53 protein-coding genes and 2 tRNA genes (2 of these 55 running past the window's edge) are annotated in these 54,926 nt (G+C 66.5%); 22 read left to right on the top strand and 33 right to left on the bottom strand.

Annotated elements, in window-relative coordinates:
• Nucleotides 1-321 carry the 3' portion of a cupin domain-containing protein gene (locus ACFFJ6_RS24995; protein WP_378393057.1) on the top strand. Its footprint begins 177 nt before the window's first position, so the window shows 321 of its 498 coding nt (coding positions 178-498); its start codon lies off the left edge, out of view; its stop codon occupies nucleotides 319-321.
• 98 nt (nucleotides 322-419) lie between these two features.
• Here ACFFJ6_RS24995 and ACFFJ6_RS24990 read toward each other — a convergent pair whose 3' ends face one another.
• Together ACFFJ6_RS24990 and ACFFJ6_RS24985 are read right to left on the bottom strand one after the other, a co-directional pair.
• The gene (locus ACFFJ6_RS24990; protein WP_378393055.1) at nucleotides 420-1,352 is read right to left on the bottom strand and encodes a transporter; all 933 of its coding nucleotides are present in this window, start codon (nucleotides 1,350-1,352) and stop codon (nucleotides 420-422) included.
• 681 nt (nucleotides 1,353-2,033) lie between these two features.
• Nucleotides 2,034-2,119, bottom strand: a tRNA-Tyr gene (locus ACFFJ6_RS24985).
• 201 nt (nucleotides 2,120-2,320) lie between these two features.
• Between ACFFJ6_RS24985 and rlmB the strand changes: the two genes are divergently transcribed.
• Entirely contained in the window at nucleotides 2,321-3,139 is an 819-nt protein-coding gene (rlmB, locus tag ACFFJ6_RS24980; RefSeq protein WP_378393053.1) for a 23S rRNA (guanosine(2251)-2'-O)-methyltransferase RlmB, read from the top strand.
• 177 nt (nucleotides 3,140-3,316) lie between these two features.
• Here the strand turns inward: rlmB and ACFFJ6_RS24975 are convergent, their stop codons facing one another.
• The 7 genes from ACFFJ6_RS24975 to ACFFJ6_RS24945 form a co-directional block, all read right to left on the bottom strand.
• Nucleotides 3,317-3,862 carry a hypothetical protein gene (locus ACFFJ6_RS24975; RefSeq protein ID WP_378393051.1) on the bottom strand — a complete coding sequence of 182 codons (546 nt, stop codon included), beginning with the start codon at nucleotides 3,860-3,862 and terminating at the stop codon, nucleotides 3,317-3,319.
• Nucleotides 3,863-3,953: 91 nt separating this feature from the next.
• Complete coding sequence (locus ACFFJ6_RS24970; protein WP_378393049.1) at nucleotides 3,954-4,436, bottom strand: hypothetical protein; 483 nt, start codon at nucleotides 4,434-4,436, stop codon at nucleotides 3,954-3,956.
• A gap of 163 nt (nucleotides 4,437-4,599) precedes the next feature.
• Nucleotides 4,600-4,674: transfer RNA gene (locus ACFFJ6_RS24965), tRNA-Thr, on the bottom strand.
• Nucleotides 4,675-5,086: 412 nt separating this feature from the next.
• The gene (locus tag ACFFJ6_RS24960) at nucleotides 5,087-5,200 is read right to left on the bottom strand and encodes a sodium:solute symporter (RefSeq protein ID WP_378393047.1); all 114 of its coding nucleotides are present in this window, start codon (nucleotides 5,198-5,200) and stop codon (nucleotides 5,087-5,089) included.
• Between the two features lie 412 nt (nucleotides 5,201-5,612).
• On the bottom strand, nucleotides 5,613-6,329 hold the full coding sequence (locus tag ACFFJ6_RS24955; protein WP_378393045.1) for an outer membrane beta-barrel protein: 717 nt from the start codon (nucleotides 6,327-6,329) through the stop codon (nucleotides 5,613-5,615).
• Between the two features lie 170 nt (nucleotides 6,330-6,499).
• Nucleotides 6,500-6,901: a hypothetical protein gene (locus ACFFJ6_RS24950; RefSeq protein ID WP_378393043.1), complete on the bottom strand. Its 402-nt coding sequence runs from the start codon at nucleotides 6,899-6,901 to the stop codon at nucleotides 6,500-6,502.
• 133 nt (nucleotides 6,902-7,034) lie between these two features.
• Nucleotides 7,035-7,370, bottom strand: coding sequence for a hypothetical protein (locus ACFFJ6_RS24945; RefSeq protein WP_378393041.1), 336 nt, complete (start codon nucleotides 7,368-7,370; stop codon nucleotides 7,035-7,037).
• Between the two features lie 275 nt (nucleotides 7,371-7,645).
• Between ACFFJ6_RS24945 and ACFFJ6_RS24940 the strand changes: the two genes are divergently transcribed.
• The 3 genes from ACFFJ6_RS24940 (at nucleotide 7,646) to ACFFJ6_RS24930 (ending at nucleotide 13,095) form a co-directional block, all read left to right on the top strand.
• Nucleotides 7,646-8,176, top strand: a complete 531-nt coding sequence (locus ACFFJ6_RS24940) for a tetratricopeptide repeat protein (protein ID WP_378393039.1) — start codon at nucleotides 7,646-7,648, stop codon at nucleotides 8,174-8,176.
• A 194-nt stretch (nucleotides 8,177-8,370) separates the two neighbouring features.
• Nucleotides 8,371-9,150 (top strand): NAD kinase, encoded by a 780-nt coding sequence (locus tag ACFFJ6_RS24935; RefSeq protein WP_378393037.1) that lies wholly within the window; start codon nucleotides 8,371-8,373, stop codon nucleotides 9,148-9,150.
• 384 nt (nucleotides 9,151-9,534) lie between these two features.
• On the top strand, nucleotides 9,535-13,095 hold the full coding sequence (locus ACFFJ6_RS24930) for a class I SAM-dependent DNA methyltransferase (RefSeq protein ID WP_378393035.1): 3,561 nt from the start codon (nucleotides 9,535-9,537) through the stop codon (nucleotides 13,093-13,095).
• 152 nt (nucleotides 13,096-13,247) lie between these two features.
• On the opposite strand, the gene ACFFJ6_RS24925 is transcribed toward ACFFJ6_RS24930, so the two are convergent.
• The 3 genes from ACFFJ6_RS24925 to ACFFJ6_RS24915 all read right to left on the bottom strand — a co-directional run bounded on the left by ACFFJ6_RS24925 (nucleotide 13,248) and on the right by ACFFJ6_RS24915 (nucleotide 15,152).
• Nucleotides 13,248-13,412 (bottom strand): hypothetical protein, encoded by a 165-nt coding sequence (locus tag ACFFJ6_RS24925; protein ID WP_378393033.1) that lies wholly within the window; start codon nucleotides 13,410-13,412, stop codon nucleotides 13,248-13,250.
• A 211-nt stretch (nucleotides 13,413-13,623) separates the two neighbouring features.
• Nucleotides 13,624-13,806, bottom strand: coding sequence for a hypothetical protein (locus tag ACFFJ6_RS24920; RefSeq protein WP_378393031.1), 183 nt, complete (start codon nucleotides 13,804-13,806; stop codon nucleotides 13,624-13,626).
• Nucleotides 13,807-14,135: 329 nt separating this feature from the next.
• On the bottom strand, nucleotides 14,136-15,152 hold the full coding sequence (locus tag ACFFJ6_RS24915; RefSeq protein WP_378393029.1) for a fumarylacetoacetate hydrolase family protein: 1,017 nt from the start codon (nucleotides 15,150-15,152) through the stop codon (nucleotides 14,136-14,138).
• A gap of 249 nt (nucleotides 15,153-15,401) precedes the next feature.
• Here ACFFJ6_RS24915 and ACFFJ6_RS24910 point away from each other — a divergent pair, with 249 nt between their 5' ends.
• The gene (locus tag ACFFJ6_RS24910) at nucleotides 15,402-15,947 is read left to right on the top strand and encodes a response regulator (protein ID WP_054163181.1); all 546 of its coding nucleotides are present in this window, start codon (nucleotides 15,402-15,404) and stop codon (nucleotides 15,945-15,947) included.
• 4 nt (nucleotides 15,948-15,951) lie between these two features.
• Nucleotides 15,952-16,533: an Hpt domain-containing protein gene (locus tag ACFFJ6_RS24905; protein WP_378393027.1), complete on the top strand. Its 582-nt coding sequence runs from the start codon at nucleotides 15,952-15,954 to the stop codon at nucleotides 16,531-16,533.
• 165 nt (nucleotides 16,534-16,698) lie between these two features.
• On the opposite strand, the gene ACFFJ6_RS24900 is transcribed toward ACFFJ6_RS24905, so the two are convergent.
• The 5 genes from ACFFJ6_RS24900 to folE form a co-directional block, all read right to left on the bottom strand.
• Nucleotides 16,699-16,986: a GIY-YIG nuclease family protein gene (locus tag ACFFJ6_RS24900; protein WP_378393025.1), complete on the bottom strand. Its 288-nt coding sequence runs from the start codon at nucleotides 16,984-16,986 to the stop codon at nucleotides 16,699-16,701.
• A 319-nt stretch (nucleotides 16,987-17,305) separates the two neighbouring features.
• Nucleotides 17,306-18,472 carry a DUF2336 domain-containing protein gene (locus ACFFJ6_RS24895; RefSeq protein ID WP_378393023.1) on the bottom strand — a complete coding sequence of 389 codons (1,167 nt, stop codon included), beginning with the start codon at nucleotides 18,470-18,472 and terminating at the stop codon, nucleotides 17,306-17,308.
• Between the two features lie 484 nt (nucleotides 18,473-18,956).
• The gene (locus tag ACFFJ6_RS24890; protein WP_378393021.1) at nucleotides 18,957-20,045 is read right to left on the bottom strand and encodes a transglycosylase SLT domain-containing protein; all 1,089 of its coding nucleotides are present in this window, start codon (nucleotides 20,043-20,045) and stop codon (nucleotides 18,957-18,959) included.
• Between the two features lie 285 nt (nucleotides 20,046-20,330).
• On the bottom strand, nucleotides 20,331-20,777 hold the full coding sequence (gene hisI / locus ACFFJ6_RS24885; protein ID WP_378393019.1) for a phosphoribosyl-AMP cyclohydrolase: 447 nt from the start codon (nucleotides 20,775-20,777) through the stop codon (nucleotides 20,331-20,333).
• A gap of 28 nt (nucleotides 20,778-20,805) precedes the next feature.
• A complete protein-coding gene (gene folE / locus ACFFJ6_RS24880; RefSeq protein ID WP_378393017.1) occupies nucleotides 20,806-21,495 on the bottom strand; it encodes a GTP cyclohydrolase I FolE in 690 nt (229 codons plus the stop codon).
• Between the two features lie 258 nt (nucleotides 21,496-21,753).
• On the opposite strand from folE, the gene ACFFJ6_RS24875 reads away from it, so the two are divergent.
• Nucleotides 21,754-22,203, top strand: coding sequence for an iron-sulfur cluster assembly scaffold protein (locus ACFFJ6_RS24875; RefSeq protein ID WP_378393015.1), 450 nt, complete (start codon nucleotides 21,754-21,756; stop codon nucleotides 22,201-22,203).
• Between the two features lie 221 nt (nucleotides 22,204-22,424).
• On the opposite strand, the gene ACFFJ6_RS24870 is transcribed toward ACFFJ6_RS24875, so the two are convergent.
• Complete coding sequence (locus tag ACFFJ6_RS24870; RefSeq protein ID WP_378393013.1) at nucleotides 22,425-23,366, bottom strand: COG3904 family protein; 942 nt, start codon at nucleotides 23,364-23,366, stop codon at nucleotides 22,425-22,427.
• 244 nt (nucleotides 23,367-23,610) lie between these two features.
• On the opposite strand from ACFFJ6_RS24870, the gene yidD reads away from it, so the two are divergent.
• On the top strand, nucleotides 23,611-23,979 hold the full coding sequence (gene yidD / locus ACFFJ6_RS24865) for a membrane protein insertion efficiency factor YidD (protein WP_378393011.1): 369 nt from the start codon (nucleotides 23,611-23,613) through the stop codon (nucleotides 23,977-23,979).
• A gap of 140 nt (nucleotides 23,980-24,119) precedes the next feature.
• Here the strand turns inward: yidD and ACFFJ6_RS24860 are convergent, their stop codons facing one another.
• Entirely contained in the window at nucleotides 24,120-24,830 is a 711-nt protein-coding gene (locus tag ACFFJ6_RS24860) for a DUF3750 domain-containing protein (protein ID WP_378393168.1), read from the bottom strand.
• A 252-nt stretch (nucleotides 24,831-25,082) separates the two neighbouring features.
• Here ACFFJ6_RS24860 and ACFFJ6_RS24855 point away from each other — a divergent pair, with 252 nt between their 5' ends.
• The gene (locus ACFFJ6_RS24855) at nucleotides 25,083-25,538 is read left to right on the top strand and encodes a hypothetical protein (protein ID WP_378393009.1); all 456 of its coding nucleotides are present in this window, start codon (nucleotides 25,083-25,085) and stop codon (nucleotides 25,536-25,538) included.
• Here ACFFJ6_RS24855 and ACFFJ6_RS24850 read toward each other — a convergent pair.
• A complete protein-coding gene (locus ACFFJ6_RS24850) occupies nucleotides 25,532-26,959 on the bottom strand; it encodes a sulfatase-like hydrolase/transferase (protein WP_378393007.1) in 1,428 nt (475 codons plus the stop codon). The two genes, ACFFJ6_RS24855 and ACFFJ6_RS24850, sit on opposite strands and share 7 nt — an antisense overlap.
• 375 nt (nucleotides 26,960-27,334) lie before the next feature.
• The gene (locus ACFFJ6_RS24845) at nucleotides 27,335-28,516 is read right to left on the bottom strand and encodes an alpha/beta hydrolase family protein (protein WP_378393005.1); all 1,182 of its coding nucleotides are present in this window, start codon (nucleotides 28,514-28,516) and stop codon (nucleotides 27,335-27,337) included.
• A gap of 459 nt (nucleotides 28,517-28,975) precedes the next feature.
• Between ACFFJ6_RS24845 and ACFFJ6_RS24840 the strand changes: the two genes are divergently transcribed.
• The 3 genes from ACFFJ6_RS24840 to ACFFJ6_RS24830 all read left to right on the top strand — a co-directional run bounded on the left by ACFFJ6_RS24840 (nucleotide 28,976) and on the right by ACFFJ6_RS24830 (nucleotide 30,055).
• A complete protein-coding gene (locus ACFFJ6_RS24840) occupies nucleotides 28,976-29,185 on the top strand; it encodes a cold-shock protein (protein ID WP_238736289.1) in 210 nt (69 codons plus the stop codon).
• Nucleotides 29,186-29,378: 193 nt separating this feature from the next.
• Nucleotides 29,379-29,615, top strand: a complete 237-nt coding sequence (locus ACFFJ6_RS24835; protein ID WP_378393003.1) for a transcriptional regulator — start codon at nucleotides 29,379-29,381, stop codon at nucleotides 29,613-29,615.
• A 242-nt stretch (nucleotides 29,616-29,857) separates the two neighbouring features.
• A complete protein-coding gene (locus ACFFJ6_RS24830) occupies nucleotides 29,858-30,055 on the top strand; it encodes a TenA/THI-4 family protein (RefSeq protein ID WP_378393001.1) in 198 nt (65 codons plus the stop codon).
• On the opposite strand, the gene ACFFJ6_RS24825 is transcribed toward ACFFJ6_RS24830, so the two are convergent.
• Together ACFFJ6_RS24825 and ACFFJ6_RS24820 are read right to left on the bottom strand one after the other, a co-directional pair.
• Nucleotides 30,045-30,473 carry a DUF3574 domain-containing protein gene (locus tag ACFFJ6_RS24825; protein WP_378392999.1) on the bottom strand — a complete coding sequence of 143 codons (429 nt, stop codon included), beginning with the start codon at nucleotides 30,471-30,473 and terminating at the stop codon, nucleotides 30,045-30,047. The genes ACFFJ6_RS24830 and ACFFJ6_RS24825 overlap by 11 nt on opposite strands.
• Before the next feature lie 53 nt (nucleotides 30,474-30,526).
• Nucleotides 30,527-31,654, bottom strand: coding sequence for an MFS transporter (locus tag ACFFJ6_RS24820; RefSeq protein ID WP_378393166.1), 1,128 nt, complete (start codon nucleotides 31,652-31,654; stop codon nucleotides 30,527-30,529).
• Nucleotides 31,655-31,980: 326 nt separating this feature from the next.
• On the opposite strand from ACFFJ6_RS24820, the gene thrS reads away from it, so the two are divergent.
• On the top strand, nucleotides 31,981-34,059 hold the full coding sequence (thrS, locus tag ACFFJ6_RS24815; RefSeq protein ID WP_378392997.1) for a threonine--tRNA ligase: 2,079 nt from the start codon (nucleotides 31,981-31,983) through the stop codon (nucleotides 34,057-34,059).
• 166 nt (nucleotides 34,060-34,225) lie between these two features.
• On the opposite strand, the gene ACFFJ6_RS24810 is transcribed toward thrS, so the two are convergent.
• The 3 genes from ACFFJ6_RS24810 to ACFFJ6_RS24800 form a co-directional block, all read right to left on the bottom strand.
• Complete coding sequence (locus tag ACFFJ6_RS24810; protein WP_378392995.1) at nucleotides 34,226-35,032, bottom strand: YfdX family protein; 807 nt, start codon at nucleotides 35,030-35,032, stop codon at nucleotides 34,226-34,228.
• A 235-nt stretch (nucleotides 35,033-35,267) separates the two neighbouring features.
• A complete protein-coding gene (locus ACFFJ6_RS24805; protein WP_378392993.1) occupies nucleotides 35,268-36,179 on the bottom strand; it encodes a hypothetical protein in 912 nt (303 codons plus the stop codon).
• A 26-nt stretch (nucleotides 36,180-36,205) separates the two neighbouring features.
• Complete coding sequence (locus tag ACFFJ6_RS24800) at nucleotides 36,206-36,541, bottom strand: hypothetical protein (RefSeq protein WP_378392991.1); 336 nt, start codon at nucleotides 36,539-36,541, stop codon at nucleotides 36,206-36,208.
• On the opposite strand from ACFFJ6_RS24800, the gene ACFFJ6_RS24795 reads away from it, so the two are divergent.
• From ACFFJ6_RS24795 to ACFFJ6_RS24785, 3 genes are all read left to right on the top strand, one after another.
• Nucleotides 36,519-38,879 carry a YadA family autotransporter adhesin gene (locus tag ACFFJ6_RS24795; protein ID WP_378392989.1) on the top strand — a complete coding sequence of 787 codons (2,361 nt, stop codon included), beginning with the start codon at nucleotides 36,519-36,521 and terminating at the stop codon, nucleotides 38,877-38,879. The two genes, ACFFJ6_RS24800 and ACFFJ6_RS24795, sit on opposite strands and share 23 nt — an antisense overlap.
• 45 nt (nucleotides 38,880-38,924) lie before the next feature.
• Nucleotides 38,925-39,293 carry a hypothetical protein gene (locus tag ACFFJ6_RS24790; protein ID WP_378392987.1) on the top strand — a complete coding sequence of 123 codons (369 nt, stop codon included), beginning with the start codon at nucleotides 38,925-38,927 and terminating at the stop codon, nucleotides 39,291-39,293.
• 96 nt (nucleotides 39,294-39,389) lie between these two features.
• The gene (locus tag ACFFJ6_RS24785) at nucleotides 39,390-39,953 is read left to right on the top strand and encodes a nitroreductase family protein (protein WP_378392985.1); all 564 of its coding nucleotides are present in this window, start codon (nucleotides 39,390-39,392) and stop codon (nucleotides 39,951-39,953) included.
• Between the two features lie 105 nt (nucleotides 39,954-40,058).
• On the opposite strand, the gene ACFFJ6_RS24780 is transcribed toward ACFFJ6_RS24785, so the two are convergent.
• Nucleotides 40,059-42,527: a putative bifunctional diguanylate cyclase/phosphodiesterase gene (locus ACFFJ6_RS24780; protein WP_378392983.1), complete on the bottom strand. Its 2,469-nt coding sequence runs from the start codon at nucleotides 42,525-42,527 to the stop codon at nucleotides 40,059-40,061.
• A gap of 328 nt (nucleotides 42,528-42,855) precedes the next feature.
• On the opposite strand from ACFFJ6_RS24780, the gene ACFFJ6_RS24775 reads away from it, so the two are divergent.
• Nucleotides 42,856-44,937, top strand: coding sequence for an ATP-binding response regulator (locus ACFFJ6_RS24775; protein WP_378392982.1), 2,082 nt, complete (start codon nucleotides 42,856-42,858; stop codon nucleotides 44,935-44,937).
• The gene (locus tag ACFFJ6_RS24770; protein WP_378392980.1) at nucleotides 44,924-45,307 is read left to right on the top strand and encodes a PAS domain-containing protein; all 384 of its coding nucleotides are present in this window, start codon (nucleotides 44,924-44,926) and stop codon (nucleotides 45,305-45,307) included. The genes ACFFJ6_RS24775 and ACFFJ6_RS24770 overlap by 14 nt, the downstream gene beginning before the upstream one ends.
• A gap of 63 nt (nucleotides 45,308-45,370) precedes the next feature.
• Here ACFFJ6_RS24770 and ACFFJ6_RS24765 read toward each other — a convergent pair whose 3' ends face one another.
• Entirely contained in the window at nucleotides 45,371-46,426 is a 1,056-nt protein-coding gene (locus ACFFJ6_RS24765) for an RgsD C-terminal domain-containing protein (RefSeq protein ID WP_378392979.1), read from the bottom strand.
• Between the two features lie 257 nt (nucleotides 46,427-46,683).
• Between ACFFJ6_RS24765 and ACFFJ6_RS24760 the strand changes: the two genes are divergently transcribed.
• The gene (locus ACFFJ6_RS24760; RefSeq protein ID WP_378392977.1) at nucleotides 46,684-47,709 is read left to right on the top strand and encodes a patatin-like phospholipase family protein; all 1,026 of its coding nucleotides are present in this window, start codon (nucleotides 46,684-46,686) and stop codon (nucleotides 47,707-47,709) included.
• Nucleotides 47,710-47,717: 8 nt separating this feature from the next.
• On the opposite strand, the gene ACFFJ6_RS24755 is transcribed toward ACFFJ6_RS24760, so the two are convergent.
• The 3 genes from ACFFJ6_RS24755 to ACFFJ6_RS24745 are packed head-to-tail and all read right to left on the bottom strand — an operon-like array spanning nucleotide 47,718 to nucleotide 51,296.
• Nucleotides 47,718-47,894 carry a hypothetical protein gene (locus ACFFJ6_RS24755; RefSeq protein WP_378392975.1) on the bottom strand — a complete coding sequence of 59 codons (177 nt, stop codon included), beginning with the start codon at nucleotides 47,892-47,894 and terminating at the stop codon, nucleotides 47,718-47,720.
• Complete coding sequence (locus ACFFJ6_RS24750) at nucleotides 47,891-49,006, bottom strand: PepSY-associated TM helix domain-containing protein (RefSeq protein WP_378392973.1); 1,116 nt, start codon at nucleotides 49,004-49,006, stop codon at nucleotides 47,891-47,893. Before ACFFJ6_RS24750 ends, ACFFJ6_RS24755 begins: the two co-directional genes overlap by 4 nt.
• Before the next feature lie 28 nt (nucleotides 49,007-49,034).
• On the bottom strand, nucleotides 49,035-51,296 hold the full coding sequence (locus ACFFJ6_RS24745) for a TonB-dependent siderophore receptor (RefSeq protein ID WP_378392971.1): 2,262 nt from the start codon (nucleotides 51,294-51,296) through the stop codon (nucleotides 49,035-49,037).
• Nucleotides 51,297-51,445: 149 nt separating this feature from the next.
• Between ACFFJ6_RS24745 and ACFFJ6_RS24740 the strand changes: the two genes are divergently transcribed.
• Nucleotides 51,446-52,081, top strand: a complete 636-nt coding sequence (locus tag ACFFJ6_RS24740; protein ID WP_378392969.1) for a TetR/AcrR family transcriptional regulator — start codon at nucleotides 51,446-51,448, stop codon at nucleotides 52,079-52,081.
• Between the two features lie 10 nt (nucleotides 52,082-52,091).
• Here ACFFJ6_RS24740 and ACFFJ6_RS24735 read toward each other — a convergent pair whose 3' ends face one another.
• Both ACFFJ6_RS24735 and ACFFJ6_RS24730 read right to left on the bottom strand, forming a co-directional pair.
• Nucleotides 52,092-52,523 (bottom strand): CBS domain-containing protein, encoded by a 432-nt coding sequence (locus ACFFJ6_RS24735; protein WP_378392967.1) that lies wholly within the window; start codon nucleotides 52,521-52,523, stop codon nucleotides 52,092-52,094.
• A gap of 200 nt (nucleotides 52,524-52,723) precedes the next feature.
• On the bottom strand, nucleotides 52,724-53,500 hold the full coding sequence (locus tag ACFFJ6_RS24730; protein ID WP_378392965.1) for a rhomboid family intramembrane serine protease: 777 nt from the start codon (nucleotides 53,498-53,500) through the stop codon (nucleotides 52,724-52,726).
• 502 nt (nucleotides 53,501-54,002) lie between these two features.
• Here ACFFJ6_RS24730 and ACFFJ6_RS24725 point away from each other — a divergent pair.
• On the top strand, nucleotides 54,003-54,926 hold the 5' portion of the coding sequence (locus ACFFJ6_RS24725) for an acyltransferase family protein (RefSeq protein ID WP_378392963.1). 183 nt of this gene lie beyond the right edge of the window; 924 of the gene's 1,107 nt are visible here — the first part of the coding sequence; the start codon lies at nucleotides 54,003-54,005; the stop codon falls past the right edge of the window.

Raw genomic sequence — 54,926 nt, 5'->3', positions numbered from 1 at the left:
CCGCGCCCCGACTTTCCGTCGCGCGACCTGATCGTGCTGCATCCGAGCCGCAAGGATAACGAACAGCTCGCCAGCAAATTCGAGGGCTGGCATCGTCATCCGGGCGACGAAATTCGCCACATTCTCGACGGCCAGGGCATCTTCGGCGTGATCGTCGACGGCCGCCGGGCCGATCTGTTCGTCGGCCGCGGCGACTTTGTCGTCGTGCCGGCTGGTCTCGAGCACAATTTCCGCCTCACCGAGTCGCGGCGGATCAAAGCGGTCCGCTATCTCAGCGACGCGTCGGGATGGGTGGCCGAGTTCACGGGCCGCGCCGCCTGATCGACGTCGTGACAGAGCCGGCCCTGAATGTCGTCGGGCGCGAGATGGTGCCGGCGCCGCGATCTCGATGATCGCTGCGCCAGCTGCTCGGGGCCACCTTAGTACTTGGTGATCAGCGGCTTCTTCGTCACCCTCGCCTCGGGATTCCACAGCGGCACGATGACCCGAGACCAGAACCTGGTATCGTAGCCGTTGTAATTGCTCTCGGCGACATCCCGCGTCAGATAGAACTGCGTGATCACCGGGCCGAAATTGTAGCCGACGAGGCCGCCAAGCGCGAACCGGCTTTGCTTCTTGTCGTAAAGGCCGAGCGTGCGACCGGCCCACGGCGTGCCCAGATCGGTCGAGCCATAGCCGACGAAGCCGACCTCCCACTTGTTGAAGTGCTTGGAGATCGCGAAATCGATCTGCGCCGTGTCGGGCTGGATGTGAATGCCGGTATCGCGATCGCTGCCGCTGCTCGAATAGGTGAAGTTCGCGCTGGCGCTCCAGCTGTCGTGATTGTAGGCGAGCGTCGCGATTTCGAGAAACGTCCAGTAATTGCCGCCGAGATTGAGCGTGTTGCCGAGCGCGGTATTGACCGGAGCGAAGGCCCCCACATAGTTGGCGAAGCCCCAACCGCCACCGAGATCCCAGGCGATGCCGACGAGGCCGGCGGGATTGTAGAAATCGCGCCATGCAGCGCTGGTCGGCGTGTTCGGATTGACGCTGACAGCGAGCTCCGGAACGATGCCGAGCACCTCGACTCGGCCGCCAAAGATCGTCAGCGGCGTCGCCCATGCCAGCACGGGAATGTTGACGCCGGCGTCGATCGTCGGCGATCCCGATTTGGAGCGCTCGAAATAGGTCGCGGTGTTGATGAAGTACACCCCTTCCGGTAGCGGCGCGCCCAGCGCAATGCCGGTTGTCCACCCGGCCGGGCTGACCGGATCGGCGGACGCTGTGCCGCCGACGACGATCAAGGTCGCTCCGCTGACAACCACACGCAGCAGGTCACGCAGTGGCTTCGTGATGAAGTTCAAGTTCAACATGATGTCCCCCAAGAGAATGAATGCAGGCCTGTTCGCCCATCCGATGGTGGTTGACGCGAACAGAACCCCTCCAATGGGGCGTGATAATAAGTTGACGGAATTTCCCGACCAATTCCAAAACCACGACGCATCTGGAACAAGCTGTACTGCCTGCAATCGAACGGCAGTGCATTCTCACTTGGAGTACGGATGGCTGGTATCAACGCACTTCATCACTCGTCGACGAAGCGACAGCGAGAGGATTGAAGCGACGACGTAGCTCTGATCGCGAATACTCGTCGAACGCCTCCACTCCGCCGACGGTCGTGCTCCTCCCGATCGATAATTAGAGCGACAAGACGATCAGTCGATGCGAGATCGCCAGATGACCAAGCGAGCCACGCGCCACGGCTCCTCTCAGAGGCGGTTCAGCCGTGGAGATGGAATTCCTGCCGACCAAGCACACGATGGATGCGGAGCGTCACCCCGCCGCCGCGATGCGTCTCCTCTTCGCCGACAGCTTGAACAGCGACAGGTCCCGGCGATCGGAAGCCGGCGCTCCTCCCGGCCGGAAGCTTGGCAGAAGCGGTCCGATCGTGTGCAGGATCAGGATCGGCCCCGGCCAACCACAGTCCGCTGAACCGCAGCGGCGCGGCAATCGCCCGCGCTTTGATCGTTCAATTGTTCCAGAAGCTTATCAGATGGTGGGGGAGGCAGGACTCGAACCTGCGAAGCCATGAGGCGGCTGATTTACAGTCAGCTCCCTTTGCCACTCGGGACACTCCCCCGCCCTGTGCCACCGGGCCGCACGCCTGTGGCAGGCAAAACCGGAACCGGACAGCCGCAGCGAGCCCGCGGGCGGGCCTGCAACGCGGCGCGGTTATGGGCGATGCGGGGGGGCCAAGTCAACCAATCCTATGACATTTTCTCGACGCATCGATCCGGTTGGGGAAATTGCCTTGGCGACGAGGCCGTGGGACAAGCGCGCCATGAGTCCAAAAGACCGAAATCCGCGCTTTCAGCGCCGCGACGACCGCCCACGGGGCGGGCCGCCGCGCTTCCACCGCCGCGCGCCGCGCGAACGCGAGCCCGAGGGCATCGCGATTCTCTACGGCTGGCACACCGTCACGGCGGCGCTGGCCAACCCGAAGCGCCGAATCCGCAGGCTGCTGCTCACCGAGAACGCCGCCCGCAAGCTCGCCGACGAGGGCATCGTTCCCAAGATGACGCCCGAAATCGTCCGTCCGGGCGATATCGACCACCGCCTCGGCCCGGATGCGGTGCATCAGGGCATGCTGGCCGAAGCCGATCCGCTGGATGGGCCGCGGATCGACACCCTGCCCGACGACGGCATCGTGCTGGTGCTCGACCAGATCACCGATCCGCATAATGTCGGCGCGATTCTGCGATCGGCCGCGGCGTTCGCCGTGAAGGCAATCGTCACCACCGCCCGGCACAGCCCGGAAGCGACCGGCGTGCTAGCAAAATCCGCCTCCGGCGCGCTGGAGCTGGTGCCGCTGGTGCTGGTGCAGAACCTCGCCCGCGCGCTGACCGAGCTGAACAAACGCGGCTTTCTCACGGTCGGGCTGGACAGCGAGGGCGGTGCCGATCTTGCGGCCGTCGACCTGCACGCGCCGCTGGCGCTGGTGCTCGGCGCCGAGGGCAAGGGTCTGCGGCAGCTGACGCGAGAGACCTGCAGCGTGGTGGCGCGGCTCGACATGCCGGGCGAGATCAAGAGCCTCAACGTCTCCAACGCCGCGGCGCTGGCACTTTATATCGGCGCGAGCCGGCTCGGCCTGATGCGCTGAACGGTTGTCGAAGGGCTGACCGATGCAGCCCCCCTCGATGCCGGGTCGTCATCCTGAGGCGCGTGCGAAGCACGCCTCGACGGATGTAGCCACAACGCCTACGGCATCCCTTGAGACCCCAAAACAAACGCCCGCCCGCATCGCTGCGGACGGGCGCTTGGCGTTAAAGTTTGCCGATCAGTAATTGCGGCGCAGTACCGGCCCGTACGGACGATGATGACGCGGCGCATGGGCGTAGCGCGGCGCGCCATGTTGCCCGCGATACGCGGCGCCGTAATACATGCCGTAGCGATGGTGATGCCGCATATGGCGGCGGCCATAGCTGTAAACGACCGGTCCCGTCGCCACGGGACCGCCGACATATTGGTGCGTCATCGCATTGGCATAGACGCCGCCGGTATAGGCCGAGCCGGTGCGCCATACCGAGACCGGGCGATCGTCATATGTCGCGACCGGTGCGAAATTGCCCGGGCCCGAATAGGTCGGCCCCTGATTGACGTAGTAATAGCGGGTCGGGTCGGGCAGCCGCTCGAACTCCGCCGAGCCGTAACCGGCGCCGTAGCCGTAATCATATGGCACATAGGCCGGCGAGCCGCAGGCGCTGACCGCGCCACACGGCGCGCAGGCGCCGGCGAACAGCCCGCCGCCGCACGCCAGCGCCGGCGCGGCGCTGACGGTCACGACGGCCACCGCCGCCATCAAACCCGAAATCATCTGACGCATGTTACTCTCCGGATGGGTGCTGTTTCTTGCTTTGTTATCGTTGGGGTTGGTCGTCGATCGAGATCGGTGCGGTTGAAAGCCAACGCAGCGGCTAGCCTCGCGGCCCGCGGAAATTCGGCGGCGGCAGCCGCCCGCCCTCTTCCAGCGGCGGCGCGATGATCACCTGCGGCGGGTCCATCGGAACCATCGGCGGCGCCGGCTGCGGAGGCCGCGACTCGACCTCCCAGGATTGACTGAAGCTCTCGGCCGGCTTGGGCAATTGCCGGTTCGCCGGCGGCTCGATTTCCAGCCGGCCGTAACCCGGCAGGCGGTTCGAGCCCGGATAATAGTGACCGACCTCCGGCAGACGCACCGGGCGGCTGCCGTAGAACGTCGGCTGCCGGTGCACGCCGCGCTCGAGCCCCCAATCGCCCTCGACCACCGTGTAGGACACGTCGCGGCCGTTGATGATGATCGGAACGCCGGGCCGGCCCGGAATCACCACGCCGAAGCCTCCGCTGTCGGCGCAGGCGGGCGCCGCCGTCACGGTCATGAGCAGAATCGCCAGCGCGGCGCGCGAGGTCGCAGGTTTCATAGCCATGGCACCGAGGGTAGTTGAAAAGCTTGCCGGATGAGTTAAGGCGCGGCAGCGAAGCGCCGGTTAGCCTAACGCGCGACAAGGAATCCGGGTCCGATCGCTCGGTGTGACGAGCGAATCGTTAACGCGGGCCGGATCCCCAAGCTTCACAAGGGATGCATGGTGCCGGCGGAGAGGATCGAACTCCCGACCTTCGGTTTACAAAACCGCTGCACTACCGCTGTGCTACGCCGGCGAGGCACGCTGCGTCGAGACAGCTAGCAGCGCGGGCCGTTGACGACAAGGCCGGGCTGGCAAGTTTCGCAAGGCGCCGGATCGCTCACAGCTCGATCGCCATCTGGGCCGTCTCGAAGCTCTCGGCAGCGGTCATGGGACGGAGCTTAGCGCCCGGTGGCGGGAGTGCCCAGGATGAGCGCGCGCCGAGGCGCACTGACACGGATAGGAACGGATCGCCATGCCGCGCCTTGCCCCGGCATGAGCGACAAATTCGACGATCCGAGCCGCAAAGGCAACGAACCTACCCCGTTACTGATGATCGCCGTCGCGGTGATCCCGCTGCTCGGCGTCGCAGCCTGGTTCATGTTCGGCTGACGATCGCCCCGCGGCCCGCCCGGGCGTTAGACCTCGGTCAGCCGACGGTGGTCGACCTAGTGCCGCGACGCCAATGCCGCGGCGATGCGGCCCTGGATCACCACGCCAAGCCAGATCACCAGCGTCGACAGCGCAGCAGCAGCGATCACGAGAATATCGAATTCGGACATCGGACTTATCCTCCCGTGGTGCGGTCAATGCACCGGCGCGTGACATGCGACGCGGCGCAGCGGGCGACAGCGACGATATTCGCCGTCTCCTGTGTCCGCGGCTTTGATGCCGATCAACAGCTTGCCGCGTCCCGAAAGCCGGCGGGCTACAGCCAGCGGGCCAGCACCACGACGTTGACCGCGCAGGCAACCAGCAGCGCCAGCGTCAGGCCGACCGGGATCCCCTCGAGCAGGGTTTTCGAGATCGTCGTCATGCGGCGACCATCGGGCGATTCTGGTTCCCGAGTCCCGCCCGATATTTTTCCGGGGATTTAACACTCGTTAACCTTCGATTCCCGCGCGCCGGCCGGCCCCCGCGCAACAAAAAAGGCCGGCACTGGAGCCGGCCTTTCGTATCGTGGAATTGGCTGTCTCAGTACTTCGCGACCGCGGGGCCGCCCCAGCCGAACCGGTAGTTGATACCGGCCTTGACGGTGTGATCGTCGTTGCGGAACGAGGTGCCGACCACGTCGGCCGGACCACCGGTGAAGTTGGTGTCGCCGAACTTGTAGTACTGGTACTCGACCTTGGCGGACCAGCTCGGCGCGAACATGTATTCGAGGCCGGCGCCGACCGTATAGCCGTCGTTGCGGCTGCCCGAGGTCGAGTAGCCCGCGGCGGCACCAGTGGCATCGAGCACGCCCAGGCTGGAATCGCGGAACGCGTAACCGCCCTTGGCGTAGAGCAGCGCCGGGCCCCAGGTGTAGCCGAGCCGGCCGGTGACCGAGCCGAGACCGCGGGTGTTTTCGGTCGCGGTGCTGCCGCCCGAGAACAGCACGCCGGTGTTGTTCGAGGCCATCCAGCTGTACTGCGCCTCGACACCGACCACCCAGTTGGGCGCGAACTGATAGTCGAAGCCGCCCTGCACACCGCCCATGAAGCGGCCGGCATCGCTTTGGATGTTATTACTTCCGGCGAACGCACCGCCGACGTTGCCGCCGATGTAGAAGCCCGTCCAGTTATACACCACTTCGGGCGCAGTGTAGGCTGGCGGCGGCGCCTTGGCGTAGGTGCGCGGGCCGAGATCGGCAGCGAAAGCGGGCGCGGTGAGCGCGCAGATCGCAGCGGCGCTGAGCAGAACTTTCTTCATCGTGTCCCTCGTTCGATGTCGTCCGATGTGCTCAAAACAAGATGGCGCGAATTTGGTTGCCCCACGGCAAGGCCGCAGCAAGGTTGGAGCCGGACTGTGACAGCCGGACAACAGGTCGGAACTCGCCCTGATCATCAGATTAGTCGCGCTGGGTTGTGATTTGGTCCGCGCTATCGCGACAATTTTTCCAGCTCGGGAAACGGCGCATAAACCGCGGCCGCGCACAGCTCCGTCGCGTTGGCGGCGACGCGATCGAGCCGGCCGTTGACGTGAACGATCGCGATGTCCTGCGGCCGGCCGCCCTGCGGGGTGAAACGCAGACACGAAACGAAACGCATCCGGCCGCCGACGTCGCGCTGCACCGGCTCGGCCATCATGGCGTCGCGCAGGCCGACCGGATTGTTCAGATAGCTGCGGAGAAACGCCGGGATTTCGCTGCGATAATTCGCCGGAAACGGCTGCACGCCATCGCCGCCGGCATCGGGCGGGCCTGAATCGCCGCCGGTGATACAACCGCCGAGCGTGGCGGCGGCGGCGAGCGCGAGCACGAGGCGACGGGCAGAGACAGGCACGGCAGGCTCTTGGATGTAAACGGCAACGCCGCAGCAATAACCGCTTCGCGCGTTGAATCAAAGCCGGCTGCACGCGCCGCGTGCCGCAGCCGCACCGGGGGTGGTGAACCGGTGCGGCCGCAGCGTCCGATCCTTAGCCGCGCTTGGGGGCTACTGCGGGGCGGATCGAAGCCTTCGACAGATGCTGCTTGGCGTTGCTCTGCACGCTGGCCTTGGCGACGTGCTGATGGCCGCGCAGGCTGCTCTGCTTGTTCAGCTTGTGGTGCACGGCGCGGTGGTGATGACGGGCGACATGCGCCTTGGCCTTCGGCGCGACCTTGGTCTGCGCCATCGGCGTCGCGGACGGCTTGGCGGCGTCGGTCGCGGTCGCCGCAGCGGGGGCAGCCGGAGTCTTCTCGGCCCCGGCGGCGAAGGCCGGCGCGGTGAGCATCGAGACGGCGAGCAGAGCGGCTGACAAGGACTTGATCATGGTGGTCTCCTTCGTTGAACGAAGTTGGTTGCAAAATCACAGCCGGCTGGTGAAGCTTCGACCGTGAGCCCGCCGGCCGGGCTTCCGATCATGTCGCGACGCTAGGCCGCACCGTTTGAACCGAAGCTGAAGTGAAACGGCAGCTTGGGTTCATCCGTATGAATGGGCTGTCAGCTTCGCGGCGGAGAGCGGCCCCGGCGGGATTGAACGGCGGCGCGCGGGGTTGATAGCGCGGGCCGCTCGGCGTGAATCGGCTTGATGACAGGAGACCTGCGATGACCGGACGACTGCGACTGCTCGCCTTTGCCCTGCTCTCGGCCGCGCTGATCGCGCCGCCGGCGCTGACCGCCGCCTATGCGGCGGGCGACTCCACCCCCTCGCCGCCTCCGTCCTCGGACACCAAGTCCGGCGACAAGAAGAAGGACAAGCGCTCGGAGCAGCGTTTCCAGGACGGCTATCGCGCCGCTTACGCGACCGTGTACGACCGCGCCGACTACGCGGCGGCGATCGATCAGCTCAAGGCGCTGCAGCACGACGACAACGCCTCGGTGGCAACGCTGATCGGCTATTCGTATCGCAAGCTCGGCGACTACAAGCTCGCGCAGGCGTGGTACGAGCGCGCGCTGAAGACCGATCCGAACCACACCAAGACCTGGCAGTATTACGGCCTGTGGCAGGTCGAACAGGGCAACCGCGAGCGCGCGCAATATCATCTCGACCGCATCGCCGCGCTCTGCGGCAATACGAGCTGCGAGGAATACACCTCGCTCGCCACGGCGATTGCCGGAGCCGGCGGCTCGTACTGATCGCGCCGCGCCGCAAGGATCGATCGCGTGAGAGGCTGCGGCGTCCCCGTGGGCGCCGCAGCCTCTGCACATCGCGGCGCGCAACGCACCGTGGGCGACGGCTCGACAAACCACGGAAACGTCGTATAGACGACGGCAACGAAATCCGCTTCAGTCGCGGCGTTTCGAGCCAGAGCCTGCGCCGAGCCCGCCACATGAGCACGTCCCCGCGACAAGACCGCATCGCCTTCGTGGCGAGCACCAGCGCCGAAGCGCAGGCCGCGCTGGCGCAGCTCGCGTCGCAATACGGCAATCACGATCCGCAGGACGCCGACGTCGTCGTCGCGCTCGGCGGTGACGGCTTGATGCTGCAGACGCTGCATCAGCACATGCGGACCGGCAAGCCGATCTACGGCATGCATCGCGGCACGGTCGGCTTCCTGATGAACGAGTATTCGACCCACGATCTGCATCGACGCCTCGCCGCGGCGCGCGAGACCGTGATCCACCCGCTGCTGATGCGCGCCACCGATATCTACGGCGAAGTGCACATCCACCACGCCATCAACGAAGTCTCGCTGTTCCGCCAGACCCATCAGGCCGCGCGGCTGCGCATCATCATCGACGAACGCGAGCGCATGCACGAGCTCGTCGCCGACGGGATCCTGGTCGCGACGCCGGCCGGTTCGACCGCCTACAACCTCTCGGCGCAGGGCCCGATCCTGCCGATCAACGCGCAGTTACTTGCGCTGACGCCGATCTCCGCGTTCCGGCCACGGCGCTGGCGCGGCGCGCTCTTGCCCGACAACGCCTTCGTGGTGATCGAAGTGCTCGAAGTCGACAAGCGCCCGGTCGCCGCCGTCGCCGATCACGACGAAGCCCGCGACGTCCGCCGCGTCGAAGTGATTTCCGACAAGACCATCGCGATGCGCATGCTGTTCGACCCCGGCCACAGCCTCGAGGAGCGGATCCTCAGCGAGCAGTTCGGGACGTAGTCGGTCGGCTCGTCGCAAGCGCTGCAGCGGCGAACGAGAAGCGAGAGCGGCTAGCCGGCACGCGGCGCCACTTGCGGCGATTTTCCACATTTCTATCAAATGGTTACCCGCACCGCGCGGCGACGGCCGGCCATTTTGTTGCGACCGGCTCGCCGTTACGGCGCGACGTTGATTTCGCTAGGCTTTTCGATCCGGGCCGGTACGGCAAACTGGTGACAAAGCTGCGGCAACGCTGATTGCGACTTCCTCGCGCCTCCGGACAAAACCTCGCTCTCGGGCCGGCCGACCAACCTCTCCTAAGGTTGCATTTTCTTATTCACACAATCGATGATTATCGTCCGATATTTCGATCCTTCTGCATACTTGCCCGTTCTGGTTGTGTTCATGAGTCATTTGGCGCGCGATCCCGTCGAACAATTCATCACGCGCTGGCAGAATCAGGAAGGCGGGCAGGAGCGCGCAAACTACGGCCTGTTCCTCACCGAGCTTTGCGACGTCATCAACGTCGACCACCCTCAGCCGGCCGGTGCTACGCACGATCACAACGACTACGTCTTCGAACGCGTCGTCAAAGTGATCAGTAACGACGGAGAGTCGTGGGGACGTATCGACCTCTACAAGAAGAACAGCTTCGTGCTCGAGGCCAAACAGAGCCGGCGCCCCGGTCAACGCAACCAAATCAGACTGGGACAAGACTTCGTCGATTCCGAACGCGACGACGTCGCGCGCGGACGCCGCGGCGCGGAACGCGCATGGGACGTGCTGATGCTGAATGCCAAGCGCCAGGCCGAGGACTACGCGCGCGCCCTGCCCGCCGCGCACGGCTGGCCGCCCTTCATCCTGGTCTGCGACGTCGGCCATTGCATCGAGGTCTATGCCGACTTTTCCGGACAGGGCAAGAACTACACGCAGTTTCCGGATCGGCAGAGCTTCCGCATATACCTCGAAGACTTGCGCAACGACGACGTCCGCGACCGCCTGCAGTCGATCTGGAACGAACCGCAATCGTTGGACCCGACGCAGAAATCCGCCAAGGTCACGCGTGACATCGCCAAGCGACTCGCACAGGTGTCGCTGGCCTTGGAGAAGACGTACTCTCCCGAAGACGTCGCGATGTTTCTGATGCGCTGCCTGTTCACGATGTTCGCCGAGGACGTCGGGCTGCTGCCGAAGAAGGCATTCAAAACGCTGCTGGAAGGGTGCGAACAGCATCCCGAAACGTTCGTGCCTGAAGTGACCCAGCTGTGGGAGGCGATGGACCTCGGCACTTGGGCGCACTCGCTGAAAGCAAAGGTGAAGCGGTTCAATGGAGAGTTCTTTCGGACGCGGGCCGCGCTGTCGCTCGGCCGCGAAGAAATCGGCGAACTACGCCGCGCGGCCGACCACGACTGGAACGAGGTGGATCCGTCGATCTTTGGCACGCTGCTCGAACAGGCGCTCGATCCCCAGGATCGCAAGAAGCTCGGCGCTCACTACACGCCGCGCGCCTATGTCGAGCGGCTGGTGATCGCAACGGTGATCGAGCCGCTGCGCGAAGACTGGCGCAATGTCCAGGCGACCGCCGAAACCTTCCGCAGCAGTGGCGATCTCAAGCGCGCGGCCGCGGCGGTGCAGGCATTTCACGATCAGCTCTGTCACACGCGGGTGCTCGACCCGGCCTGCGGCACCGGCAATTTCCTCTATGTCGCGCTCGAATTGATGAAGCGCCTCGAAGGCGAAGTGCTGGAGGCCCTGCTCGACCTCGGCGGTCAGGAAGCGCTGCGCGGGCTAGGATCACACAGTGTCGACCCGCAGCAATTCCTCGGCCTCGAGATCAACCCGCGTGCGGCGGCGATCGCCGAGCTGGTGCTGTGGATCGGCTATCTGCAATGGCACTTCCGCATTAAGGGCGGACCGCCGGAAGAGCCGATCCTGCAAGCCTTTCGGAACATCAAGGTGAAGAACGCCGTGCTCGATTGGGACGGCGCACCGCTGCCGAAGGTCGTGCGGGGCAAGGAAACCTACCCCAACCCGCGGCGGCCGGAATGGCCTGCGGCGGAGTTCATCGTGGGGAATCCGCCGTTCATCGGCGGCAAGGACATCCGTGCGCGGCTGCCCTACGCCGAAGCGTTATGGGCCGCGCATCCACGAATGAACGAGTCGGCCGACTTCGTGATGTATTGGTGGGATCACGCCGCTGAGCTGCTGACGCGCAAGGGCACGGTGCTGCGCCGTTTCGGATTGGTGACGACAAATTCGATCTCGCAGGTGTTTCAGCGTCGGGTGATGGAGAAGCACCTCAAGGCGAAGAAGCCGATCTCGCTGATCATGGCGATTCCGGATCATCCCTGGACGAAGGCGACACCAGATGCAGCGGCGGTGCGAATTGCGATGACGGCGGGAGTCGCAGGTACAAGCGAAGGCATCTTACAGGAAGTGTGGCATGAGGCGGGCCTCGACACGGACTTCCCCGAGATCAAGCTCAAGCCGCACGAAGGATTCATCAACTCTGACCTAACTGTCGGTGTGGATGTAACCGCAGCAAAAATCTTGGAAGCAAACGCAGGTCTTTGCTCACCCGGCGTCAAGTTGCATGGCTCTGGCTTTATTGTATCCAAACAGGAGGCCATTCACCTCGGGCTTGGAAGACGTCCAGGCTTGGATTCGTACGTCAAAGATTATCGAAATGGACGCGATCTCACGAACCGAGCGCGCGACGTTAAAGTGATTGATCTTTTCGGGCTCGACGAAATCGATGTCAGAAGGCATTTTCCGGAGATCTACCAACATCTCACGACGACGGTGAAGACCGAGAGAGACCGCAATAACCGGGAGAGTTACCGCAGGCATTGGTGGGTCTTTGGCGAGCCTCGGAAAGAGCTAAGACCTGCTCTCACAGACCTTCCGCGTTATTTAGTAACTGTCGAGACGGCCAAACATCGGGTATTCCAATTTTTGGATACCTCGATCATTCCGGACAACATGTTGGTCGCGATCGCGTGCGACGACGCAACGATACTCGGCATGTTATCCTCCCGCATGCATGTCGTCTGGGCACTCCGCGCCGGCGGCTGGCTCGGCGTCGGCAACGATCCGCGCTACTCGAAATCCCGCTGCTTCGACCCCTTCCCCTTCCCCAACGCCAATCCAATACAGAAACACGTCATCCGCGGCATCGCCGAAGAGCTCGACGCGCATCGCAAGCGTGTGCTGGCTGAGCATCCGCATCTGACGCTGACCGGGCTTTACAACGTACTGGAGCGGATCAGGGCGGGAGCGATTCCACAAGCAAAGTCGTCATCCCCGGGCTCGTCCCGGGGATCCACGCCTTCCGGTCGCAGAGCTAAGAAAGGCGTGGATGGCCGGGACGAGCCCGGCCATGACGGGGAGACGGGGATGCGCGGCCAGAACGCGGAGAGCAATGTGCTGACGCCGGACGAACAGCGCATCTTCGACGACGGGCTGGTCCTGATCCTGAAGGAGCTTCACGACAAGCTCGACGTCGCCGTGGCCGAAGCTTACGGCTGGCCGGCGGATTTGTCCGACGACGAGATCTTGGCGCGGTTGGTCGCCTTGAACAAGCAGCGCGCCGCCGAGGAGAAACGTGGGCTGGTGCGCTGGCTGAGGCCGGACTATCAGATCCCGCGCTTTGCCAAGGGCGTCGACAAGCAGGCGGTTGCCGAAGACGGCGCGCAAGTCGCCGCCACGCTCGACCTCGGCGAAGCCCAGCAAAAGCCCGCCTTTCCGACCAACCCGGTGGAGCAAACCGCCGCGGTGTTCGCGGCGCTCGCGGCGGCGCCGGGTGCGATCGATGCCAAGACGCTGGCTGCGCAGTTCAGGCGGACGCGAACGACCGATGCCAAGGTCGCAGATGTACTCGCCGCGCTGGCGCGGCTCGGCCATGTCAGCACTCGCGACGGCGTGACGTTCGTGCTGCGCGGCCCGGCGCTACGCCGTGCTGCGTAGTGCGGCTCGGCACCTTGCCGCGGGATTCCGCCTTCGGCCACAGCTGCGCCGCGTACGTCCCGGAATGACGGGTGGGGTTGGCCGAGGATAAGGCTGCGTTGGGCTATGCGGGGCTGCGACGCGCGGCTTGCGGGGCCGCGGTGCGCTCGTGTCTACCGCTGGTCCCGCCGTTGCGGGACCATGTCGTTGACCTGGCTGAGGACGGCGACGGTGGCGCGGAGGCGGTTGAGGCGGCGGGCGTAGGTGAGCATCAGGCCGATCAGGAAGGCGCTGCAGAGCGTGGTGAACATCAGAAACGCCGTGACTTCGTCGGTCATGAAAGGCCCCCCGTGTGACTCGCCGGCGCGGCAGCGGCGATGCGCGGCCGCGGAGACGATCAACCTAACCGGCAAATCCGGCGCCCGCCATGCGCAACGACAAATTCGGACGCCGCGCGGACGCGATCGTGCGCGATGGCTAATCGTCGATGAAGCCGCTGCGGTGCAGCACGGCGACGCCGCGCGGACGGCACGGCGCTAAGGCCAGCGCCTACTCGTGATAGATCGGACCATTCGGCGCGGTCAGCGCGTGGTCCCAATGCGTGGCGTGGTGGCTGGTGGTCTGGCACTTGGCGCAGCGATAGTCGCGGACCTGATACCCCTGCACCAGCGGGCGGTTGCCGATCAGTTCGAGCGGTTCGTTGCAGGCCGGGCAGATGGGGGTGGTGGTCATGCGTGCCATCCGAATCAGGAATTTCCCGAGGTTAATCGGCGCTGCGCACGGCGTCACCGCAGCGCGATACCCGACCCGAAAGAATCGCCGCGACCGCGCGTCGCAGAGGACGGGGCATTGTGCCGGCTGAGGGTTGCGGCGGGGCCTCGCGTCGGTGACTCGCGGCGCATCCGTCGAGACGCCCGGCTTTCGCCGGGCTCCTCAAAGCCTGACTGGAAATGCGGCCTTCGAGATCAGGCGTTTGCGTTTCCACCCGTCAGGGCCGGGACGAGCCTGGCCATGACGGAATGTGTGAGCAGAGGTTGATGGCGGCCAGTGCCGCGCCCCGCTTACGCCAGATCGAAGATCAGCGTGCCGAGCTTCTCGATCCTGCTGGTGATGCGGTCGCCCTTCTTCAGCCAGACCTGCTTGTCCTTCGGCATGCCGATGATGACGCCGGACGGGGTGCCGGTGAAGATGATGTCGCCGGGTTCGAGCGCGAACAGTTTCGACGTGTAGGAGATCACCTTCTGCGGGTTGAAGATGAACTTCGCGGTGTTCGACTTCTGCCGCGGCTCCTTCTCGTCGTTGACATAGGTCTCGATCGTCAGGTTGTTCGGATCGACCAGATCGGCCGAGACGAAATACGGCCCGATCGGCGCGAAGCCGTCGAGCGTCTTGCCGACCATCCACTGCCCGCCCTTTTCGAGCTGAAGGTCGCGCGCCGAGAAGTCGTGGCCGACCGCGTAGCCGGCGACGTAGCTCAGCGCGTCGGCTTCCGAGACGTTGCGGGCGGTCTTGCCCATCACGATCACCAGCTCGGTCTCGTAGTCGAACTTGGTCGAGACCTCGGCGGGCGGCAGCTTGATGGTCGTCCGATGCGGCGCCAGCGTGTTGTTGTATTTGTTGAACAGGATCGGCTCCTTCGGCAGCTTCTCGCCGGCCTCCTCGGCGTGCTCCTTGTAGTTGAGGCCGACGCAGACGATCTTGCCGGGCGCGGTGAACAGCCGGCCGAACTTGATCGACGCCTCGTCCTTGACGAAATCCGGCTTGTCCTTGGCGGCGGCGACCACCCGCTCCAGCGCCGGCACGCCGCCGACCATCAGCAGACTTTCCAGCGACTGCGGCACGTCGATGTTCAGCGCCTTGCCGGCGGCCGAAACGTCGAGCACGCCGTTGTCCAGCTTGACGCCGAGCGTCTCGCTGCCGTCTTCCTGCTGCATCGCCAGCAGCGTCAGGCCCCGCGGCATCTGCGGCGCCGCCGCCGTCGCGGCCGCCGCGGCCTTCGCCGGTGCCAGCTCGCCGAGCGCCGCGCCGCCGATGCCGGCCGCCACCGCGGTCTTGATGAAATCGCGCCTCGTCGCCATGAGTCCCTCCCTCCAGATTGTTGTTAGCTCCGCGCCGGACTGCCCGGGCGAAGCGCGCCGAGCTTAGCGGCGGGCCTTCATTCCGCCAGCGGCTCGTGGCCCCTTCCCGGCGCATCGGAGCCATGCGGCCTGCGCCGCAGCATTCGTCGCCGCGCCGCAGCGGAAGCGCCCGCGCAACCCTTCCTTAACGCCGCCCGCTTATCGTTAACACGACGTAACCCGCGCGCCGGCAACGCCCGAAGTGTCCTCATGTTTCGCATCGACTTCAACAAGCTGCGCTTCCTGGTCTGCGACGACAATCCGCACATGCGCCGCATCCTGCGGACGCTGCTGCATTCGTTCGGCGCCCGCGAAGTGTACGAAGCCGAGGACGGCGCCACCGCGCTCGAAATGTCGACGCACGCGGCGCCCGACATCATCATCACCGACTGGGAAATGCCGATCTTCGACGGGCTGGAACTGGCGCAGATGATCCGGCAGCCGGATTCGAAGGCCAACCCGTTCGTGCCGATCATCATGCTGACCGCGCATTCGGAGAAGCGCCGCGTGACGCTGGCGCGCGACGCCGGCATCACCGAGTTCCTGGCCAAGCCGATCTCGTCGAAATCGCTGTATCAGCGGGTGCTGAACGTGGTGGCGAGCCCGCGCCCGTTCATCAAGACACGCAACTACTTCGGCCCCGACCGCCGCCGCAACACGTCGGGCGGCTATATCGGCCCGGAGCGGCGCGGCACCGGCGAGGCCGACATCATTCAGCAGCCGTCGCTGCTCGACAAGGCCAAGGTCACGAGCTGACGCCATGCCCAGGAAACGCCCCGGCGACATTCAGGTCGCGACCTTCCCCGATCATCAGGTGTTCACCCAGGCCAATCCGCTGCGCAAGGTGATGCGCCGGATCGGCGACGAGCCCGCCGACGATCCGGTGGCGCGCGCCGAACAGGCGCTGGCCGAGCTGTCGGGTGAATTCGGCGGCTGGATGAGCGTCGAATGCGACCGCCTCGCCGCCGCCTTCGCGGCGCTGCGGCGCGACGGCGTGTCGTCCGCCAACCGCGGCGAACTGTTTCGCGCCGCGCACGACATCAAGGGCGACGCCGCCACCTTCGGCTATCCGGCCGCGGCGGCCGCCGCCGAGAGCCTGTGCCGCGTCATCGAGCACGCGCCGGATCTGGCGCGCGTGCCGGACGAACTGCTCGCCAACCATGTCGACGCCGTGCAGGCGATCGTCCGCGAGGGCGCCGCGCCCAGCAAGGCCGACCTGCAGCGCGCCCTGATCCGCAAACTCCGCAGCGTCGCCGACGAATACCTGGCCTCCGTCAACCGCGACCGCCCCGAGCATCTCGAAGCGATCCTGGCCCCGAGCATCGTGCCGGGGGAGTCATAAGCCGCGGCCCCTCCCCGTCATTCCGGGGCGCGCGCAGCGCGAACCCGGAATCCATAGCCCCTGGACTCTCTGGCCAAACTGGCCTCACCGCGGCTGTGCTCCACTGCATGCGCAGGGGTGTAGTTCCAAGCTCGCGACCTGCGCTCGCGCCGCGGAATCCCGGGCTTATTGACTGATCCCGGGAAACAGATCGACCCACGCCGGATTCTGCGCCTCGATCAGCTGCACCTTCCATTCGCGGCGCCATTTCTTGAGATCTTTCTCGCGCGCGATCGCTGTCAGGGCATCCTCGTAGATCTCGAACCACACCAGAACGCAGACCTCGTAGCGAGCCGTGAAACCCGGCACCGCATGGCTGCGATGCTCGTGCACCCGGCGCACCAGGTCGCGCGTCACGCCGATATACAGCGTCCCGTGCTTCCCGCTGGCGAGCATGTAGACGTAGTACGCCATCGCGAGTCCAGGGGATATGGATTCCGGGTTCGCTCACTACGTTCGCGCCCCGGAATGACGGCCTCTCGGGAGGCTAGATCACAGCACGCAGGCCGCAATGATCGCCGTCAACTGCACCACCTCACCGTCATTCCGGGGCGCGCGGAGCGCGAACCCGGAATCCATAGCCCCTGGACTCTCTGGCTAAACCGGCCTCACCGCGGCTGTGCTGGACCGCACCCGCAGGGGTGATGGATTCCGGGTTCGCGAACTGCGTTCGCGCCCCGGAATGACGAACGCTGGTGGTGGGGCGATGCGCCGGAATGACGGGGAGATTGAGCTACGCCGCCAATCGCTCGAGGCGCCAGACGAAGTGCTCGGCGAGCATGTCGTCGCAGAAGGCGCTGGCGTCTTCGCGGGCGGATTCGGTGGCGAAGCGGCGGAGCAGGATCAGCAGGGGGGCGGCGGCGTCTTCGCTGGTTTCGCAGCGGGTGAGCACGCGCTCGACCATCAGCCGGCGCAGGCGGACCGCGCCGTTCTCGCTGTCGACGAAGCCGATCTCGTGGAGCGCGTCGAGCGCGGCGCGGAAGGCCGCGAACGTCGTCTCTGGCAGGCCGGCCCGCGCCAGCAGCGCGTTGATACTTGCGCCGCGGGCGTGCAGCAGCGCGCCGACGCGGGCCTGCGGCAGGCCGGACAGTTCGGCCAGCGCGTGTTCGAACAATTCGAGATTGCCTGACAGCAGCGCGCGCAGGATCAGCCCCGCGGTGAGCTGGCCGGTGGCGCGCAGATGCTGCATCAGCGCGCGCATGTCGTCGCCGCGCGAGCGCGCCGCCACAGTCACGGTGGAGCGGTCGAGCGCTTCCGCGGTGGTCCGCGCGGCGCGATCGGCCGACAGCCAGCCGCGTGCGACGACGAATTGCTGCAGCGTATCGGACAGCTTGGCGACCAGCGCCAGCCGCGTCGCCGCCGGCAGATCCTCCAGCACCAGCATCGACTCGCGGATCGCCGCGAGATGGCCGTGGCGCTCGACGATGCGGTCCCACGAAAACGGCGCCAGCTCGGCGTGCGGATTCTCGATGAGTTCGAGCGCGGCAGCGGCGGAGCCGACCTCTGCGATCGCCGCGCACACCGCGGCCGGCAGCCGAACGCGGCGCGCGACCGCGCATTGCACGGCGTCGTCACCGGTCGCGACCAGATCGACCAGATCGGCGTCGAGCAGCAGCGGCGAGAATTCGAGCACCGGCAGCGCCACCGAGGCCTGATCGGCGGCGAGCGCACGGACGATCGCGGCCGGCGCACGTACGCTGCGCGAAAACACCTGCGCCATCGCCTGCCGCACCAGCGGCGAGACGTCGTCCAGCATCATCAGCAGCGCGCCCTCGGCGGCAGCGCGGTCGTCGGGGGTGAGATCTGAAATCAGCCAGGCCCGCGCCAACGCCCTTGTCGCTTCGGCGCGCTCACCGGCGGGCGCGTGGCGGATCCAACTGATGAACTGCCGAACGATCATGGCCATTCCGGCTGACTGACTGACGCAACCACCGCCATCGCGAGGCGATACCGAACGTCACCATTCGTAAACCATGAGACTTAACAAAGGGTTCACCATAATGGCGTTGACGATTTGTTAAGTTCAGAAATTGTTAACCAAGGGGCGCGGAGACAGTCAAGCGAACTAATCACCTCTCGCTCGTCATTCCGGGGCGCGCCTCTTGGCGCGAACCCGGAATCCATAGGCCCTGGAGTCGCGGTGAAGCACGGAGTCGCCTTGCGTGCGTCACACAGCGCTCGGCGGTGACTTCGTAGCTAAGTAATAGCCGCCGGGGAGTGTGGATTCCGGGTTCGCTCGCTGCGCGAGCGCCCCGGAATGACTCGGGGAGAGGTCGGTGTCACAAGAAACGTGTTATCGAGCGGCGTGAGACGGAGAATTATTCTCTTGATGCTTCGCTGCGCGTGGGCACGGCGCTCAAGCCGCTGCAACCCCTCCGGCGTGATCAGCTCGCGAAGGTGCCGGTGCGGTCGCTGAACAGGTCGAGCGGAGTCGGCGTGCGGACGGTCGGGGTGTAGGACAGGCCGGCGGCGGCCGGCGTTGTCGAGGTGGTGGGCGCGTAGGACAGGCTGGGGCCGGACACGCCCGGCGTCGCGGAGCCGGCCGGCAGCGCGGAGGTCGCGTTTGATGGCGTCACCGGGTTGGTCCAGAGCTGCTGCACGGCCGGCGAAATCGGCTCATTGCGGTCGCCGCCTAGGAACAGCGTGCGGAACATCGGCTCGCCGGACTGCCGCGTCGAGGACGGCGCGGCGTTGGCGGTCGTGGTGCCGCTCGCGGGCAAGACGCCGCGGACGTCGGGGAAGCTCGACAGATAGGCGGCGTTGTCGGGTGCCGAGGCCAGCACCATCGGCGCGCCGCCCGCGGCGATCATCGCGCTCTGCGTCGCCGGCGAACTCGCCGCGGCGTTGTAGCGCGAGGTCAGGTTGTCGTAGACCTGCGCGACGCTGCGGGCATTGCCGGTGCGGTCGTAGAAGATCGACTGATTGGCCGCGGCGGCGTTCGGAAACAGCGCGGCGCCCACCGCGTTCGGATTGTCCTGCGCGGCGCTGATCAGCTTGGCGGCGCCGCCGGCGCCCATGAAATGCGCCATGTAGAGTTCGGCGTCGGTCGGACGGCGGCCGATCTCGGCGGTGAGCTTGGAGCTGTTGGACTGCGTCAGCGCGCCAGCCATCGCCGAGCTGATCACCGGATCATTGCGCAGATCCATGATCGCCTGCCTGGCGGCTGGATCGCTGACCGAATAGCTGCCGGACGGCGACTTGCTGATCGCGTCCGCATAGGCGCCGTAGCCGAACTGCGCGCCCGCTTCCTTGACGGTGCCGAGCCAGGTCTGGTCGATGAACTGGTACAGGCCCTTGGCCGACGAGGTCGACGCCGACGCCTGCGGGTTGAAGTCCGACTCCATCTTGGCGGTCGTCAGCAGATATTCGAAGCTGGCGCCGGTCGCGCCCGCGGCCTGCTTGATCGCGCCGGCGATCCGCGTCCGCGCCTGGTCGACGATCGAGACCGCAGACGTGACGATATCGGTCGACATGATGGAAGCCCCCGCTCCCCGAGCGCGCTGCGTCCGCATCCAGCGCGGCGCCGTGGCGCGACCCTGCGGCAGGTATGGTTAACGAGGGGTTAATGCGCGGGAACTGACTCGCTGAGGTATGACCTGCGGCGCCGCTCAGCCGGGGTCCCGCATCTGCGGCGCACCGCTGCGCGCTGCGCCGCGTGCGGGACACGGGATACTGTTCCCCGGACACGCTGCAGCGCGGAGCGCTGCTGCGCAGATCCGGGGCCCCGGTTAAAACGCCAAGCACGGCCGGGACCGCGGCTACTTCCCGTACACCTTGTCCGGATCGAACTGCCGCTCGGCATCGACCATCGTCAGCAGCGGCTCGCCCGATGCGTCGCGGTCGATGCGGCGATAGAAGCAAGACGTGCGGCCGGTGTGGCAGGCGGCGCCGCCGGACTGGTCGACCTTGATCCAGACCGCGTCCTGGTCGCAGTCGACGCGCATCTCCAGCACCTTCTGGACGTGGCCGGAACTCTCGCCCTTCTTCCACAGCCGCTTGCGCGAGCGGCTGTAGTACCAGGCGTCGCCGCTCTGGACGGTTTTCTCGAGCGCTTCCGCGTTCATATGGGCAACCATCAACACGTCGCCTGAACGCGCGTCGGTGGTGACGCAGGTGACGAGGCCGCTGGCGTCGAATTTCGGACGCAGCGCGATGCCCTCCTCGACATCGTCGAGGGCGGGCGTTGACCCGGCAAATGAAGTCACGAGCAATTCCTCTCGCAGTCCCGCCGACTTAGCGGTGGTTGCGAATCATCGACATGAACCGCGCCTGCTCCGCCGGATTGTCGCGGAACATGCCGGTGTAGCGGCTGGTGAAGGTCGAGGCGCCCTGCTTGCCGATGCCGCGCACCGACATGCAGGTGTGCTCGGCCTCAATCATCACGGCGACGCCGCGCGGCTTCAGCACCTCGTCGATCGCGGCGGCGATCTGCGCGGTGAGATGCTCCTGGGTCTGCAGCCGCCGGGCGAAGATCTCGACCAGCCGCGCCAGCTTCGACAGGCCGACGACGCGCTCGACCGGCGTATAGGCGATGTGCGCCTTGCCGTAGAACGGCATCACGTGGTGCTCGCAATGCGAGGTGAAGCTGATGTCGCGGACCAGCACGAAGTCGTCGTAGCCGGCCGTCTCGCCGAAGGTACGGTCGAGTACCTCGGCCGGACACTGGTGGTAGCCCTGGAACAGTTCGTCATAGGCCTCGACCACCCGGCGCGGGGTATCGAGCAGGCCTTCGCGGTCGGTGTTCTCGCCGATATAGGACAGCAGAGTCTTGACCGCGGCCTCGGCCTCGGCGCGCGACGGCCGCGGCTGATCCGGCTGCACGGCGGCGGCGAGGAACTCAGACGGGTCGAGCTCGGCGGGCTGAAAATCGGTGCGGGCCTCCGGCAGCTTGCCGGTCCGCAGCGGCTTGATCTTGGCGTCCATCTTCACTCCGTTCGACCGGCCTTTCGGCCGGATGTGTCACCGGGCAGGACGGGCGGTCCACCGCCTTGCGTCTTGATCCCAACGGCGACCGCAGCAGGCTGATCCGCCCCGCGGCTCACCAGATACGGACGGCGGTTTCGCACGGTCCGGCGGACTGTTCTTCGCAGCCGCCCCTCCTATATAAGATGATACGCCGGAACCGCCAAGACAGCTCCGCCGAATCGTCGGCGATGGACGGGCCGGCCCGGATTCCCGCGCATGCTGAACGACATCTACAACAAGCGGATCATCGAGCTGGCCGGTAATATTCCGCGGCTCGGACGCCTCCCCGACCCGGACGCCACCGCCACCGCTCACTCGAAATTGTGCGGCTCGACCGTGAAGGTCGACATCAAGATGGACGGCGACGTGGTCAGCGACTTCGCCCACGAGGTCAAGGCCTGCGCGCTCGGCCAGGCGTCGTCGTCGATCATGGCCAGCCATGTGGTCGGCTCGACCGCCGGCGAACTCCGCGCCCTGCGCGACGCGGTCCGGGCGATGCTGAAGGACAACGGCGCGCCGCCGGCGGACGGCAAATGGGCCGATATCGCCGTGCTAGAACCGGTCCGCGACTACAAGGCCCGGCATGCCTCCACGCTGCTGACGTTCGACGCGGTGGTGGATGCAATCGGCCAGATCGAGGCGAAGCGGGAAGCGGCGACGGCCTAGCCTTGCAGGCTTGGCAAAGCGAAGCGTGCCCCCTTCCCGTGTCCCGCACGAAGATGCAGCGCGCAGCGATGCATCGCAGATGCGGGACCCCGGTTATCTTCCGTCGTCGGGAATGGACAATCGGAGCCCTGTGACTGGCCGCAAGGCCCCAACCGGGGCCCCGGATCGGCGCCGCGGCGTTGAACGCCGCGGCTTGTCCGGGGCATGGGGATGGGGTGTGCCTAATGCCCCGGCGGCTGCGGCGAGGTCGGCGCTGTGCCGCCGGTCGGGAGCGCGGCTTCGGCGGTTTTGGTCGGGGCGGCCGGGGCCTGGACGAAGCGGTCCTGGAGCGGCTTCGGCTCGGCTGCGGCGACCGGCGTCGCGGCGGCAACGGGCGTCGCGGCCGCACCGGACGCCACGCTCTGCGGCGGGCCGCCCTGCTGCGGCAGCAGGTCGGCGATCGCCTGGGTGGTGACCAGATTGGCGTCGCCGAGCTCCTGCCGCGACATCAAATGCAGGTCTTCCCACGGCGCGACGCTGAGCGCGAGCTGCAGCAGGTCGCCGGTGCCGCCCATGTCGAAGGTGTACTTCGCCAGCCGGCCGATATCGCGCTCGATAATGGTGACGTCCTGCGCCGTGTAGCTGGCGCCGCGTGCGTCGTCGGCGCGGTCGCCCATCCAGATCTGGTGGACGCGGACCCGCGCGCCGTCGGGCACGTAGCGCGTGGTGCCCGACAGCAGCAGGAACACGCACATCGACTCGCAATAGGCCTCGGGCACGATGCTGGCGCGCATCCCCGCCGGCGTCTGCGTCTGGACACTGACGCCGACCGTGGTGCGCAGGCCCATCTTGCGCCAGCGCCGGCCGAGCGCGATCGCGTCGTTGACCGAGCCGCCGCTGGAATCCAGCACCAGCGCGGCGCCGTCGAGCGAGCGGGCCCGCGCAAAATCGTCGAAATCCTTGGGGGTGTCGGCGGTGACGATGCCGACCGCGGTGATCCAGCCGCCGCAGTTCGGTTCGCAAACGACCCAGTCGAACCGCATCGGCAGCTTGCGCGCCTCAAGCGTGCCGCCGGCTTTCGCCAGCCCGACGGGAGCGGATGCGGCGCTGACCAGCACGAGGCCGAGCGCAGCGGCGCGTAGCAGCGCGGATCGAGCGAACCGGGACAAGACAGCGGCGTTCACCGAGCCTCCTCACATCTCCGTCAGCGATGGCGCAAAAGGTTCCAGTCCGACCGACGTAGAATCTGTCACGCTTGCGTTATCTAATGGTCATGGAAAATCCCGCGTTGATCAATCGCAAAGCAATCAACTCCTGCTGCGCCGCACTCAAGAAAGTGCGATAATTCCGTGTGTGTGGCGCATTTGCAGCCACGCGCGCGTTCCACGCCGAGGAACCCGGCAGTTCAGCGATGAGTTGCGAGGCACAGTGCTCGTCAAACTATCAGCGACCGCGACCACTACCGCGCAGACGATCGCCCGTCTGCCGCGCAATGCCGGGCGCGGCCTGATCTGGGTGTATCGGCACACGTTCTCGGCGCTGGTCGGCTCGAACTGCCGGCATTTGCCGACCTGCTCGCAATATGGCGACGAGGCGATCGGCCGGTTCGGACTGTGGGCCGGCGGCTGGATGACGCTGGCGCGGCTGCTGCGCTGCAATCCGTTCGGCACCTCGGGCATCGACAACGTGCCGACCACCCTGCCCGCCGGCGCCCGCTGGTACACGCCGTGGCGCTACGCGCTGTGGCGCGGCGTCAACGCGCCGGATTGCGGCTGCGGCCACCACCACGACTCGTAGCGTCCGCAAAGGGACGTGGCGCCGTGCTCACGCGCGACGTCGAGTTGCTGAGCAAGGTTCGGAAAAAACTAGGAAAGACTGAGGTGGGCACGCTTCGCTTTGCCCAACGTCCGCGGCGCGACGAGCGCCACGCGCGGCGCTCACACCGCGCTCAATCCGATGCGGCCGAGGCCGGGCAGTTTGATCGCAGGGCGGCGCAGGTCGAGGCCGAGGACGGCGCCGAGCACATTGAGTTCGATGCCTTCGATCCAGCCGAGCGTGAGGCCGGCATAGCCGCCGAGCGTGGCGCGGATGCCGGTGCCGGACGGCGTCCAGCCGATCCAGCCGCCATCCCACGGATAGTCCTTACCGATCGCGGTCGGCGGCAGCGTGGTGCGTAGTTCCGGCACCGCCGCGAGCGCGGCGGCCACGAAGGTGTTGGAATTCGGCCCCGGCCAGGCACGATAGTCGCCATAGGCGTTGAGCTTGTAGCTTTTGATCGCGGCCTCGATCTTTGGGATCATCGCGGCCGCCTCCTCGCCATCGGCGGCGGCGATCAGTTGCGGCAGGTCGCCGAACCAGCGGCCATCGGCGACGAAGCCGTTGACCCGGATCGGATCGCCCCACGCCGTGTAGTCGTAACGGGTGTAGCGCGTGGCATTCGCCGGCTTCACCACGATCCAGCTGTGCACCGCGAAGATGCCGCGCCAGCGCACCGTGCGGGCCGCGAACACGCGGACCAGCGCCTCCGGATGCTCGGCCGCGGGCGGCAGCAGGCCCGCGCTGGAGCGATCGGCCGACTGCCACGAGACGCTGCGATCGCCCAGCATGTATTTGCCGGCCGACACGGCGATCGGCACGACGAGCAACATCAGAAGTAACAACACCAAGCGTCTCACGGGAGCTTCGGGAATGGGAAGGACTGCTGACGTGGATATAGGTCGCGCGCGGGGCTTCGCCAGCCATTCGCAATGCGACGCGGCGGCGCGATCAAATGAGACGACGGGACGTGCCGGCGCACGGCGTTTTGTGAGCGGCAGAGATCGTGCGTTGCAGCGAAGGGGCGCGCCCTGACCTCGTAATTGTCTCAGGCTGGTGGCCGGCCGGCAAATCAGGAACTTTCCGTGGAACTTGCGTCCACGCCGCTCCCTCCGCTCTGTTTTGCTGCCGGCGACGCCCAGATGATTGCGGTGATCATGCAACACGCGTCGGCGTCCGCGAGATCGATGCCGGATGATCGGCGCCGAGCCGGCGGCGCGGCATGGCGTGGTGCGCGGCCGGTGCGGGTGCTGGTGCTGCTCGCCATGCTGCCGCTCGCCTGCTCCACCGCGCGGGCCGCCGAGGCAGTGGCTGCAGCCACCGCGCGGCCGGCAACCACCGGCGCGAGGTTCGACGATCGCTTTCCCAGGGCTCAGGACAATTTCGCGGACCGCTTTATCCTGCCGCAGCCCGCGCCTGCGCTGGATCCGCCGCCGAAGCGGGTCGTGACCACGATCGAGCGATTTCCACGACGCGGAACCGACGCCCGAAGGCCATCGCCACCCGTTATTGCCCCGCCGGCTTCCGTCCGCGCCTATTGAAGCGTGCCGACCCCGGCTTCCCGTATCCGCATCCGCGGCTGGGGTTCGCCGCGCGGCTGCAGCCTGTACCAGGCGACCTGGCCCGGCTCGAACTGGGCCCGGCCGCGCTTCGACCACAGCGGCGGCGCGTGATCGCCGACGATCAGGATTTCCGGCCGCCGCAGCGCCGGATCGCGGGCGAGCTGCGCGACGACATTGAACACGTCGTGCCAGAGCTCCGCCATGCGGCAGACATCGGTTTGCCCGAACGGGCCGCCGTCATGTCCGCAAGCGAAATTGGTGCGCGCCTGATCGGGCGCGACCGGAACGTGGCTGTTGAGCGTCAGCCAATACACGAAGCGCGGCGCATTGCCGGCATCCGCCGGCTGCGCCGCGGCGAGCAGCGGCGCCAGATCGGCGTCGCAGGCGCCGCGGAAGGAATCGCCGCAGACGCGGCCGGTCGTCTTGATCAGCTCCGCGCCGAACAGCGAGCGGTCGAAGCCGATGGTAGGATACCATTGGTGACGCTCGAACATGCCGCCGACGAAGCCGTGCACCGCCACGGTGGCGTAGCCGCGCTGCGCCAGCCGGTCGGGCAGACAGCGATCGGCATCCTGCGCCACATAGTCCTTGTAGAACATCCGCGTGCCGCACAGCTCGCGCATCTCGCCCGACGTGGTCGAACCGAAATAGGTCGTTTGCCCGGACGTCACCACGTAGTCCTTCGCCAGCCCGGGGTCGCGCAGCGGCGCGGCGATCCGTGCGCGCGCCGCCGGGTCGCGCAGATAGCCGAGGCTTTCCACCATCACCAGCACGACGTCGCGGCGGCCCTCGCCCGCCGCAGCCCCGAAGCCCGAGACCTCCGCGGCCGACTGCACCTGCTCGCTGCGACCGACCATCCAGCCGAGGTGATAGTGCGGCGACACATTGCAGGCGAAATCGACCGCCGCGAAGGCGAGCGTCAGCCCGAAGAATGCCGGCGCATTGGCGGCGACAAGCGCCTTGCGGCTGCTGAGGCAGACCAGCGACGCGATGGTGGTGGCAACGATCGCGGCGGTCAGCGCCACATACAGCGGCGAGGCGAACAGATCGACCCGCTGCGCGTGCTCGAAAGCGGCGAGGAATTCGGACGGCGCCATGCCGAACATCAGCGCCAGCGTGCGTACCAGATCGAAAGCGAGCACCGCCAGAAACAGCGGCACGACGAAGACGAACCGCAGGGGCCGCGCGATCAACGCCACGCAGGCGTAGAACAGAATGCTCTCGGTGCGCGGCGGCAGGCCGATATCGACCAGCGACGTCAGCGTCAGCAGCGACAGCAGGTTGGGAAACAGCAGCCCGCCGGCGATCAGGCGGCTATTGGCCCGGACAAAGCGGGCGATGCGGGCGAGCAGATCCCCGCGATCGGCAGAGCCCAGGCGCTCGGCAAGACTAATATCCATTTGCAACCGCCAATCGAGAAAATCAATGATTGAAGGCTAGCGTTGCAAACCCGAAATTGAAGTTAACTGGAACCTGGAAACTCGGCGTACTATCGTACCGTCATGGGTCATCAAGAGCGGGCGGACGCCGTCCCAGGAGTGTCGGAGGACCATCGACGCCCTCCGCCGATCCGAGCACCAACATCCATGCCGTCGTCGTGGAGCGCACCGAAGCGTGGATGGCCAGGACGAGCCCGGCCATGACGGGGGATGGGACAGGAGATCTGGCGCCGTGAGCGGCTTGGTTCACCCCTCCTGCGTCGTGGCCGGGCTTGTGCCGGCCATCCACGTCTTTCCCGCCATCCAGGTCCGTTGGTTTCGGGAAGTCCCCGCCTCTCACATCCCGTCGAACCACGCCTTCCACTGCGGCACCGCCGTCGCGAAGGTGCCGCGATGGGTGGTGGGGCCGGTGGAGACGGCCTCGACCTGCGGATTGCCGGCGCCGATCGCGCCCTGATAGGTCATCGCGAGGCGGCCGAGGCCGACGCTGATCGCTTCGTCGCTCTCGCCATAGTAATTGCGGACCGGCGTCTTGATCACCCAGCGATACGCCGTGGTGGCGGCGACCAGGCGGCCATAGGCCGAGTCGGCGAAGAACTGCGGATCGAAATAGGCAGGCCGGATCAGCTTGTGCAGATCGGTCGGAATGTCCGAGGCCGTGTAGGGCTGGCGCTCATAGGCCTTGCGCGCGGCCTCATAGACGTCGTCGTCGAGCAGCGAGCGCGCCAGCCCCGGTACGCCGTAGTAATTCTCGAACGAGAACGACGACAGGATGAACAGCGAATTCACCCAGGATGCATCGTTCTTGCGCGGAAAGCTGAGGAAGCCGTTGAGGGCGACGGCGACATCGAGCGGCGCGCTGGCGGTGGCGGCGGCCGTCACCTTCACGCCGTCGTGCTCCAGCTTTTCCAGCATCGCCATGGTGACGAAGCCGCCCTGCGACCAGCCGGCGAGGAACAGCTTGGTGGTGGTCAGCTTGAGGTGATCGATCACGGCGCGGCTGGCGGTCAGCATGTCGGCGGTCGCCTGCTGATGGCTGGCCTTGACCATGTAGCCTTCCGGCTCGATCGAGGCGCCCATGCCGAAGTAATCGGCGCCGATCACGATCGCGCCCTGGCCGGCGAACTGCGCCAGCATCAGCTGCGTTTCGGGCGATTGATCGGGGAACGACGGCACCTCCTGCTTTCCGTACACCGTGCCGTGCTGATACGACACCAGCGGAAACGAGGTCGCGCCGGTGTCGGGAACGGCGAGCAGCCCGGTCGCGACGATCGGCTTGTTGGCGCGCTCCGGCACCACCGACGTGTAGGTCACGCGATAGAGCCGGACCGCATTCACGGCCGGCGTGTAGCTGACGGTGATGCCGGCAAATTTCGGCGTGTCGGTGGTCAGGATCTTGTTGAGCTGCGCGACGTCCCAGCGCGCCAGAAACTCGTAGGAGACGTCGGACGTCACCCGCACCGGCCCCTGCTGCTGCGCGGCGGCCGGCGCCGAGGCGACCACCGCAACAACAACCATCCACGCCCACCGAACCAAACCTGTCATCAAAGCCCCCACCGCCGAGTTGTCAGGCACGCACCATCGCCGCGCCGGCGGCCGATGTAGCATATCGCGGCACGCATTGTCGTCCGGCGTACGAAGCGCGCGAAGTGAGCGCGCGCGACAACTGCTAATCGATCCTGCGCTGCGGGCGCCACGGAAAGGCAGCCGTGCTGATCAGCGGTGTGACGGTTTGATGATTAGCACACGAACGATCTTGCTTGCGCCGCATTACGAACGCATATGTGCGAGGCGTCAGGCGACAAAAACGCCGCGGCGGCGCGCGCTTGTGTTTGCCGGCTGTTTCAGATACAGTGCGTTTATTCGATTAGCCGCTGTGCCTTTCTGAACGCGCCCGCGGGCTCCTTCCCAAAGACATCGATTAGTTGAACGACGTCGCGTGATGGTCGCGCGACACTATGCTTTGGAGAATGGACTATGCCGACAGGCACCGTGAAGTGGTTTAATGGTCAGAAGGGCTTCGGCTTTATTGCGCCGAACGACGGCGGCAGCGATGTGTTCGTGCACATCAGCGCGGTCGAGCGCGCTGGCCTTTCGGGCCTCGCCGAAGGCCAGAAGGTCAACTTCGACCTCAAGACCGACAAGATGCGCGGCAAGACCAGCGCCGAAAACCTCGAGCTGGCGTAATCAGCGATCCGTCGTTGTCACGGATGTACTGAGACGGCGGATTACCTGACACGAATAAGGCGCCCCGCCCGGTCGAACAGATCGGGTGGGTATCGCCATGCCCGCAATTATCACTAAACTGACTGACTATTCGGCCCGGAGCGTTGATCACGACCTGTTTTGCGCGTCCCGGCCTGCAAGTGAGGAGATCGAGATGGTCGCCAAGAACGACACCGAACGCTCACCCACGAGCATCGAACGTGCCCGCAAGAAGCAGCTGGCCCAGGAAGAAGGCTCGCGCATGATGGCGCAGTTCCAGCAGGAATCGGTCGCCGTCCGCAAGAACATGGAGCGTCTGCGCGCGCTGCGGCTGGCCAAGGAAGCCGAGGCTGAGGCGCAGGCAGAGGCCGCCCCGCCCGTCGCCAAGAAGAAATCGCGCAAGAAGGCCTGACGGCCAAGGCGGCGAGCTCCCGCGCGCCGCGTGCTGCTTCCGTCATTGGCGGAGGCGTGGCCGCAGCCGGTGAGCTCTTTCCGCCCTATCCGTCATTCCAGGAACGTTCGCGACTCTGGGACCGCTCTGCCCGCAGTCGCGGCGCCCTGCCCGGGCAACACGCCCTGCTCCGCGCGAGCCCGGCTGATGGCTCCGCTCGCAACTGCGAGCGCACCGGAAAGAAGATCGTCAGGAGTTGAGACATGGCCGTGCCCGACGACTTCCGACTGATCCGCGACATCCACGAGGCCGGCGGCCGGCGGCGGGTGTTCGGCGAACGTGAGCAGAAGCGCTACGACGATCTGGTCGCGCTTGGCTGGCTGCAGCGGCTCTCCACCGATGCCAAATCGGCGCATTATCGCATCACCGAGCGCGGCACCGCCGCGGCGATCAGAAGCTGACGCAGCTCGGCCGCACCGCCACCATCACGCCCTGCTGCCTGAAACGCCGCTTGTAGGCGTCGGCGATCGCGGTCAGCGCGGCGGACTTCTCCGGATCGTCGGCGAACACCAGCGTAACAACCTTGCTCTTCTCGTAAACGATGCGGTCGCGCTCCGGGTCGCGCCACTGCCCCACCCCGTCGATCACCGTGACCCCATCCGGAAAACGCGGCGTGATCTCCTCGGCCACGAACCGCCTGAAGTCGGCGTCGCTGACGCCGAGCCGGTCGCCGATATTGCGGCCGAAGGCGAGCTCCGCACTCAGCATCGGCCGCGCCGGCGGCAGACAGGACGGCGCCGGCAACGCGGCGCAGCCGGCCAGCATCGCGGCCACGCCGCAGACCATCAGCACGCGGATCAACGCCAGCTCGCGTCGCATCTCACCCTCGCAGGATCTTCCGAGAGTTCCATAGCACGTCGGCCGCGCCGCGATCACGCCCCCGCGGCCCGTCGCTCCCGCGTCGCCAGCAACACCGCGAGCAGCGCGCAGCTCATCACCGCGGTCGAGACGTAGCCGTTGGCGTGCAGCAGGCCGGCGGCGAACAGCACGCCGCCGATCGCCGAGCCGACCGCCTGGCCGAGATACAGCACCGAGGTGTTGAGCGACACGGTGGCGCCGGCCAGCGCCGGATCGGCCATCACCAGCCGCACCTGCTGCATCGAATTCGACGCCGCGAAGCCGAGCCCCCACACCGCGACCGCTGCCGCCATCACCATGAAATGCCCGGCCCCGAAGGTCCATCCGGCGATGCCGGCCAGCATCAGCGACGTGAACAGCGCCGAGGTGTTATAGGAGCCCCAGCCATCGACGATGCGGCTGGCGATCACGCTGCCGACGAAGCCGCAGACGCCGTAGATCGCAAACACCAGGCCGATCTCCGCGGCGCCGGCGCCGGTGAGGCCGGTCAGCAGCGGGCCGAAATACGTGAACACGACGAACTGCCCGGAGGTCTGCAGCGACGAGACGCCGAGCAGCGTCAGGATGCGTCGGCTGCGTCCGACCGCGACCCAGGTCTTGAGATCGACCGGCGCGGCGCTGAGGCCGCCCGGCAACCGCGCCCACAGCAGCACGAAACTGAAAAGGCCGATCGTGCCGATCATCGCATAGGCCGCGCGCCAGCCGAAATGCCCGGCCGCGAAGGTGATCAGCGGCACGCCGACCGCAACCGCCAGCGACCAGCCGAGAAACACATAGGCCATGGTGCCGCCGCGCTTTTCAAGCGGCACGATCAGCGCCGCGGCGCCGGCGGCCTGCGGCGTGTACAGCGCGCCGAGCGACAGCATCGCCAGCCGCAGCACCAGCAGCACCGCATAGTTCGGCGCGAACGCGGAGGCGAGATTGCCGAGCCCCAGCACCAGCAACGTCATCGCCAGCAGCAGCCGGCGATCGATCCGGCTGGTCAGCCACGCCGTCAGCGGCGAGCCGATGCACAGCACCACCGCGCCGAAGGTGATCAACAGACCGGCGTCGCGGACGCTGACGCCGAGACCATTGGACAATTCCAGCAGCATGCCGGCCGGCGCCAGAACCGAGGTTCCGGTGACGAAATTGCCGAGCATCAGGGCGGTGGGGGCGAAGGTGCGGGACACGGAGAGGTTCTAACATGAATTACATGCAGATGCATTAACTTTCTCGGGACGCCGTGGCACGCTGAGCCGAAGCGATCGACATGCCCGAGCGGCCGCCCTCCCCGTCCAGCACGCGCGGCCGGAGCGAAGCAGGCCTCGCTGCGCAACGACGTCCGTGAAACAATCGAGGCCCAGGGCCTCTCGCCTTGCGCCCTGGACGCTGGAACCGACGCCGTTGCACGTCGGCAAACGTCTGCTATACAGCCGCTTTCCGCTTACCTGCGCTCGTACGCAGGAGTGAGCCAGAGGAGTCTTCGATGACCGACAAGAACTCGGGCAACAAGCCTTTGGACGACAAGTCGTCCGCGTCCACCTCCGGCTTCCAATACACCCTGTCCAACCTCAAGCCGGTGCCCCCCATGGACCAGATCACCATCACCTTTCCCGACGGCAAGACGCGCGAGTATCCGCGCGGCACCACCGGGCTCGACATCGCCAAGGGCATCTCGCCGTCGCTGGCCAAGCGCACCGTGGCGATGGCGCTGAACGGCGCGCTGACCGACCTCGCCGATCCGATCGAAGACAATGCGGCGATCGATTTCGTGGCCCGCGACGATTCGCGTGCGCTCGAACTGATCCGCCACGACTGCGCCCACGTGCTCGCCGAAGCCGTGCAGAGCCTGTGGCCGGGCACGCAAGTGACGATCGGCCCGACCATCGAAAACGGCTTCTACTACGACTTCTTCCGCAACGAGCCGTTCACGCCCGAGGATTTCGCCGCGATCGAAAAGCGGATGCGCGAGATCATTCAGCGCGACAAGCCGTTCACCAAGGAAGTCTGGACCCGCGACGAAGCCAAGCGGGTGTTCGCCGACAATGGCGAGGCCTTCAAGGTCGAGCTGGTCGACGCCATCCCGGCCGACCAGACCATCAAGATCTACAAGCAGGGCGAGTGGTTCGATCTGTGCCGCGGCCCGCACATGACCTCGACCGGCAAGATCGGCACCGCCTTCAAGCTGATGAAGGTGGCCGGCGCCTATTGGCGCGGCGACAGCAACAATCCGATGCTGACCCGCATCTACGGCACCGCCTGGGCCAAGCAGGAAGACCTCGACGCGTACCTGAAGCAGATCGAGGAAGCCGAGAAGCGCGACCATCGCCGGCTCGGCCGCGAGCTCGATCTGTTCCACTTCCAGGAAGAAGGCCCCGGCGTCGTGTTCTGGCACGCCAAGGGCTGGAGCATCTTCCAGTCGCTGATCGCCTATATGCGCCGCCGCCTCGCCGGCAATTACGACGAGGTCAACGCGCCGCAGATCCTCGACAAGGTGCTGTGGGAAACCTCGGGTCACTGGGAGTGGTACCGCGAAAACATGTTCGCGGCGCAGTCGGCCGGTGAAGACGCCGAGGACAAGCGCTGGTTCGCGCTGAAGCCGATGAACTGCCCGGGCCACGTGCAGATCTTCAAGCACGGCCTGAAGAGCTATCGCGACCTGCCCTTGCGCCTCGCCGAATTCGGCGTGGTGCATCGCTACGAGCCGTCGGGCGCGATGCACGGACTGATGCGCGTGCGCGGTTTCACCCAGGACGACGCGCATGTGTTCTGCACCGAGGCGCAACTCGCCGACGAGTGCATGAAGATCAACGACCTGATCCTCTCGACCTACTCGGACTTCGGCTTCGAAGGCGAACTGACGGTCAAGCTTTCGACCCGTCCCGACAAGCGCGTCGGCACCGACGAGATGTGGGATCACGCCGAGCGCGTGATGGCCACGGTGCTCAGCGAGATCAAGGCCAAGGGCGGCAACCGCATCAAGACCGAGATCAATCCGGGCGAAGGCGCGTTCTACGGGCCGAAGTTCGAATACGTGCTGCGCGACGCGATCGGCCGCGACTGGCAGTGCGGCACCACGCAGGTCGACTTCAACCTGCCGGAGCGGTTCGGCGCGTTCTACATCGACGCCGACGGCGCCAAGAAGGCGCCGGTGATGGTGCATCGCGCGATCTGCGGCTCAATGGAGCGCTTCATCGGCATCCTGATCGAGCACTACGCCGGCAACTTCCCGCTGTGGCTGGCGCCGGTGCAGGTGGTCGTCACCACGATCACGTCGGAAGGCGACGACTACGCGCAGAAGGTCCTTGCCGCGCTACGCAAGGCCGGCCTGCGCGCCGACATCGACCTGCGCAACGAGAAGATCAACTTCAAGGTGCGCGAGCATTCGCTCGCCAAGGTCCCCGCCCTGCTGGTGGTCGGCAAGAAGGAAGCCGAGACCCATCAGGTCTCCGTCCGCCGGCTCGGCAGCGACGGCCAGAAGGTGATGCCCACCGACGAAGCGATCGCCGCGCTGGTGGACGAAGCCACGCCGCCCGACGTGCGGCGGATGCGCGAGGCGGTCTGACACAACACCAAGCGAGCCGGCCCCGGGGCCGGCTCGCTGCATTGAAAGGCTCGCCGGCGGCAGCGGCATCACGGGAGCGTCTGGCGCATTACCGCGAATGCCGCCGCCTGCCAGGCCGGTCGGAAGCAACGGCGGAGACGATCCGTAGCCCCGACCTGACCAGCCGTTACTTGGTCGCTGGGGTCGCCGCGGGCGGCGTGCTGGTCGACGGGCTAGCTGTGGACGGCGTGGCCGCGGTTGCCTGGCCGCTGGTGGTGGCCGCCGGCTTGGTTTCCGCCGCCGAGGTCTTGGTCGCCGTATTCGCCGGCACCTTGTCGTTGATATCGACCACCGAATAGCGGATGCCGTTTTCGACCTGCATCAGCGCGCCGTTGGCCTCGTAGTACTTGCCGCTATCGAGCAGCTTCGACGCCTGGTCGACCCCCTTCAGGGTGGCGTCGATCGGCGCGACTTCGAGCGCGACCGCGACGTTGACGTCGTTCATCTTCAGCGTATCGAGCGCCTCCTTCTGCTTGCCGGACTTGAGCTGCGAATTCGCGGTCTTCAGCGCCGCGACCTTGGCGGGCACCGCCGAATAGTCCTCGTGCACCGTGATGGTGCCGTTGATCGGCAGCCACTTCACCGGCGTGGTCGACGGCGCGCTCTGGCCGGGCTGCTTGGCGTCGGCGACCTGCGCCGGCAGTTTCAGATCCGCCTCGGCCTTGGTGAAGATCGAGTCGTCGGTCTTGCTCTTCTCCAGCGACTCCATCGCCTTGTTGACGTCCTTGCGCGCCGCGTCCGGCTTGCCGTTGAACAGCGCCAGCCGAGCCTCGCGAATGTCCTGAAAGGCATTGAAGCCGTCCTTCGACAATTTGGCGAAATCCTGCGCCGCGACCTTGTCTGGCGAGGCCTGGTGATCCGCCGCATACACGGCGCCGCACAGAGCGGTGGTGGCGAGCGCGGCAGCGATGAGCGTCGTCTTGACACGAAACATGATGGTTTCTCCTCTGGGCTGGTGTCGAGCGCGGTCATCGATGTCCGGTGATCGGTCGGCAGAACTCGCGATGTCGAGTTCGCCCGGATAACGGCAACACCGCCCATCGCGTTTCATTAAACTTCGGAAACCATTGTGCCGCAGGGACTTTCTGCGGATCCGGGAGCCACGCGTCCGCGTCGCAATTCCTGCAAACGTTCCGATCGAAGGGTTGGCAGTCGATCGCGGCCGCGAACTACGCGGTCTTCCGTTCGGCGGCGCCGGTTGGCGAGGTGGCGGCATCGAGCGCCGCGGCCGCGTCGCGGGCGTTGTCGAAGAAGAACGCCAGCGCGTTGGCGAAGAAGAGCTTGAGCGCCTCCGCCAGCGCCGGCGCCAGAGTGATCGCCTCGCCGCCGCCGCGCGTGATCAGCCCGTCGGCGGCGGCGTCGCGCAGCATCTTGGCGACGTGCACGCGCGACACGCCGAAGCGGCGCGACAGCTCCGAGATCGACAACGCGATCGGCCGCGACGGCGGCACGGTGTCGTCGTCCTCACCGGCCGCCACCAGCGTCGACATGATCATCATCCCACCCGCGCGCTCGCTGAACACGCCGAGCCCGGGCGTGTGCGCGAGCAGCCGGAAGCCGGTGCTGAAACGATCGAACATCGCACGCAGCAGAGCGCGGACGAAGATGTCGTCGTCGAGCCGCGCCATCAGCCGGTCGCCGTCATCGAATAGCATCGTCGCGCCGGAGAAATTCGCCTGCCAACGGCTGCGTAGCAGCGCCAGGAGTTGCGGCGTCGCCACCAGCCGGCGCGAGCGGCGGTCGGTATTGTCCGTATCCGGCGCGAGATGGCCGGAAAACCGCATCAGCGACAGCATCGCGCCGGCGCGCCCCGGACTACACAGATCGAACTCGGTGCAGAGCTGCTTCATCCGCGTCGGTGTCAGCCCCGAGGCCGGGTCGGCCGGATCGCGGGTGAAATGCAGATGCAGCGCGAGGTAGCCGAACAGCAGCCGGGCGCGGTCGTCCATCAGCCAGTTGAGTAGCGGGCCGCCCTGATAGTGCGAGCAAAGCCCGGCCGCGGCGGCGCGCATCGCCCGCGGAAAGTTCGGATGCGCCCGTACCTGCGCGATCCTCGCCTGCCACTCGCCGTCGGACGCCAACGCCACCCTCCCCTGCGACCACGCGATCAGATGCGACCAAATTTCTGCAGTTGCCACTCTGACGCACCTGAATAGCTTGCTCCCGGAATGGGGAACATCGTGATCACGGGCGCGATTTGTCGCAGCCGCGCCAGGCTGCTGTTGGCGACATGGAGCTTGACCTCGGGGTACGCCCTCGCGGTCGCTTCGGCCGTCGCCGTGCTGTCCCTGGCGCCGGGACCGGCGCGCGCGCAATTCGTCTGCGACGGAAGCTCCGGATCTGGGACCGCAACCGCCACCGGCGCGGTGGCGTGCGGCACGCAATCGTCTGCGACCGGTGCTGCCAGTTCAGCCTTCGGCATGCAAAGCAGCGCGACGAACACGAACGCGTCCGCGTTCGGTTTCCAGGCCAACGCGACCGGGACAAACGCCACGGCGATCGGCGCCTCGTCGAACGCGACCGGCTCCAGCGCGATCGCGGTCGGATTTCAGTCGGATGCGACGGCTGCCAATGCCGCCGCGTTCGGCGGCTCGGCCCAGGCAACCGGCCTATCGTCGCTGGCCGCCGGCTTCAACGCGGCGGCGAGCGGCGACAGCAGCGTCGCGCTCGGCCGCGCCTCGGCGGCGAGCGGCGCCAACGCGGTCGCGACCGGCTCCGGCGCGAGCGCGACCCAAAGCGCGGCGATCGCCTCCGGCTACAACAGTGCGGCCACCGGCGTGTCAGCCTCCGCCTATGGAACGGGCAGCGCAGCGAGCGGCGCCAATGCCGTCGCGATCGGCAGCGCGAGCGCCGCCGCGGGCAGCGCCAGCATCGCCATGGGCAATGCGGCGCAAGCCACGACGGATTTCAGCATCGCGCTCGGCAACAGCGCTGCAGCGAGCAGCAGCTACGCGGTCGCGATCGGCTCCGGGGCCAGCGCGAGCCAGACCGACGCCATCGCGATCGGGCACGGCAGCACGGCGTCCGCCGCGTCCACCGCGGCCTATGGCAACAACAGCACCGCCAGCGGCGACGCCAGCACCGCGGTCGGCTCGTTGGCGAGCGCCAGCGGCACGCGTACCACCGCGATCGGCACCAATGCGCAGGCCTTCAGCGACTATTCGACGGCGCTGGGGAGTTCGACGCAGACCGGCGGAGTCGCTGCGGTAGCGGTCGGCTATCTCAGCAGAGCGATGGCCGACGATGCCATCGCGATCGGCCGAAACGCGAACGCCGGCGGCATCTCGTCGCTCGCGTTCGGCCTCTCGTCCGCTGCGAGCGCCACCAATGCCGTTGCGATCGGCCGGTCCGCCAGCGCGTCCGGAGCCAACTCCGTCGCGCTCGGCGCCGGCTCGGTCGCCGACACCGCCAACACCGTCTCGGTCGGCGCCGTCGGCAGCGAGCGCAAAATCGTCAATGTCGCGGCCGGCACGCTGGCGGCGGGCTCGACCGACGTGGTGAATGGCGGACAGCTCTACACCGCCAACCAGCGCGTCGCCGCGGCGTTCGGCGCGACGCTCGATGCCAACGGCCAGATCAACGCGCCGAGCTACACCATTCGCGGCACCGCCTACGACAATGTCGGCAGCGCCTTCAGCGCAGTCGACACCGCGTTCGGCAATCTGCAGACCGCGGTGTCGAACGGCAGCATCGGTCTGGTGCAGCAGGCGTCGAGCAGTGCGACGATCACCGTCGCGGCGGCCAGCGGCGGCACGCTGGTGGACTTCACCGGCACCTCCGGCACGCGCACGCTGACCGGGCTCAGCGCCGGCACCCTGTCGGCGAGTTCAACCGACGCCGTCAACGGCGCCCAGCTCTACGCCACCAACCAGCAGGTCGCGGCGCTGAGTTCGATCGTCGCCGGGATCTCGGCGAGTTCGACGTATGTCCGCGTCAACTCCTCCAGCACCGCTGCCAGCGCAACGGGTAGCAACGCGGCGTCGATCGGCACCAACGCGCAGGCGTCGGGCAGCAACTCCACCGCGATCGGCACCGATGCGGCCGCCTCGGGGAGCAACGCGATCGCGCTCGGCACCAGTTCGGTCGCCAGCGCCGAAGGCGCGATTGCGATCGGCACCACCGCGGCCTCGACCGGCACCAATGCGATCGCGATCGGCACTGGCGCCTCGGCCACCGGCTCGGTCGCGGTCGGCGTCACCGCCACGGCGGCCAATGGCGGCGCGGCGTTCGGCGACCGCGCCGTGGCGACCGGCGCCAACAGCGCCGCGCTCGGCCCCGACGCCTCGGCGACCGCGGCGCGCAGCGTCGCGGTCGGCAGCGGCGCGATCGTCACCGCCAGCAACGCGGTGGCGCTCGGCGCAGGGTCGATCGCGGCCGAAGCCAACACGGTGTCGGTCGGCTCGTCCGGCAGCGAGCGCCGCATCACCAACGTCGCCGCCGGCGTGTCGCAGACCGATGCGGTCAATGTCGGCCAGCTCACCAGCGTCGCCTCCGGGCTTCAGTCGCAGATCGGCGGATTGCAGGGCCAGATCACCGACAATCAGCGTGAAGCACGGCGCGGCATCGTCGCCGCGGTCGCCGTCGCCCCGGTGCTGATGCCCTCCGCCGCCGGTAAGACCACCTTGGCGGTCAACACCGGATTCTATCGCGGCGAGACCGGCGTCGGCATCGGCGTCTCTCACCGCCTCAACATGTCGCTGCCAACCGTGGTCTACGGCAGCTATTCCAACGGCGGCGGTGTCGAGCATGTCGGACGCGCCGGCGTCGCGGTCGAGTTCTAGTCGCCGATGCGCGCCCTTGCCGCTTTCACCGTCACGATCTTTGCCATGACGATGTCGCACGCGCAGGCGCAGGCGCAGCAGCCCGCGACGCCGGCTCAGCAACCCGCGCAGCAACAACCCGCGTCCCCCCCGACTGCGCCGCCGCAGCCGTCGCCGGCCTGGGGCAATCTGCCGAAACTGGTGCTGGAGCGGCAGTTCGCCGGGCCGCTGCAGGACACGATCGTCCAGCGCTGGCGCGATCCGGTCGACAATTCCGTCTGCTACATCTACCTGCCGATCAGCGTGCCGCATTCGCCGACCACCAGTTCCGGATTCGTGCAATATGGCGGCAATTCAATCGGCTCGATCAGTTGCCTGCCGGGCTCCGCTCCCCGCCCGAGCGCGCCCGGCGCCGGGCAGACCCGCAAGCCCTAGCAAATCACAATCGCTCGAATCTGGCCCGCGGACGCTCGTTTCCGGCGCTGCGTTGCGCTAACAGGGCTCGCACTCCTCGCGACAAGAGCAAGCCCCATGCCCGACACGATCGATTTCCTGAAGACCCGCCGCTCGGTGAAGCCGCGCGAGATGACCGGACCCGGCCCCTCGCCCGCCGAAATCGAGACCATCCTGACGATCGGCGCGCGGGTGCCGGACCACGGCAAGATCGCGCCGTGGCGCTTCATCGTGTTCGAAGGCGACGCACGGACGCGTGGCGGCGTGGTGATCGCCGAGGTGTTCGCGCGCAAACATCCGGATGCGACGCCGCAGCAGATCGCCGCCGAACAGGGACGGCTGTCCGAAGCACCGCTGGTGATCGCGGTGGTGAGTTCGCCGAAACCGCATCCGAAAGTGCCCGAGTGGGAGCAGGAATTGTCGGCTGGCGCGAGCTGCATGAACATCGTCGCCGCCGCCACCGCGCTCGGCTACGGCGCCAATTGGCTGTCTGGCTGGATCGCCTACGACCGCGACGTGCTAAGCGGCCTCGGCCTGAAGGAGCACGAAAAGCTCGCCGGCTTCATCCACATCGGCCGCCGCACCAAGGACGTCGAAGACCGCCCGCGCCCGACGCTGGCCGAGGTGGTGACGCGGTTCTGAACCACGTCGTCATTGCGAGGAGCGCAGCGACGAAGCAATCCAGGCCGCGCGCCTGACGCTGGATTGCTTCGCGCCGTTCGCAATGACGGAGAAATGTTCTCAGACCTACGCCGCCTTCGAGGCGGCGTGGCCGAACCGGGCCAGCAGCCCGGCGATCTCCGCGGCGGGGCGAGCCGGGCTGAACAGGAAGCCTTGCACCTCGTGGCAGCCTTCGCCGCGTAGCGCATCGAGCTGCTCGATGGTCTCGACGCCTTCGGCGAGCGTGGTGATATCGAGGCTGCGGCCGAGGCCGGCGATGGCGCGGACGATGGCGAGGCAGTCCGGTCGCTCGGTGACGTCGCGCACGAACGAGCGATCGATCTTGATCTTGTCGAACGGAAAGCTGCGCAAGTAACTCAGCGACGAATAGCCGGTGCCGAAATCGTCCATCGAGATGCGGACGCCGAGCGCGCGGAGCTGATGCAGGGTCGCCAGATTGGCCTCGCTGTCGGCGAGAAACAGCGATTCGGTGATTTCCAGCTCCAGCCGCCGCGGCGACAGCCCGGACTGCGCCAGCGCCGAGATCACCACCTGCACCAGATTGCGGCTGCGGAACTGCACCGGCGACAGATTCACCGCGACCTTGATGTCGTCCGGCCAGCGCGCCGCCTCCATGCAGGCCTGGCGCAGCACCCATTCGCCGAGCCCGACGATCAGGCCGATGTCTTCGGCGACCGGGATGAAATCCGCCGGCGAGATCATGCCCCGCTCGGGATGGCGCCAGCGCAGCAGCGATTCAAATCCGCCGACCCTGTCCTCGGCCAGATCGATCAGCGGCTGATAGTGCAGATCGAACTCGCCATGCGCGAAGGCGTGGCGCAGGTCGATCTCCATGTCGCGGCGGATCTGCGCCTGGCGGTCCATCTCCTTCTCGAAGAAATGATGACAGCCGCCGCCGGACGCCTTGGCGCGATACAGCGCCATGTCGGCGTTCCGCAGCAGCGCCTCGCAATCGTCGCCGTCTCCCGGCGCCATCGCAATCCCGATCGAGGCGCCGATCACCACTTCGAGCCCGTCCATGTCGTAGGGCGCGCTGACGATTTCGATCAGCCGCCCGGCGAAATCGCTGGCTTCGTTCGGCGAGTTGAACTGACTGAGCACCAGCGCGAATTCGTCGCCGCCGAGCCGTGCGACCAGATCGCCGCCGCCGACCGCGTTGCGCAGTCGCTCGGCGACACAGCGGAGCAGCCGGTCGCCCATCGGGTGGCCGAACGAGTCGTTGACGTTCTTGAACAGATCGAGGTCGAGGCACATCACCGCGACGCGGGCGCCGCCGTCGCGCGCCTGATCGAGTGCCTGCTGCAGCCGCTCCTGATACAGCGCGCGGTTGGGAAGGTTCGTCAGGCCGTCGTGATGCGCCATATGGGCGATCTTCGCCTCGGCCTTGCGCCGCTCGGTGATGTCCACCACGGCGACGAGAAATCCCTCGCGGCCGTCGAACACCACGCGGCGGCCGAAAGTCAGCACCTCGATGGCGGTGCCGTCCGCCTTGACATGGCGCCAGTTGCCCTCGGACTGATAGCTGTCGCCGATCGAAAGCAGCGCGTGGCTGTGGGCCACCCATTCCTCGCGCGGCCAGATTTCGCGCAGCGTCATGCGCAGGAACGTCTCGCGGTCGTAGCCGTAATGCTGCACGGCCGCATCGTTGACGCTGAGGAACTCCGTGGTAGCCGCGTCGAACACCCACATCGGCATCGGATTGCCGTCGAACAGCAGGCGGAACGACTCCTCGCGCTTCTTCAGCGAGGTGATGTCGGAAATCGTCAGCGACACGATATCGCCGAAACCGTTGGCGCCGAGGCTGAGATTGCGATCGTCGGTGTCGATCGCGATGGTGTCCTGCCCACCATTGTCGACCAGCGCCAGCAACCGCGCCACCACGCTCGGGTCGCACAATAGGTGCTTGCCGGCAGACAGCCGGCTCCATTGCAGCGCGCTCGGCGACTCGCCGAGCAGATCGGAGGCGCCGTCGTTGAGATGCACGATCTGGAAATCGAACGGCCGTTCGTCCGGTCCGCGGATGGTGGCGAGCGAGACGATGCCGTCGTCGGTGGAAGCGAAGATCGCGTCGAGCAGGTTGTAGCGGAAACCGTCTTCGTTGATGTAGACGCCGACCAGTGTTGCGCCCCAGCGCGACGCGGTCGGCAGCGCCAGCAGCACGTATTTCTGCACGATGCCGTCGCGCACGACGTGGGCTGTGCCGAGATAAGGCCGCTGGTTCTTGAGCGCGCTGGTCGCGGTCTGCACCAGCGCAGTGGCGCAATCCGGCGACAGCGCATCGAGCGGGATGTCCCATCGATCGTCGCCCAGCCATTGCTGCACGTAGCGGCCGGTCCGCGATACGCCGGGCGTGTCGCCGGAGAGCTGCAGCAGCGCCATCTGGTCGGCGAGCCGACCAAGACTGCCGAGCATCACCTCTTCATAGCTCGGCAGCGACTGTCCGGGCTGGACGGCCGCGTACCATTTGCGCTGCAGAATTGCGAGATCGGCAGAGAGCTGTGTCGTCAGCGTCTCCCGACTGTGTCTGGCCGTCACCTGTCGCGTCCCCGCGCCCAATCCATCGGGTTCCAGTCGACGTATTCCTGATTAAGACGATGTAAACGCCGCGGTAACCTGGCGCGAAACGCTTGATTATGATGGATTTATGTCACGTCATGGTTAGTTGGCATTAGCGATTGTGACAGCTATCACAGACCCGCCCTGCCCCGCGCTCGGAGAGCTGGTATCGGGAAAAATTGCCACCCGACTGCTAGACTTTTAGATCAATCCTCCGTTTGCAGAGTCATGATACCGAAATCTCCTCTCATCATCCGTGGAAACGGTCCCGGCTCAGGTCGGTAGCACAGGAACGAAAGCGCGCCTGATGTCGGCCGCACTTGCTTTAGCGCTTTGGCACGCCAGCGACGACGGCATCGTCACGCTCGACCGCGACAGCCTCATCCAGCACGCCAATGCGAGCTGGTGCCGGACCATGTCGGCCAGCGAAGCCGACCTGATCGGTCGCCGCTGGACCGATTTGTGGTCCTCCGACGCGCTTGCGCAGCGCGCCGTGACGCGTGCCCGCGAGGGGCTGCCGACGCGGTTCTCCGCGTCGTGCTCATCGCCGACGGGCCGGACGCTGTGGTTCGATCTTCTGGTCGCGCCCGTCAGTCCCGATAGCGACGCCCGAGCTGCGATCGTGGTCCGCAGCGTCGATATCACGGCGCGCAAGCAGGCCGAGAGCGACCTGGAAAAGCGTCTCGCCGAGAAGGAGGCGGCGCTTTCCGTTTTGATCGGACAGGCCGCAAATCAGTCGAAGCGGATTGCCGCCGCGACGGCACGCACGGTTCATGCCGAAAAGCTGCGCCTGCTCGGGCATTTCGTCGGCAACATCGTGCACGACATGAACAACGTGCTCCTGGTGCTGGGCGGCGCGACCGACGCACTTCTGCACGACGTCCACCGGTCCGCGCGCAGCGAAACCGCGCAGCATCTCGACACTGCACTTCGTCGCGGCAAACGGCTGGTTCGCCAGTTGCTGAACCTGTCGCGCATCGAGGACACCGAGCCGCACGTCGTCGCGGCCGCCGAATTCACGCGGAACACGATCGACCTGGTGCGCCACATGCTGCCCGGCGGCATCGTCCTGCAGGTGGAGGTCGATCCGAATTGCTGGCCGGTGCTGATCAGCGAGGCCCGCCTGCAGGCGGTGATCCTCAATCTCGCGGCCAACGCCCGCGACGCGATGGGGGAACGCGGAACGCTGACGCTGTCGGTCAAGAACTGCTACGCGGTGGAACGGCCGCCGACGTTGACTCCCGGCGACTACGTACATTTCTCACTGCGTGATACGGGCAGCGGCATGCCGCCGCACGTGTTGGCGCGCGCCGGCGAAGCTTACTTCACCACCAAGGATCCGGACAAAGGAACGGGGCTCGGCCTCTCCTCCGCCTTCGAACTGGCTGCGCAATGCGGCGGGCGGGTGATCATCGCCAGCGAAGTCGGAACCGGCACCGCGATCAATCTCTATCTGCCGCGCACCGGCGCCGAAGGTCGTCGGATCGCCGCCCCGACCAAGCTCGATCGGACCGCGCACGGCAACGCCACCATTCTGCTGCTCGAAGGCGACGAGATGGTTCGCGCGCATCTGGCCGCGCTGTTGAAAGACCTCGGCTATCAGGTGATCGAGGCCGCAGAGCCGGGCATCGCCACCGCCCTGCTGAGCGGCGTCGACAACATCGATCTCGCCTGCATCGATCTGCAGCTCGATCGGGGCCTGGGGCCGACGCTGGCGAGCGAGCTGCGCACACGCTGGCCGGCCCTGCCGCTCATCTTCACCACCGGCGGGGCGTCGATCGTCGTCCCTGCCGACGAACTGGTGTTTCGCAAGCCGATATCCGAGCCGATGTTCGCCCGCGCCATTCTCGAGAAACTGCGGCGGCTGCCGGTGTCGGTGACGGCAGCGGAAACGCTGCGGCTGTCGGCGCGGATACGCGACAAAATCCGCAACGATGCGGTGCGCACCGCGTTCGATGCGTGGCGCGCCTGGTGCGCCGAGCACGGACGGCTGCCGGATCCCGCCTGGATCAGGCAGGCTGCCGCGGGCTTGCTCCATACCAGCTGCCTTGTCAGGATCGAGCCGAGCCGGCCTGCACCGGCGTTCCGCATCGTGTTCACCGGCCAATCGCTGGAGCAGCGCCTCGGCCGCACACCCGAGGACGAAGTCATCACGGGCACCGCCGGCGACCTGATGAATCTGATGACGGCCGCGTATCACCGCGCCGCCCGCGGTATCGCCCATTTCGACTATGCGCGCATCGGACTTGGCGCGCAGCCGTCGCTGATCTTCGAACGATTGATCCTGCCGCTCTCCGACGCGGAGGATAGTGTCACTCACCTGTTCGCGATCATATCGTTCGCGGATGGCGGATTCTCCGGCGAGGGCCTGTTCCATGACATTGATTGATTTCAACGCTCCCGACCTGGCGCGTCAGCTCGAGCAGTTGTCCGACGCCGAACGCGACGCGGCGCCGTTCGGCATCATCAAGCTCGACGGGTCGGGGCGCGTCACCGAGTTCAACGCTACCGAGGCGCGGCTCTCGGGCTACGGATCGCGGCCGGCGCTGGGTCTCGACTTCTTCGCCAGCGTCGCTCCCTGCATGGGCACGCCGGAGTTCAAGGGACGGATCGAGCAGGCCCAGCGGCTCGGCGCCGTGGACATCGAGATCGGCCATGTCGGCGATTTCTCCGATCCGGACCGCGAGCTGCAGCTCCGTGCCCAGTCGGCCAGCGACGGTGGGCTGTGGATCTGCATCCTTCGCGAGGCGATGTTCTGATCGTATGCGACGGGATGCTGTGACGGCGCGGTAGAAGGACGGCGGTGGACGGTCAGGCGTGCGTCAGCGCGCCAAGACTTCGATCTCGCCGTCGACGCCGTTGACGACGTTGAAGCCGCGCTCGAACATCTTGCCTTCGTTCTTGGCGATAGCGCGGTACTCACCTTCCGACAGGATCACCCGCGGGAACGCGCCGATCGACTCCTTCACGACGTCGCCGCCGGGCGTGAGAACCGACCAGGCGGTGTTGGCGAGCGCTTCGCCGCCCTTTTCCGACACCAGCTTCAGGGTGATCACCGCGGCGCGGTGGGTGACGGTGACGTCGGTCAGCTTGCCGGCCGTGACGCGAATGTCCGAACGCACCACCGAATTGGCGTCGCCGTAGTTCGAGACGATGTAGTACGTGCCTTCCGGCACCAGCACGACATCGCCCGCGGCGGCGTTCGGCACCAGCGGCGCGCGCTGGGTGTTCTCGAATTGGCTACCCTTAAAGATCGAGAACGAAATCTGGTTCTGCGGAATCCGCGTGCCGCCGACGCGGCCTTCGATCCGCAGTCCGCCGGCCGGCAGGACGAAGGCCTCGCGGTCGGTATCGGCCTTCAGCGTCACCGGCCGCACCGCGCTGACCAGACCGTGGGCGACGTGCACCACGTAGTTGCCGGGCGGCAGCACGATGTTCGGGGTCGCGCCGTGATCCTCGCGGACCAGCTTGATCACGCCGGTTTCGTCCGGGCGGTCGGAATACACCCGCCACACCAGCCCGCTGTTGATGGTCGGCAGGTCTTTGCCGTAGCGCGCGGTCAGCGCCAGCACGCCCTGCGTCGGGGCGACCGGGGCCGGCAGCGGCGACGACGCCGGCGGCGTCACGGCGGCGACCGGCGGCTGGGTCAGCGGTGCCGGCAAGGTCGGGACAGCGGCAGGACCGCCGGACGGGGCCAGGCTGATCGCGCCGCCGGACGGCGGCTCAGGCACGCTCGCGGGGGGAATCGGCGGGGGACGATCGCTGAACAATTGGGCCGCCGCCGGCTGCGCCGACAGGACGGCCACACAGGCGAACGCACAGGCGAGCCGCAGCCGTCCGCGTGGCCCTGCCCGGCCGGTTTTGCCCCTGCAAATCATGGCTGATGGTTTTCACTGAAAACGAGGCAAATTCAAGCCTGTGCCTCGCGCGCGGAATCCGGCCGGACGGACTCGCCGGTAACGTGGTGGTTTTCGCCGGAATGTCACGATTTCCCCCTAGTCCGGCCCTCCACAGGCATTCATCATGCGGTGCAAAGCGATCTGGCAAAGATCAATCGATCGCGCTTTGATTTCGACTGGTTTACACCGCGCCGGCGTCCGTTCGTGGAATGCGGCGCGGATTCGAGGAGACAGCCGTGCTGGAAAATCTGATCGGTCGCGGACAGAGCGCTCCGCCAAACCCGGGCAAGGTGGGACTCGACACCATCCGCCGGCCGGTAATCGGCCTGGCGCTCGGCGGCGGCGCGGCGCGCGGCTTCGCGCATATCGGCATCCTGCGCACCCTCTTGGCGGCGGGAATCGCCCCGGACGTCGTGGTCGGCACCTCGATTGGTGCGGTGGTGGGTGGCGCCTATGTGGCGGGCCATCTCGACACGCTGGAGGAATGGGCACGCGGGCTGCAGCCGCGCAACATCCTGGGCTATCTCGACATCCGGCTGAACGGCTCGGGCCTGATCGGCGGCAGCAAGCTCGCCGCACAGCTCGAGGCCACGCTCGGCCAGATCATGATCCAGGACCTCAAGCAGAAATTCGCCAGCGTCGCGACCGAAGTGCGCACCGGCCACGAGATCTGGCTGACGCATGGCCGGATCGTCGACGCGGTGCGGGCGTCCTATGCCCTGCCCGGCATCTTCTCGCCGGTGCTGATCGGCGACCGCTGGCTGGTGGACGGCGCGCTGGTCAATCCGGTGCCGGTGTCGGCCGCGCGCGCGCTCGGCGCCGAAATCGTCATCGCCGCCAACGTCTCGAGCGACGTGTTCGGCCACGGCACCACGATCTTCTCGCACGGTTCGGTCGAAGAGGAGATTGAACCGTCACCGGAGCCCGCGCCCAAGCGCGGCTTCGGCCGGTTCTTCTCGCCGGAGCGGTTCGTCAAGCAGGAGCTGTTCGGCAGCGACAGCCGCCCGGGCATTTCCAAGGTGATGGTCGACGCCTTCAACATCATGCAGGACCGCATCACCCGCGCCCGCTTGGCCGGCGATCCGCCCGACATGCTGATCTCGCCGCGGGTCGGCCGGATCGGCTGGTTCGACTTCCACCGAGCCGACGAGATGATCGCGCACGGCGCCCGCGCCGCCGAGCGCGCGATCGACTCGATCCGCGAGGCGATCGAGGAAGCCGCGCCGCAGGGAGCGAAGGTCGAGGTGCCGGTAGAAACCTGAGCGGCCGCCTAGCGGCGGCGCGGAGCGACCACGCACCAGGCGATCGTACCCAACGGACACGCCAGCGCGATCCAGCACAACATCCGCCAGATGCCGTGCTCGCCAAGCAGCGCCGATAGCAATCCAAACACGGTGGCTACGGCCAGCACGACGGGCCACAGCCATTGCCGTCGCAGCGCGCTCATGATGCAGGGCTCCCGGCTTTTGCATCGTCCCTGCGGCGCGGCCGCTTTGCTCCCCACAGATAGAGCCCGCTGATCAGGACGACGATCGTGGCGATGTCGAGCAGCGCCCAGATGATCTTGAGCGGCAGCCCGCCATAGTCGCCGAAATGCAGCGGCTGCGACATGAACAGCGCGGTCGCGTACCACGGCATGTCGCGCACCGAAACCACCTGCCCGGTCGACGCATCGGCGAGCGCCGGCTTGAGGATGCGGCTGGTGATCGGCGTGTTGCCGGTGAGAAAGATCGCGACGTGCGACGGCGTGGCGAACGGCGTGCCGGGAAACGCCACCGTCATCACGTTCATGCCGGGCACGGCGGCGCGAACCTCGCGCAGCACGTCGTCGATCGAGGCGCGCCGGCCATCGCTTGCCGCCGGCTTCGCCTGCAACGCCATCTCGACGAGCTGATTAGCCTGCCAGGCGAGTTCGATCGGCGCGGCCAGCGTGTTGATGACACCGGTGAAGCTGACGACGCCGAACCAGGCCAGCGTCACGATGCCGAGCAGATTGTGCAGGTCGAGCCATGTCCGCCGCCGGCTGCCGTCGGCCCGGACCACGCCGAAGTCGAGACGTCGCGTGAACGGACCGTACAGCGCCACGCCGGACACGATGGCGACGACCAGCAGCAGCCCCATCGCGCCGAGAAACAGCGTGCCCGGCACGCCGCCGAACAGATCGAGATGCAGCCGCGTCATCACATACAGGAAGCCCTCGTTCGGCTGCGGGACGGCTATCTGCGCTCCGGTGCGGGTGTCGAACACCTGATAGTGAAACGTGGCCGGATCGGCCGTCATCGACGCCGCGGTCGGCACCTTCAGGATCGGATGGTCCCGATCGTAGAACAGATACGGCACCACCTCGCCCGGCCGCGCCGCCAAGGCCCGCGCGATCATCGTGTCCACCGAGGCCGTGCCGGGGGCCGCCGTGGTGGCCGCGAGCTGCAGATCGGGACCGAGCTCGTCCTTGAAGATCAGCGGCAGGCCAGTCAGGCACAGCAGCAGCGCGAACAGCGTGCAGATCAGGCTGCTCCAGCGATGCACCCACACCCAGGCTCGAACGGCACGCCGCGTCATCGGCGGCGTGCCTTGCTGGCATCGATCCTCACCACCGGTACCTGATCCCAGCCAGCACCGTCCGGCGATTGCCGAACTGGCAGTAATAGCCCGACGAGCAGCTCGAATAATATTCCTTGTCGAACAGATTGTTGACGTTGAGCGTCAGCGACGTCCCCTTCAGGCTTGGCGTCAGGTTGGCAAGCTCGTATTTCAACGCCGCATCCACCACCGTATAGGCCGGCGTGCGCAGCGTGTTGGCATCGTCGCCATAGCTGGCGCCGACATGACGGATGCCACCGCCGACCGTCAGGCCGGTGACCGGGCCGGACTGGAACGTGTAGTTCGCCCACAGCGAGCCGAAGTAATCAGGCACGGCCTGCGGCCGGTTGCCGATGATCGACGTCGTCGTGGACCGCGCCACGCGGGTGTCGAGAAAGGTCAAGGCACCGACCAGTTCGAGGCCGTCAGTGACGGTGCCGCGGGCTTCGAATTCGACGCCCTTCGAGCGGATCTCGCCCTGCTGCACGTTGAAGCCCGGCACCGACGACGGCGTCAGCACGTTCTGCTGCCGGATGTCGAACACCGAGGCGGTGAGCAGGATCGGCAGGAGCGTCGGCTGATACTTGATACCGCCTTCGTATTGCTCGGCCGTGGTCGGAATGAACGGCTGTCCGTCCGCGCCGACGCCCGTCACCGGTTCGAACGAGGTCGAATAGCTGACATAGGGCGCGACGCCGCTGTCGAACAGATACAGCAGGCCGGCCCGATAGGTGGTCTTGTCGTCCGACTGATTGGAGCGCGAACCGGCAAGACGGCTCTCGGTGCTCTGCTCGGCCCAGTCGTGGCGGACGCCGAGCGTGGCGCGCCAGCCGCCCAGGCTGATCTGATCCTGCGCATACAGCCCGGTCTGCGACAGCTTCTGGCCGCTGTCGATCAGCGAGGCGAGCGAGCCGACCGGCTGATTGTACTGCGGATTGACGACGTCGAGCGAGGTCGCGCCGCCGAGCTGATAGACCCAATTGCTCAGCGTGTTCTGATAATCGACGCCGGTGATGACCTTGTGCTGCAGCGCGCCGGTGGCGAAATCGAACTGGACGCGGTTGTCGGTGGACAGGCCGCCGACGTCCTCGATCGATCGCAGCGCCCAGCGCGGGATCGTGCCGGCGGCGGTGAGCGGCCCGCTCATCTGCAGCGACTTGAAGTCGATGTCGACGTGCGAATAGCGCAGGCTCGACTTGACGCTGACGACCTCGTTCAGCCGTTTGTCGAACTGATAGCCGATGCCGTATTGTTCGCGCTCGAACGAGTCGAAACGGGGATCGCCAACGTTGAGCTTGGAATTCAGATACGGCCGGTACTGCAGCGGCGCCAGCAAGGTCGGGTACAGCGAGTTGAAATAACCGCCCTTCGGGTCCTTCTGATAGTAGCTCTGGATGGTGAAGCGCGTATCCATGTCGGGCGCCCAGGTCAGCGCCGGCGCGACGGCGAAACGCTGCTCGTCGACATTGTCGTAGCGCGTGCCGGAGGTCCGGCCGATCGCGCTCAGGCTGTACTGCCAGTGCCCGTCCTTATCGAGCGCGCCCTGACTGGTGACGCCGGATTGAATGCGGCCGTAAGTGCCGCCCTCGACGCGAACTTCGTTGTACGGGACCGCGCTCGGCATCCGGCTGATCTGATTGACGAGACCGCCCGGGCTGGTCTGGCCGTACAGCACCGCCGACGGCCCCTTCAGCACCTCGACGCGGTCGAGCAGGAACGGATCGATCGCGGTGTTGGCGAAGGCCTGGCCGCGCGGCAGCTTCAGGCCGTCGAGGAAGCTGACGTAGTTGGTCGCGGTGCCGAACGCGCCGAAGCCGCGGATGAAGACGCTGTCGTAGCGCGCATTGGTGTCGGCATCCGACAGCACGCCCGCGGTGTAGCGCAGCGCGTTGGCCACCGTCTGAACGTTCTGGTCGTCCATCTGGCGCCGCGTGATGGTCGAGATCGACTGCGGCGTTTCCAGCACCGGCGTATCGGTCTTGGTCGCGGTGGCCGTGGTGCGGGCAACGTAGCGGTCGGCGCTGTTGCTCGGGTTGACCGGCCTCGCCGCAGGCGTCGCCGGCTCGCGCGCCGGTGTCCGCGCCGGCGCGGCGCGCTGAGCCGCTTGGGTGGATGGCGCGCGGCGCGCGGCGCGACGTTCGGCGGGCTGCACGGTGACCGGCGGCAGCGCGACCCCGGCTTCGCGCGCGGTCTGCGCCAGCGCTTCGGAGCCGCTGCTCAGCGACAGCGCAATCGCCACACCGACGACAATCTTGTTTTCGTTTCCCATCCGCTATCCCCCAGATACCTCGCGTCGAGGCGGGCGGGAAATAAACGGGACGGGACCGTCCTGTCCAGATCGATTGCCAAGCGATCGCAAATCTGGGATTGGAATTGCTCGAAACAGCTGCGTCGCCGCAGCGACGTTCAAGGACCCGCATGCCGACTCTGACGACCACTTCCAAAGGCGGACGCCCGCGCAAAGAGGATGTCGAAGCCAAGTCGCTTCACATCATCGAAACGGCGTCACGGCTGTTCGCGCAGCAGGGTTTTGCCGCGACCTCGGTCGAGCAGGTCGTGGCCGCGTGCGGGGTCGGCAAGGACACCGTGTATCGGCGCTTCCCGTCGAAGCTCGCTTTGTTCGAAGGCGCGGTCGAGCATGCCCGCGTGCAGACGGTGGCGCATTTCGAGAGCACGATGGCGACGCAGACCGGCGACGCGCTGACCCAGCTGCGCGCGGCGGCGCGCTGGCTGCTCACCGTCAACCTCGATCCGACGCTGATCGCATTCAAACGCATCGCCTTCAGCGAGGCGCTTGTCGTCGGTCAGGCGGTCGCGAGCCGGACCAGCGATCCGATCGTGGACCGGCTGCTGGCCTTGATCGGCGAAGCCCAGAAAGCCGGCGCACTGGCGCGCGGCGACGCGCGCTTCCTCGCGATGCAGCTCATCAACTGCATCGCGGTGGGACCGATGATCGACGCCATGCTGGGCGGGACGACCTATGCGTCGTCCCGAGCCCAGACTGCGTATTTCGACAAGGCGTGGGCGCTGTTTATCGACGGCGCGCGCCGCTGAGTAGCGGCGATCAGGCCGACTTGATGTAGTCGTGCAGCGCCCGCTGCTCGTGCTCGTATTCGTTCAGCCGCCACTTCACGATATCGCCGATCGAGATCAGGCCGACCACGCGCTCGCTCGCGTCCAGCACCGGCAGATGCCGAAACTTCGACAGCGTCATCACCTCCATGATGCTGGCGACCGTATCACTCTGGCTGCAGCTCACGACGTCGCGCGTCATCACGGTGTGAACCGGCCCATCGAGCGCCGCGGGGCCGCGATCGGCCAGCACCTTCACCACGTCCCGCTCGGACAGGATGCCGTCGAGCCGGGTCCCGCGCATCACCAGCACGGCGCCAACCCGACGCTCCGCCAGCGTCTTCACGGCAGCGGACAGCCGCTCGTCCGGTTCCACGCTGTAGATGTAGCGCCCCTTCGATTCGAGAATAGCCAGCACCGTCATTGTCGCCTCCCTGATCAGCCGCCGCGTTTTGACCGCAGCGTGCATTTGGTTCGGGAGTTATCGCGCGAAGCTTCGGAATAGTTCCCGCATAGCTCCCGAACTAATCACTCAGGATATGCAGGAATGCGGCGAATCCGCGTTGGCGCGCGGGCGCTGCAGCAGCCGCACTGCAACACGCGGCGAGGCGGGCTGACGAATGATCAGTTCGGTTCGGCCGGCGCCGGCACTCGGCGCGGCACCGGATCGAACAGCGAAAACAGCAGCAGGCCGGCGAAGAAGCCGCCGATATGCGCCTGCCAGGCGACGCTGGCCCCCTCGTTGCCAACCGCGATCGAGCCGATGCCGAAGATGATGTTGATGCCGAACCAGATGCCGAGAAACGCCAGCACCCGCGGATCGCGTAGCGCACGCGTCAGCGGCTGCGCCGGCACCCGGGCGGCCGCATCGGCGTCGCCACGGCGCAGCGACAGAAAACCACCGCGCGCGAAGGCGAAGCGGATCGCCGCCGCCATCGCGCCCGACACCGACGCCGAGGCGCCGATCATCGGCGCGATCTCGTGCTCGTGGGTGACGAGATGAGCGAACGCACCGGCGATCGCGGTGACCGCCATGAACAGGAAGAACCGCGCCGTGCCGAACCGCCGCGCCACGGCGCTGCCGAACGGCAGCAGCCACAGCACGTTGAAGATGATGTGGCTCAGATTGGCGTGCAGCAGCGAATAGGTCACGAAGGTCCAGACCTTGGCGCCGGTTCCGCCGGGAAACGGCGCCGCCAGCAGGGTCGCGTCGTAACGCTTCGGGATGAAGCCGAACACCTCGATGGTCCAGTATTCGAGGTCCGGCGGCAGCAGCACCCGCAGATGAATGACGGCGAGCAGTGCCACATAGGCGGTCAACGCGCCCGGCAGGTTCAGGATCGGCTCGCGCGGCGGCTCCGATGGAAGCGGCAGCGGCTGCTGGGCGGGCGGGGAATCCAACGGGGTCGACCTGCTGCGAACGGCCCGGCCACGACGCGGGCCGGAAGGGACAATGCGATCCCTTAGAGCATTTCCCGGCAGAGTAAAATCCGTTCGAGGCCGCTCGAGCCCACCCAACGACAAAGGAGAGCGCCCTGAGAAAGCGCTCCCCTTTGATCCTGCGTGCCACAGCTGCGGTTCGTCCGCGCGGCGCCGTTTTGTTTTTCAGCCACCCTGCCCGTCTGCCCGGATGCCTGGAGCTCATCCGCGCCGAAGAACGAGGCCAACCATAAGGCCCACCATCATCGCGGGAAAGCGCAGCGTTAATTTATCCTTAACACACAGCAGTACTCCGACCACCCCGGCCTGCAGATGAACAGACCGTCTGAGGCCGCCCCGGCCCTCATCCAAGTATCGTCTTGGAAGGCTACGGACCTGAGAAGCTCACAGAAGTCTCATAAACAGCGTTGTTTCAAATAACTGACGTGCTAGAGGTAACATACAACCAGAAAGCGAGCGCATTTTGGGAACCCTTCGTCTCCTGCTGGCCCTCTCGGTGCTGTTCGCACATGGTGGCGCTTTTCCCATCACTGATGGCACGCTCGCCGGTGGCCGGCCAGCCGTACAGAGTTTCTACATCATCAGCGGATTCTACATGGCGCTGATCCTGACCGAGGGTTACCGCAACCTGGCTGACTTCTATTTCAACCGCTTCCTGCGCCTTTTTCCAACTTACTGGGGCGTTCTAGCAATCTCGATGATTGGAGCCGCCGCGGCTGGACGTCCGACATTCGTTACGGAAGTACTCTTCGCGCACAATGACGTTCTCGGCTGGGACAGCAAACTGCTGATGCTGTGCGCCAACCTCGTCATATTCGGCTCGAACGCCATGATGTTCCTGTTCCCATCTGCGGATGGCTTGGCGTTCACCGCGGATTTTCAGGCCCACGGCTATCGAACCTTGTGGTCACTGCATCAGATTCCCCAAGCTTGGACGCTGCCCATCGAAATGATGTTCTATGCCATCGCCCCATTTCTCGTGAAAAGCTGGCGGCGCTTACTGTTGGTCGCAGGAGCGTCGATTGCTCTGCGGCTTGCGATCTACTCATACGTCTCGGCTGGCGACCCCTGGACCTATCGCTTCTTTCCAACTGAGCTGGCATTTTTTTGTGCGGGCTCTCTAGCGTTTCACGCTTATCGGCTTCTCTCAGGCCGCCCTTGGACGCGCGAGGCCGGCTTAATCGCCTTCGTGACTGTGATAATTTACGTGCTGAATTTCGAACGCGTCCCCGGCCTCTTGCCCGACACGCCGCTGATTGAAGGACGTCTTCTGCAGTTCTATCTCGCGATCCTCGCGTCGTTGCCTTTTGTGTTCGAATTCAGCAGATCCAGCCGCGCCGACCGCTGGATCGGCGAACTTTCATACCCCGTATATCTCGTCCACTAC

The organism is Rhodopseudomonas telluris (genome assembly GCF_042432815.1).
Lineage (GTDB): Bacteria > Pseudomonadota > Alphaproteobacteria > Rhizobiales > Xanthobacteraceae > Rhodopseudomonas > Rhodopseudomonas telluris.
This window is presented reverse-complemented; position numbering and strand designations above follow the sequence as displayed.

What these genes read in the sequence shown, in the direction of transcription:
- ACFFJ6_RS24990 (WP_378393055.1), bottom strand. Translation starts at nt 1,352, where the DNA reads ATGTTGAACTTGAACTTCATCACGAAGCCACTGCGTGACCTGCTGCGT.
- rlmB (WP_378393053.1), top strand. Translation starts at nt 2,321, where the DNA reads ATGAGTCCAAAAGACCGAAATCCGCGCTTTCAGCGCCGCGACGACCGC.
- ACFFJ6_RS24975 (WP_378393051.1), bottom strand. Translation starts at nt 3,862, where the DNA reads ATGCGTCAGATGATTTCGGGTTTGATGGCGGCGGTGGCCGTCGTGACC.
- ACFFJ6_RS24970 (WP_378393049.1), bottom strand. Translation starts at nt 4,436, where the DNA reads ATGAAACCTGCGACCTCGCGCGCCGCGCTGGCGATTCTGCTCATGACC.
- ACFFJ6_RS24960 (WP_378393047.1), bottom strand. Translation starts at nt 5,200, where the DNA reads ATGTCCGAATTCGATATTCTCGTGATCGCTGCTGCTGCGCTGTCGACG.
- ACFFJ6_RS24955 (WP_378393045.1), bottom strand. Translation starts at nt 6,329, where the DNA reads ATGAAGAAAGTTCTGCTCAGCGCCGCTGCGATCTGCGCGCTCACCGCG.
- ACFFJ6_RS24945 (WP_378393041.1), bottom strand. Translation starts at nt 7,370, where the DNA reads ATGATCAAGTCCTTGTCAGCCGCTCTGCTCGCCGTCTCGATGCTCACC.
- ACFFJ6_RS24940 (WP_378393039.1), top strand. Translation starts at nt 7,646, where the DNA reads ATGACCGGACGACTGCGACTGCTCGCCTTTGCCCTGCTCTCGGCCGCG.
- ACFFJ6_RS24935 (WP_378393037.1), top strand. Translation starts at nt 8,371, where the DNA reads ATGAGCACGTCCCCGCGACAAGACCGCATCGCCTTCGTGGCGAGCACC.
- ACFFJ6_RS24930 (WP_378393035.1), top strand. Translation starts at nt 9,535, where the DNA reads ATGAGTCATTTGGCGCGCGATCCCGTCGAACAATTCATCACGCGCTGG.
- ACFFJ6_RS24925 (WP_378393033.1), bottom strand. Translation starts at nt 13,412, where the DNA reads ATGACCGACGAAGTCACGGCGTTTCTGATGTTCACCACGCTCTGCAGC.
- ACFFJ6_RS24920 (WP_378393031.1), bottom strand. Translation starts at nt 13,806, where the DNA reads ATGACCACCACCCCCATCTGCCCGGCCTGCAACGAACCGCTCGAACTG.
- ACFFJ6_RS24915 (WP_378393029.1), bottom strand. Translation starts at nt 15,152, where the DNA reads ATGGCGACGAGGCGCGATTTCATCAAGACCGCGGTGGCGGCCGGCATC.
- ACFFJ6_RS24910 (WP_054163181.1), top strand. Translation starts at nt 15,402, where the DNA reads ATGTTTCGCATCGACTTCAACAAGCTGCGCTTCCTGGTCTGCGACGAC.
- ACFFJ6_RS24905 (WP_378393027.1), top strand. Translation starts at nt 15,952, where the DNA reads ATGCCCAGGAAACGCCCCGGCGACATTCAGGTCGCGACCTTCCCCGAT.
- ACFFJ6_RS24900 (WP_378393025.1), bottom strand. Translation starts at nt 16,986, where the DNA reads ATGGCGTACTACGTCTACATGCTCGCCAGCGGGAAGCACGGGACGCTG.
- ACFFJ6_RS24895 (WP_378393023.1), bottom strand. Translation starts at nt 18,472, where the DNA reads ATGATCGTTCGGCAGTTCATCAGTTGGATCCGCCACGCGCCCGCCGGT.
- ACFFJ6_RS24890 (WP_378393021.1), bottom strand. Translation starts at nt 20,045, where the DNA reads ATGTCGACCGATATCGTCACGTCTGCGGTCTCGATCGTCGACCAGGCG.
- folE (WP_378393017.1), bottom strand. Translation starts at nt 21,495, where the DNA reads ATGGACGCCAAGATCAAGCCGCTGCGGACCGGCAAGCTGCCGGAGGCC.
- ACFFJ6_RS24875 (WP_378393015.1), top strand. Translation starts at nt 21,754, where the DNA reads ATGCTGAACGACATCTACAACAAGCGGATCATCGAGCTGGCCGGTAAT.
- ACFFJ6_RS24860 (WP_378393168.1), bottom strand. Translation starts at nt 24,830, where the DNA reads ATGTTGCTCGTCGTGCCGATCGCCGTGTCGGCCGGCAAATACATGCTG.
- ACFFJ6_RS24850 (WP_378393007.1), bottom strand. Translation starts at nt 26,959, where the DNA reads ATGGATATTAGTCTTGCCGAGCGCCTGGGCTCTGCCGATCGCGGGGAT.
- ACFFJ6_RS24845 (WP_378393005.1), bottom strand. Translation starts at nt 28,516, where the DNA reads ATGGTTGTTGTTGCGGTGGTCGCCTCGGCGCCGGCCGCCGCGCAGCAG.
- ACFFJ6_RS24840 (WP_238736289.1), top strand. Translation starts at nt 28,976, where the DNA reads ATGCCGACAGGCACCGTGAAGTGGTTTAATGGTCAGAAGGGCTTCGGC.
- ACFFJ6_RS24835 (WP_378393003.1), top strand. Translation starts at nt 29,379, where the DNA reads ATGGTCGCCAAGAACGACACCGAACGCTCACCCACGAGCATCGAACGT.
- ACFFJ6_RS24830 (WP_378393001.1), top strand. Translation starts at nt 29,858, where the DNA reads ATGGCCGTGCCCGACGACTTCCGACTGATCCGCGACATCCACGAGGCC.
- ACFFJ6_RS24825 (WP_378392999.1), bottom strand. Translation starts at nt 30,473, where the DNA reads ATGCGACGCGAGCTGGCGTTGATCCGCGTGCTGATGGTCTGCGGCGTG.
- ACFFJ6_RS24820 (WP_378393166.1), bottom strand. Translation starts at nt 31,654, where the DNA reads ATGCTCGGCAATTTCGTCACCGGAACCTCGGTTCTGGCGCCGGCCGGC.
- thrS (WP_378392997.1), top strand. Translation starts at nt 31,981, where the DNA reads ATGACCGACAAGAACTCGGGCAACAAGCCTTTGGACGACAAGTCGTCC.
- ACFFJ6_RS24810 (WP_378392995.1), bottom strand. Translation starts at nt 35,032, where the DNA reads ATGTTTCGTGTCAAGACGACGCTCATCGCTGCCGCGCTCGCCACCACC.
- ACFFJ6_RS24795 (WP_378392989.1), top strand. Translation starts at nt 36,519, where the DNA reads ATGCAAAGCAGCGCGACGAACACGAACGCGTCCGCGTTCGGTTTCCAG.
- ACFFJ6_RS24790 (WP_378392987.1), top strand. Translation starts at nt 38,925, where the DNA reads ATGACGATGTCGCACGCGCAGGCGCAGGCGCAGCAGCCCGCGACGCCG.
- ACFFJ6_RS24785 (WP_378392985.1), top strand. Translation starts at nt 39,390, where the DNA reads ATGCCCGACACGATCGATTTCCTGAAGACCCGCCGCTCGGTGAAGCCG.
- ACFFJ6_RS24775 (WP_378392982.1), top strand. Translation starts at nt 42,856, where the DNA reads ATGTCGGCCGCACTTGCTTTAGCGCTTTGGCACGCCAGCGACGACGGC.
- ACFFJ6_RS24770 (WP_378392980.1), top strand. Translation starts at nt 44,924, where the DNA reads ATGACATTGATTGATTTCAACGCTCCCGACCTGGCGCGTCAGCTCGAG.
- ACFFJ6_RS24765 (WP_378392979.1), bottom strand. Translation starts at nt 46,426, where the DNA reads ATGATTTGCAGGGGCAAAACCGGCCGGGCAGGGCCACGCGGACGGCTG.
- ACFFJ6_RS24755 (WP_378392975.1), bottom strand. Translation starts at nt 47,894, where the DNA reads ATGAGCGCGCTGCGACGGCAATGGCTGTGGCCCGTCGTGCTGGCCGTA.
- ACFFJ6_RS24750 (WP_378392973.1), bottom strand. Translation starts at nt 49,006, where the DNA reads ATGACGCGGCGTGCCGTTCGAGCCTGGGTGTGGGTGCATCGCTGGAGC.
- ACFFJ6_RS24745 (WP_378392971.1), bottom strand. Translation starts at nt 51,296, where the DNA reads ATGGGAAACGAAAACAAGATTGTCGTCGGTGTGGCGATTGCGCTGTCG.
- ACFFJ6_RS24740 (WP_378392969.1), top strand. Translation starts at nt 51,446, where the DNA reads ATGCCGACTCTGACGACCACTTCCAAAGGCGGACGCCCGCGCAAAGAG.
- ACFFJ6_RS24735 (WP_378392967.1), bottom strand. Translation starts at nt 52,523, where the DNA reads ATGACGGTGCTGGCTATTCTCGAATCGAAGGGGCGCTACATCTACAGC.